Here is a 57671-nt window from a genome sequence, read left to right as displayed (position 1 = left end):
GTTACATTGGGGCATATCCAATATTTGTAGATGTAGACAAAGAAACGTTAGGTTTATCGCCAGAAAAATTAGAATATTTTTTAGTTAATAATACAGAAGTTATTAATGGCGAATGTATTAATAAATCAACAAAAAGAAAGATAAAAGCTGTTGTGCCAATGCATACGTTTGGTTTCTCTGCCAATATAGAGGAGCTTGTGTCTGTATGCAATAGATATAACATTAAAGTAGTAGAAGACGCAGCAGAATCTTTAGGGAGTTCTTACAAAGGTCAACATACAGGAACTTATGGTTTGGTTGGCGCTTTTAGTTTTAATGGAAATAAAACAATAACTACTGGTGGTGGTGGTATGCTAATTACTAATGATGATGCTATAGCGAAAAAAGCAAAACACATCACAACGACAGCAAAAATACCTCACCCTTGGGATTATGAGCACGATATGATCGGTTTTAATTATCGTTTACCAAATATTAATGCAGCTTTGGGTTGTGCTCAATTAGAAAAACTACCGTATATTTTAGAAAGGAAAAAAGTGTTATCAAATAAATATGATACCTTTTTTAAGGACAAATCAATAGAGTACTTAAGAGGCCCAAAAGATTCTAATTCTAATTATTGGTTAAACGCTGTAATGTTAGAAAATTTAGAGGCAAGGAATTACTTTCTTAAAGAAACTAATGAAGCTGGAGTAATGACTAGGCCTATTTGGAAATTAATGAACACGCTTACCATGTTTAAAAATGCACAAACTGGTAATCTAGATAATGCTGAATGGTTTGAAGATAGAATTGTTAATATTCCTAGCAGTGTAATAATATGAAACCTTTATATATAATAGGTGCTGGAGGGGGAGCAAAAGAAATTTTTTTATTAATAAAAGAAATTAATGAGGTAGTTCCTGTTTACGATTTTAAAGGGTTTGTAGATATTGCAATAAAAGATTTTTTACAAATAGGAGAGCATCGATATGATATTATCAATGAGTCTGAGTTTTTAAATAATAAGAGTCAAGAAGTCGCTATTGTTTTTGGTTTAGCAGATACGGAAAGGTTAAAAAAAATTGTAGAATTATATAAAGAAAATAAAAACTTTGAATTCCCTAATTTGGTACACCCTTTAGTTAAGCTTGATAATAGTGTGCTTATAGGGGAAGGTAATATTATTAGTATTGGTTGTGTTTTAACTGTAGATATAAAATTAGGATCTTTTAATTATATAAATAGAGGTGTACATATAGGTCACGATTGTGTGGTGGGCTCTTATAATGTAATTAATCCTTGTGCTGTGATTTCAGGTGGGGTTGTTATAGAGGATGAGAATTTAATAGGAACTCATGCTACAGTACTTCAGTATTTAAAAATAGGATCTATTAATAAAATTGGAGCTGGAGCTGTAATCACAAAAAATGTAGAAAATGATAGCTGCATGATAGGAATTCCTGCAAAAAATAATTTACTAAATAAATAATATGGTGAAAAGAGAGACCTTAATTATAGCAGAGGCTGGTGTAAACCATAATGGCGATATTAATTTAGCAAAAAAACTAATTGATGCAGCAGCGAATGCCGGTGTAGATTATGTAAAGTTTCAAACGTTTAATTCTAAAAAATTAGTAAGTAAAAATGCTCAAAAAGCAACTTACCAAAAAGAAAACACAGGAAATGCTGTAGAATCGCAACTCGCTATGCTTCAAAAATTAGAACTTAGCAAAGATGCGCATTATGACTTAATAGAGTACTGTAAATCGAAAAATATAAAGTTTTTATCTACAGGATTCGACTTAGATAGTATTCAGTTTTTAAACGATTTAAATATAGACTTATTTAAAGTTCCATCTGGAGAAATTACTAATTTACCCTATTTAAGAACTATAGGAGGGTTAAAAAAGCCAGTTATAATTTCTACAGGAATGGCAGACATGCAAGAAATTGAGGCTGCCCTGGAAGTTGTTTTAAAATCAGGAACTACCCTAGATAATATTACCATTTTACATTGTAATACCGAGTACCCAACTCCCATGCAGGATGTTAATTTAACTGCAATGTTAAACATTAAAGAGAAGTTTAATGTGGCAATTGGGTATTCCGACCATACTTTAGGAATAGAAATTCCAATAGCAGCAGTAGCCTTAGGGGCAAAAGTAATAGAAAAGCATTTTACATTAGATAATGCTATGGAAGGACCAGATCATAAAGCGTCCTTAAACCCTGCTGAGTTAAAAGCCATGGTAGATGCTATTAGAAACCTTGAAGTGGCCCTAGGAAATGGTATTAAAGTACCTAGCCAGAGCGAAATAAAGAACAAACCTATTGCTAGAAAAAGTTTAGTGGCCAATAAAAATATAAAAAAAGGAGATATTTTTACCGAAGACAATATAACCATAAAACGTCCTGGAACCGGTATTTCACCAATGCTTTGGGATGAATACATAGGGAAAATAGCAGCTAAAGATTACCAGGAAGACGATTTAATATGAGGAATATAAGTGTGATAACAGGGACAAGAGCCGAATATGGTTTGTTAAAGCCCTTAATTCAAGCTATTGCAAACGACGCTAGCTTTAATTTACAGTTAGTGGTTACTGGTATGCACTTATCTGAAGCTTTTGGATATACTTATAAACAAATAGAACAAGATGGTTTTACAGTAGATAAAAAAGTTGAAGATCGTTTATCAGGAGATTCAGCAGCGGCTATTACCAGAGCTATTGGAACAGCTATGATTGGTTTTGCTGATGCTTTTGAGGATTTAGAACCCCATCTTGTAGTCGTACTAGGCGATCGGTCCGAAATACTTGCAGCAACTACAGCTGCTATGATAAAAGGAATCCCTATTGCCCATTTACATGGAGGAGAAACCACGGAAGGGGCCTATGATGAAGGGATTAGACACGCTATTACAAAAATGAGCTACCTTCATTTTACATCGGCCGAAGTGTATAGAAAAAGAGTTATACAGCTTGGAGAAGCTCCTAATAGAGTTTTTAATGTTGGTGCTATTGGGGTAGATAGTATAAAGAATTTAAAACTACTCGATAAAGTAGCTTTTGAAGAATCGATTAACTTTAAGCTTAATAATACATCTGTTTTAATAACATTTCACCCTGTAACCCTGGAAGATGCTACAGCCAAAAAACAATTTAGTGCTCTTTTAGAAGCCTTGGATAGTATAGAAGATGCCTCTTTGATATTTACAAAACCAAATTCTGATAAAGACGGGCGTATAATTATTAAAATGATTGACGATTATGTGGCGCAAAACCCACATAAAGCTGTCGCGTTTATATCATTAGGACAATTACGATATTTATCAGCATTACAGTATATGGATGTTGTTGTTGGAAATTCGTCAAGTGGAATTTATGAAGTTCCTATCTTTAAAAAACCAACAATAAACATTGGAGACCGACAAAAAGGACGGTTAATGCCACAAAGTGTCATTAATTGTAAGCCTAGTAAAAAATCTATAGATGAGGCTTTAAGAAAAGCCTTAAGTTTAGAGTTTGTGGATAGTATAAAAAACCAAAAAAATATTTATGGTGATGGTACCGCAACTAAGCAAATTATGAAGGTTTTAAATACTATTAAAATAAAAGGTTTAAAAAAATCATTTTATGATTTATAGGCTGATACATTAAATAAAAAATTAATCAATAGAAGTTTTAATTTTATTAAATTCAATGAGAAATTATAAAGAACATTTATTAAGCAGTAATAAAACTATTAGAGAGTCACTAATAAGTTTAGATAAATTAGCTAGTGACGCGATATTATTTATCGTAAATGATGATAATGTACTCATTGGGTCTTTAACAGATGGAGATGTTAGAAGAGGGCTTATAAAAGGTATTACAATTGATAATGTAGTGTCAGATATTATTCAAGAAAATCCACGATTTATAAAAAAAGGAGAAGATAATATTAAAAAAATTATTGAATATAGAGAAGGTAATTTTAAAATACTTCCTGTTTTAGACAAGGATAATAAAGTTGTTAATGTTATTAATTTTAGATTATTAAGATCATACTTACCTATTGATGCCGTAATTATGGCAGGAGGAAAAGGAACAAGGTTAAGACCTTTAACCGAAAACACACCAAAGCCTTTATTAAAAGTTGGAGATAAGCCTATTATGGAACACAACTTGGATAGGTTAGCATTATATGGTATCGATGATTATTGGCTATCAGTGAAATATTTAGGAGAGCAAATTGAAAGCTATTTTGGTAATGGAAATTGTAAAAATATAAATATTGATTATGTTTGGGAAGATGAGCCTTTAGGTACAATAGGTGCTGTTTCTAAAATAACAAATTTTGGTCATGATTATGTTTTAATTACCAATTCAGACATACTAACAAATTTAGATTATGAAAGTTTCTTTTTAGACTTTATTGAGCAGGATGCGGATTTGGCGGTAGTAACAATTCCTTATGAAGTTAATATCCCTTATGCTGTTTTGGAAACGCATGAAGGTATGGTAAAAAGTTTTAAAGAGAAACCAACATATACGTATTATTCAAATGGAGGTATTTATTTAATTAAGCGTTCTGTGTTAAAATTATTGCCTCAAAACACTTTTTTTAATGCCACAGATTTAATGGAGAAACTTATCCAAAATAGCAATAAAGTGGTTTCATACCCATTAGCAGGATATTGGTTAGATGTTGGTAAACATGAGGATTTTGAAAAAGCGCAACGAGATATTCTTAAAATAAAGTTTTAAGGATGAAGCCATTAGTTGTTATTCCTGCAAGAGGAGGAAGTAAAGGTGTTCCTAGAAAAAATGTTAAACTACTTAAAGGCGTTCCGTTAATTAATTATACGCTAAAGGCTGCATTAAAAGTTTTTGCTAAAGAAGATATATGTGTTAGTACAGATGATGATGAAATAATTAAAGTTGTAAAACAGCAAGGGGTCGATACGCCTTTTAAGCGACCTAAAGTCTTATCCTCGGATACTGCTACAACACAAGATGTATTATTACATGCTATAGAGTTTTATAAAAAAGAGTACGATACTATTGTTTTGTTACAGCCTACTTCTCCGTTTCGCGATCATATTCATATTAAAGAGGCTTTAGATTTATATGCCAAATCGGGAGAAATAGATATGGTGGTTTCTGTTACTATTACAAATTCGAACCCCTATTATGTGCTTTTTGAAGAAAATAAGAATGGTTATCTTGAAAAATCTAAAAAAGGAAATTTTACTAGAAGGCAAGATGTTCCAAATGTATATGAATATAATGGAGCTATATATGTTATTAATATTCAGTCTTTATTAAAAAATAAAATGTCTGAATTTAATAAAGTAGTAAAATATTTAATGAATGATGAGTCTTCTCATGATATTGATACGCTATTAGATTGGAAAATAGCAGAACTATTAATGGATTTAAATTAATTTTCTTAAAATGATAGATTATACTTGGGTTGATCTTAAGTATTATATGTTAAAAAACACATTTTCAGGTGAATAAAAGTATTGAAAGTATCCTTACTAGATTAATATCTATTATAGCTAAGTTTTTATTGGTTACTTTCTTGGCTAAAAATTTATCGCTTTCGGAATATGGAATCTATCAGTTGGTGACGTATTTTGTAATGATATCGGTTTATATTTATGGTGCAGAGTACTATATGTATGGGAACAGAGAAGTAGCGAAGGGGGTTGCTAGTTTAGAAAAAATTAATACACACATTAATTTTTTTTTAACCCTATTGCCTTTTACTTTTTTAATTCAATTTGCGGCCTTATTTTTCTTAATACCAAACGCAATACTAACGCCTACATTAATAGCCTTTATTTTAGTTATTAATTTTTGCGATTATTTTAATCAAGAAATTTACCGGTATTTAATAATGGTGAACGAAATAACTAAGGCTAATATTTTATTGGTTGTTAAGTCTTTAGTTTTATTGCTGTTAGTTTTAGTCTATTTCTTTTTAGAGTCAGAAATAGCTATCGAGTCAACCTTATGGCTAATGTTTATTTCTTATCTCTTTTTGTTAGCCGTTTCCTTTATTTTCTTTCAAAAGTATATAGTTAAAGGAGAATCGATTTATATTAAGCTTTTGTCATTTTCTGAAGTAAAAAGGATATTTAGATTCTTACTTCCTTTTTTAGGGCTCATGGTGTTTACAAAAGGGTTGGAGTTTTTCGATAAGTTTGCTATAGAGCAATATTTAGGGGCAGATGAGTTAGGAATTTATGCGTTTCTTTTTTCAATAGCATCATTAATTAATGTGTTTATAGTGAGCGGGTTTTATCTTGTATATTTACCAAAAGCAATACAATTACATGAACGCAAAAGTATAGCGTTAAAAGCATGTATTACTAAATTTGCATTACTTACAGTTGTATTTTCTTTAATACTGGCCTGTGGAGAAATTGTTTTTATTGATGTTTTGTTGAAAATTATTGGAAAAGAAAACCTTAGTAGTAATGTTAGTCTTTTATATATTTTATTAGGCGCATTTTTCTTTTTAAATATGTCTTTAATCCCTAGATTAATATTGTATGTAGCAAATAAAGATAAAACCTTAATGAGTATCACTGGAATTCTATTTTTCTGTAATATATTTTTAAATTTGTTTTTTTTAAAGGAGTACGGAATTGAAGGTGCTGCGCTAATTTTATTAATCACCTATTTTATTGGGTTTTTAATTACTAGTTATAAAGGTAGTATAGAATGGAAAAAGATAACTCGAGGGTTTTTATAGTTTTAGAAGAGCATATGCAGGAGCGGTATGCCTACATTATTGATAAGTATAATTTTAAATCCTATAATCTAGTTGGTCTTCAACACCTTTTAGGAGGGGTGTCATTATCTAAAATAAAGCAAAGAATTTCTTCAAGAGGACTATTAGAAACACAATATAATAATCTTGTAACTTGGATAAATGCTCAAAAAGAAGACAAAATCACCGAAATATATTTATCAAATTCCGAAGGTTTTATAGCCTATAATATTATAACCAGATTAAAAAAAGACTTTCCAGAATTCAGGCTGGTAGCCTTGCAACATGGTATTTTTGATATTTCTCCACCACCAAAACAAGGACTTAGAAATATAGTAAATAAAACGTGCAAGTTATGTTATGGTTTTTATCCTATTGGCACAGGGTTTGGGACCAAAATAGTTGATAAATATATTGTGTATAATAAGCTATATAAAGATTTTCTTGTTAATGAGAATAATTGGAAAGAAGAGGAAGTGGATATTGATTTTAAATTTCTTAAAAGCCACTTATATGATAAACGTATCCCTAATATAAAAGAAGAAGGGACCGTTGTTTTTTTACTACAATGTCTATCTAAAGCTAAATTATGTACCGAAAAAGAAGAAATATATTTAATTAATGGTGTAACAGCTTATTTGTCCTCAAAATATAATAGAGTATTAATTAAAGAACACCCTATACATAAAGATGAGAAAAGAGTTACTTTACTCGAGAACTGTGAGTATGTAGATAATTTAATAGAGGCTTTTAATATTGCTACACATGCCTATAGTTTTACATCGACAGCTTTAATAGAAGCGGAAATTTTCGATATAAAAAGTTACTCAATCAATTCAAACCTTATTAATATAGATCAAGAAAAACATGATAAGATTTTTGAAAATATTATAAGTTTTGAAAAAGAAATAGAAAATAAATGAAGTTTTTAACAAAGAAATTAAATTTGAGAATAAGCGCGTTTAGTTTATTATATGCGCTGCTCTTTTTTAATATAGCCATTCCTAAAGGCGGATTTAAAATTGGAGATATTCCTATTACATGGGGGTATATTCTCTTGATTTTATTTACCCCCCTGTTTTTGGTTTTTTATTTAAAAGCTAAAAAGAAAAGTGTTAAAGCTATTGTTATTTATTTGGGAACTCTGTTTTTTGCTATTTACAGTCTTTTGTTTTTTAGTCTTGGAGAAGGGGCTCAATTGGGGAAGTTAATTTCTTTTTTAAGTAGTGTTATTGTGTTGCCTTTATTTTTCTTGGTATTCTGTTCTTCTACATTTCAAAACCTATACGATACTAAGTGGGATGAGTTTATAAGTTTTATCAATAAAATAATATTATTTATATCTATATATGGTATCGCATTGTTTTTATACCGCAATATTACTGGCGAGTGGTTTACTATTCCTGGAATTACGGTTAACCTCCAAGACCCTAATTTAGATTGGAAGTATAATAATAGAGGGGTGTTTAGAAAACTAATTTCAACCTATAATAATGGTAATATTTATGGGCTGTGTTTAGTTTTATTACTACCCTTTACAGAGTTTTTTGATAACAAAAAAATTAGATATGTTGCGATGTTTTCGTTATTATTAACTCTTTCTAGAACGGTTTGGATAGGAGCTATCCTGTACATGGTTTTGTTAATTAATAAAAAAACACTATTGAAAATAATAGGACTAATGCCTTTTTTAATTTTAGCCATTATATTTTTAGTTAATAATGTCTTAGGTTTTGATGTTTCTAGTTTTTTAATTAGTAAAAACTTAGGTGGTAGAATGGGGCTTATAACTTCGATTGATACGACCTTGTTTTATAATACAGAAGCTCCTTTTATTGGCATAGGCGAAATAGTGTATGCTTCTATAGTTAATTATTTTGGTCTATTTGGCTTGGTGTTATTTTTAGTGCATTTGTTTTCTCCAATTTTAGTGAATTATGGTAATAAAAATAGGGATTTTAAAATACTTAGAAAGTCGATTCTGCTGTATGGCATTTTGGCTGTAGCAGATGGTGCATTTAATTACATTCCTGTCATGTTTATTTTTTGGTTTATAGCAGGCTTAACCACTATTAATTTTAATAAGCAATTGGTTAAAGAATCGGTATAATTTTAAATTATAGGTATGTATTTTAATAAAGAAATAATTCGTACAGTTAAGCAGAAATACCTTTTATTCTTTCCATTTTTGTTTTTTTGTATTACTTCGCCTTGGCCTATTGTGTTTAGGTATGCTTTAATACTTTTTTTAATAGCAGCCCTATTTTTAATTCTAGTCGATCGAAAAACTATTTTTCAAGCAGTAAAACCTAAGATCTTTCTAATTAGTCTATATTTCTTAACGCTTTGCTTGTCTCTACTATGGACAGATAATATAAAAAGCGGTTTAAAGGTTATAGAAAGATCGTTATCCTTTATTGTCTTTCCAGTTCTATTTTTACCAATAATAGAAGAAGGCGATTTAAAAAAAGCGCTAAAGAAAATTCTTGTAGTATTTGCTTGTGGCGTGGTGTTTTCTATTCTTTACGGATACGTTTATGAATTTATCTATGAGCTGTATTTTCCAAAAAATAAATGGACAGAATACATAACAAAAAATAGTGTAAACTACTTTTTTCATAATGTTGTTCTAAAATTAGATTTTCATCACAGCTATTTGTCCTTGTATTGCTTAGTCGCTAGTATTATATTTTTGTTTTTAAAATATGAAAAGAATAAATGGATTTATATAGTTACAGGCTTTTTTTTGTTGCTTCAGCCCTTATTGTTTAGGTCAAGAATAGCAACAGTGTTAGCGTTATTAATTTTATTGATATGGTGTTTTAAAAAAGGAAAAAAGCTGGTTGTTGGAATAGCAATTTTATTACTTGTTGTAGCTACTTATTTTAATAACAAATTGTTTGATCGTTTCAGTAATGTTTTAGAATCATCATATAATTCCGAACGGAATATTATTTGGAAATCTTCTTTAGACTTAATAAAAAACAATTATATCTTAGGTATTGGAGCTGGGGATGTAGAAGATGACTTGGTAAAAAAATACAAGGAATACCATTTTGATAAAGGTGTTAAGATAAAATATAATACACATAATCAATATTTGCAAACGTATTTAATTTCAGGATTGTTTGGAATTATTGTTTTGCTGTACCTTTTGTTTTCGATCTTTATTCCTATTAAACAAAGGCGAGAGGAGTTAAATATTATTTTTAATAGTATATTTACCCTCATTATAATATCTTTTTTAACAGAGTCTATGTTACAACGAGAGAGAGGTGTTTTTATGTTTTGTATGATGTATACAATGGCGATGATTAATAGTTTGGAAAAAAGGAGACTTGATGAATAAAATAGCAATAATTTTTGGAGGCGCAGGATATATTGGAACTCATCTTTTAAAAAAATTACTAGAAGACAATATTTTCGACAAATATATAGTAGCAGATTTAAGAGAAATTAAAGGGTTTGAAGACTACCTTAACTCAAAGCAATTAGAATATCTAAAGCTAGATGTAAGGAGTGAAATTGATTTAAAAATCGGTGATATTGACCAAAATAATTCTTGGATCTTCAATTTTGCCGCTATACATCGAGAGCCGGGTCATGAGTATAAAGAATATTTTGATACTAATATTAGTGGTGCGGAAAACATAAATAAATTTGCTAGAGATACTAATATTAAAAACATATTTTTTACAAGTAGTATTGCGCCTTATGGAAGGTCTTTAGAACAAAGAACAGAGGCATCAACATTATATCCCGAAACCGCTTACGGCATATCGAAAGGGTTTGCTGAAAAAATCCATAAAGAATGGATGTCTGGAGATACAACAAGACGGTTGGTTATAGTAAGACCAAGTGTTATCTTTGGACCCAAAGACCCTGGTAATGTTTATAGAATGATTAAAGCCCTTAAAAAAGGAACATTTATACTTCCTAATGGGGGTAATGTAATTAAAGGTTACGGATACGTTTATGGTTTAGTAGAAAGTATGTTATTTACTATTAATAAATCGGATAGGTTTATAGTGTATAATTATGCGGAAAATCCAGTAGAACCCCTGAGTAAAATGGTGCTTATTGCTAAAGAATATTTGAATATTAAAAAACCAACGTTAAAATTACCGGTTTCCATATTAGCTGTAATTGCATTTTTTGTTCAAATTTTATTCAAATTAATAGGAAAAACCTCAGATATCCATCCTGTGAGGGTTAGAAAAGCTGGTTTTCCTACTAACATTAAACCACAATATTTAATTGATAATGGTTTTGATTTTAAGTATGATTTTAAAAGAGCTTTAGAACATTGGAATTCTATTTCACCAGACGATTTTAAATAATGAAGGTAGCTGTAATACATTATTGGTTTGTAACTAGAAGAGGTGGTGAAAAAGTAGTAGAGTCTATTTTGAGCCTATTTCCTGGTGCAGATGTTTACACTCTTTTTTATGATAAAGAAGGCTATGGAGATCATCTTAAAAACCATAAAGTATATACTTCTGTACTCGATAAACCATTTTTAAGGAAAAGGTATCAAAAAATATTTCCTTTATATCCAATAGGTATTAAGTCTTTAAAATTAAAAGATGATTATGATTTAATTATATCTTCGGAGTCAGGTCCTGCAAAAGGGATTTCGAATAAAAATAATATTCCTCACCTTTGTTATATTCATTCTCCAATGCGATATTGTTGGGGGTTCTCCGAAGAATATTTGCAATCCGTAAAACCGATGCTTAGGCCAGTTTTAGCATTTTTCTTTAACCGTTTGAAGCAATGGGATAAAACAACAATAAAAGGTGTTGATTTGTATGTTGCGAATTCTGAAAACGTAGCTAAACGCGTAATGCATTTTTATAATAGGGATGCTAAAATTGTATACCCTCCAATAGCTGATAACCTTTTTGAAAAACCATTAATGATTAATAAAGAAAGAGATGTTTATTTGAGTTTTGGAGCAATAACACCTTACAAAAAAATAGATTTACTCGTTGATGCTTTTAACTTAAATGGAAAGAAACTTATTGTTATAGGAAGGGGTTCTGAAATGGACAAGTATAAAAGTAAAGCAAAAAGTAATATAGAATTTATGGGGGAATTACCATGGGATGAGATTGAAGCTGTTTTTGCTAGGTCTAAGGCATTATTATTCCCAGGAGAAGAAGATTTTGGGATGATACCTTTAGAAGTCATGTCTTACGGTATTCCGGTGATTGCTTATAAAAAAGGAGGAGCATTAGAAACCGTTGTTGAAAATTTAGACAATATAGAAGAATCTTCAGGGATGTTTTTTGATCGTCAAGAAGTTAATTCATTACAAGAATCTATAAATTGTTTTGAGAAAGTTGAAAGTAATTTTGATCCAGTTTGGATAAGAAATCATGCTAAAAACTTTTCTGAAAATATTTTTTTAAAAAAAATAAGTTTAGAAATAGAGCTTTTCATGAAGCACAAAATTTAATTTTTTTTATGAATATTAAAAACATATGTTTCACAGGTACGGGGTACGTAGGAGGTCCTGATATGGCAGTTATTGCCAAGCAATGCCCAAATATAAAAGTAACTATTGTTGATATAAATGCAACTAGAATAGCCGCATGGAATTTTGATGATTTAGATGAACTACCCTTCTTTGAACCTGGTTTATCCGATATTGTTAAAGATACTAGGGATAAAAAGCTGTTTTTTTTTACCGATATAGAAAAAAACATTGATGAAGCGGAAATTAAACAATGAAAAAAATTTTAATAACAGGAGCAGCTGGGTTTTTAGGATCTCACCTCTGCGATCGATTTATAAAAGAAGGCTTCCATGTTATTGGAATGGACAACTATATTACTGGAGATCCTAAAAACCTTGTTCACTTAAAAGAAAATCCAAACTTTGATTTTATAGAGCACGATGTTACCGAGTTTATTAAAATTGAGGGAGGATTAGATTATATATTACATTTTGCCTCTCCAGCAAGTCCAATCGATTACTTAAAAATCCCGATTCAGACGTTAAAAGTAGGTTCTCTCGGAACTCATAATTTACTCGGGTTAGCAAAAGCTAAAAAAGCAAGAATATTAATAGCTTCAACATCCGAGGTTTATGGCGATCCATTAGTACATCCCCAAACAGAAGAATATTACGGTAACGTAAATACTATTGGTCCGAGAGGAGTGTACGACGAGGCCAAGCGTTTTCAAGAATCGATAACTATGGCTTACCATAGATTTCATGGACTCGAAACTAGAATTGTACGCATATTTAACACTTATGGACCACGAATGCGTTTAAACGATGGTAGAGTTATTCCTGCTTTTATGGGGCAAGCGTTGAGGGGAGAGGACCTTACTGTTTTTGGTGATGGCTCTCAAACTAGATCCTTTTGTTATGTAGACGATCAGGTAGAAGGTATTTATCGATTATTACTAAGTGATTATAGCGAACCCGTTAATATTGGAAACCCTCACGAAATTTCTATTAAAGATTTTGCTGAAGAAATAATAAAATTAACAGGAACCAATCAGAAGGTTATTTATAAAGAATTACCTGTTGATGATCCGTTACAAAGGCAGCCTGATATATCATTAGCAAAAAAATTACTAAATTGGTCTCCCAAAATCGATAGAGAAGAAGGGATGAAACTCACTTTTAATTATTTTAAAACTTTATCAGCCGAAGAGTTGTTAAAAAGCGAGCATAAAAATTTTGAAAACCATATAAGGAATTAGTTTAATTAAGCATGTTTAAACAAAGCAGATATTCGGGTTTTATAACGCCTATTTCCTACTTATTAGATTTAAGTATCATTATTGGTTGTGTGTTTTTATTTCCTATTAACATTACGCATACATACGGCTTCTTAAGCTATGTTGGTGTTTTTTGGATTATTATAGCATTTACAAGTCATTTTTATGAAGTACATAGACATACTAGAATAGTTCAAATAGTTGCTTTGCTTTTTAGGCAAATGTTATTTTTTGCTATAATTCTCTATGCTTTTATAGGGGTTTTTAAACAACCAAACATTAGTAGACTCGAATTAGGAAATTATCTAATATGTGTATTTCTACTAATTAGTTTTTTTAAGTTTCTTATTTTCTTTTTGTTGAATAAGTATAGGTCAACTTTAGGAGGGAATATTAGGAATGTTATAGTAATTGGAGATAATGAAAAAACACGACAGTTAATTAATATTTTCAACAAGAGACAAGATTTTGGATACAAATTCCAAAAACAATTTACAGTTAAGGATGACGATTTCTCACTTCAGAAGTGTTTTAATTATGTTATTGAAAATGATATCAACGAAATATATTCATCAGTAGCTGAATTATCTAATAAGCAGATAAACAGGTTAGTCGATTTTGCAGATAATAATTTACGAGAACTTAAGTTTATACCAGACAATAAAGATATTTACTCAAGAAAATTAAAGTATGAATATTACGATTATATTCCAATTTTATCATTCCGTAGTATTCCTATCCAAGAACCGGTCAGTAAATTTGTTAAACGCGTTTTTGATATATTATTTGCGTCTTGTATAATTGTATTTGTTCTATCTTGGTTAACTCCAATAATAGCTATTTTAATAAAACTAGAATCAAAAGGGCCTGTGTTCTTTAAGCAATCTAGAAATGGTTTTAATTATAAAGAATTCGATTGTTATAAATTTAGGTCTATGACGCCTAATGAAGATGCACATTTGCACCAAGCAACCAAAGGCGATATGCGTATAACAAAAATGGGTGCTTTTATTAGAAAAACGAGTATAGATGAGCTGCCTCAGTTTTTTAACGTGCTCTTTGGAGATATGTCTGTTGTTGGGCCAAGACCTCACATGGTAAGTCATACTAACTTGTATGCCCGTAAAGTTGATAAATTTATGGTGCGCCATTTTGTAAAGCCAGGGATTACAGGTTTAGCTCAGGTAAGTGGTATGCGTGGAGAAATAGAAGAAGATAAGGATATTATAAATCGTGTAAAATATGATATCTTTTATATTGAAAACTGGTCGTTACTACTCGATATTAAAATTGTGATACAAACCTTTGTAAATGCAATAAAAGGCGAAGAGAAGGCTTATTAACGCTAAAAATTTTGACAGCTTCAGTTACTATTATAACGCCCATGTTTAATTCTGAAGATTTTATTTCAGAAACTATAAACAGTGTTATAAGTCAAACCTATAAAAACTGGGAACTTATTTTAATAGATGATTGTTCTAGCGATAGTACTTTAAAAATAATTCAACCCTTTTTAGAAATACATACCAATATAAAACTTCTTAAAAATGAAGTGAATTCTGGTGCTGCTGTATCTCGGAATAAAGGGGGGCAACTTGCAAAGGGCGATTACATTGCGTTTTTAGATGCCGATGATTTATGGCACCCTAAAAAACTTGAAACTCAAATTGCTTTCATGCAAAAAGAAAACTGTCATGTTTCTTTTACTAGTTATCAATTAATTGATCAAGACGGAAAATTACTAAACACAGAAGTGAAAGCGCTAAAGAGTTTAAGTTATCCCAAACTTTTAAAAAGTAATTACGTTGGAAATTTAACAGGTATGTATAACGCTAAAGTTTTAGGTGAAATAACAGCTCCTAATCTAAGAAAACGTCAAGACTGGCTCTTATGGTTGGCTGCAATTAAAAAGTCCGGAAAAGACGCTAGAGGTGTTCAAGAGCCCTTAGCTTATTACCGTGTTCATCAAAATTCTATTTCTGCTAATAAATTGAGCTTAGTAAAACATAATTATTGGGTTTATAAAAAAGGGCTAGGCTTTTCTACTTTAAAATCAACTTGGTGTATGTTGGTATTTTTGAGAGAACATTTTTTTGTGAAATCGAAGCAAATAGTTAAGCTAAATAAGAGCTAAATTGCTTTAGTTTTCCGCTTTTAGAACGTGTTAGTTTTTCTTTTCTTTCAAAATTTACAACAAGGTTTGGTTCTAAATATTTCGAAATGGCCTTTTTGATTTCAGTAGTATGCTTTTCTGTTAAAGATGTTTTACTAACATAACTAATTTTAAAAGTATCTAATTTCAGTTGCTCAATAATAAACTCTTTTACGTTACCGGAGTTTTCCATAATGGTTTTTGTAACGTAGTAAAATGTAAGTCCCGCAGCTTTTTTTCCGCTAGGGAGTTTAACTAAATCGCTAGTTCGTCCTATTAATTTTTTAAGTATGGGTTTTTGCGGTGTACTTATATTAGATAGCATACCAATATCGCCTAAATCGTATCGAATAAAGGCATGTGCTTTATTGTAAAGCGACGTAATAACAACGCGTCCTTCTTCGCCGTAAGGTAGAGCATTGTTCTTGTCGTCTAGAATTTCAATAAATAAATCTTCGGTATTTACAATCCATTCGTCTTTTTGGTTTTGGAAAGCAATTAAACCAAGTTCTGCAGCACCATATTCGTTAATAACGGGAATGCCAAGTTGTTTTTCTAAAAGGGTTTTGTCTGTAGTAAAAAGCATTTCAGAAGTAACAATGCAAGCTTTTAATGATGGACAAATAGTTTTCAATACAATATGCTCTTGTTCTAAATATTTAGCAAATTGAACAATAGAACTTGTATAGCCATTAATATAATCGAAAGATGTGTTTCTGAATTTTTCTACATTCTTTGCTAGTTGCTCATCGCTTAAATCGAAAACCGAAAACCGAAATCGATTACTTAATTCGTCTTTAATACGCTCTTTGTAGTAGCCCTTTTTATCTAACGGAATACCATAAAACCTTGCCTGTTTAGAGCGGTTTAAATCTAAATTAAACCAACTATATCTATCCATAAAATTAGACCAAATTAAAGCATGGCAAAATTTATCTTTAGCAAAAACAAAGGGTGTGCCCGAGGAGCCTGAAGTTTTATTGATAAAAATGTTTTTAGTTGAAAAACAATTAGAAAGCCTTTGTTCTAAAGGTTGCTGTAAGTCATATTTGGTCATAACTGGTAATGTGTCCCAGTCATTCACATCTGCATGTTTTGCTAAGTCTCTATAAAACGGATTATGTTTTAAATGATGGTTAACAATAACTTGTTTTGATGTTTCAAGATATGCATCAAAATCTAATTCCTGCTTTTTTTTAATCGTTTTCAAAAAGGCTTGAGCTTCCTTTATCGGGAAGCCTTTTAATTTTAAAGACAAGTTGAATAATTTCAAAATAAAAGTAAGTAAAATAGTTTTTGTAAAGTAAATAAAAAATATTCGTGTTTTCGTGGCATTAGTTTTATTTTTGTCTTTCGAAAATTACGAAAAAACAATAATCAATAATTTGTTATTTCCGTGTAAACGGAAGTAGAAAAACATTAAAAATAATGAACATATTAATTCTTGGTTCAGGCGGAAGAGAACACACATTTACTTGGAAAATAGCTCAAAGTCCTTTATGTAATAAGCTTTTTGTAGCTCCTGGAAATTCAGGTACGGCAAATGTAGCAACTAATGTAAATATTGGTGTTACCGATTTTGATGCGATTAAAGAATTAGTGTTAGAGAAACAAATCGATATGGTTGTTGTTGGTCCTGAAGATCCTTTAGTACAAGGTGTTCACGATTTTTTCTTGAATGATGATGCTATAAAGCACGTGTCTGTAATTGGGCCGCAAAAAGTAGCAGCAGAATTAGAGGGAAGTAAAGAATTTGCAAAAGAATTTTTATACCGCCACAACATTCCAACGGCAGCTTACGAGAGTTTTACAAAAGAAACTGTTGAAAAAGGTTATGATTTTCTAGAAACGTTAAACGCGCCGTACGTATTAAAAGCAGACGGATTGGCTGCAGGAAAAGGTGTTGTTATTCTTAATGATTTAAATGAAGCTAAAGCCGAGCTAAAAAGTATGTTGGTTGATGCTAAATTTGGCCAAGCTAGTAATAAAGTGGTTATCGAAGAATTTTTAGACGGTATAGAATTAAGCTGTTTTGTGTTAACTGATGGTGAAAACTATAAAATTTTACCAACGGCTAAAGATTATAAACGTATTGGTGAAGGGGATACTGGTTTAAATACTGGTGGTATGGGAGCAGTGTCTCCGGTACCGTTTGCTACCGATGAGTTTTTAAGCAAAATAGAGGAACGTATTGTAAAACCAACAATTGATGGCTTTAAAAAAGATAACTTACCATATGTAGGTTTTGTATTTATCGGCTTAATAAAAGTTGGTGACGACCCAAAAGTTATTGAATATAACGTGCGTATGGGGGATCCGGAAACGGAAGTTGTTTTACCTAGATTAAAGAATGATTTTGTTGAAATTCTACAAGCTATGGCAAACGGTACTTTAGATACTATTAACATTGAAATAGACGAGCGTGCTGCAACAACTATTATGTTAGTATCTGGTGGGTATCCAGAAGCTTATGAGAAGGGTAAGGAAATTATTGGTGTTGATACTATTGAAGATTCTATCGCTTTTCATGCAGGGGCACAACTTCAAGATGGTAAAATTGTAACTTCTGGTGGACGTGTTATGGCTATTACATCGTATGGAGATACGTACCAAGAGGCCATAAAAAAATCTTACCAAAATATAGATAAACTACATTTTGATAAGATGAATTATCGTAAAGATATTGGATTCGATTTATAGGTAAGAATGAGCAGAGATACTTTTATCTTCCTCATTATTATCGCTAAAGCTTTTTAATTGTAACATCCAGTAAACCATAGCTGCAAAGCCAATGATTACAAAAATCCAAGAAATAGTACTTGCTGCGAACCAGTTTTCAAGTTCTAAAGCTTTTAAAGCATCCATAGGAGTTAAAAGAACATTAACAAATAAATCCTGTATTGCGTAAAAGAAATCTTTCATGTGTGGTATATTATTTTCTAACTTGGTTAGATTGTTAGTGTATTTACGTAGCAAAAATACAAAAAGAGTTAATGATTACAAGTATTTTTAGTAAATCTCAACCAATAAATTTCATTATCGTATTTTTCATTACGTTATTGGCATTTGTTGTGGGAAGATTAGGTTTGCCAACCGAACACTTCACAGCGCTTTTTATCTTAGAAGAACTGGGGCTGTTTTGTGTATGTTATGCTTCTATTTTACTTGTTAATTTTATAGTTAGTAAAAACAGTTTAAGCAGAAAAAGTAACTACGAAATCTTGTTATTTAGCTTGTTTTTATTCACATTAACACAAACTACAAGTAATATTAATATTCTGTTTTCTAACTTTTTTGTATTGTTGGGTTTGCGACGTGTAATAAGCTTACGCTCTCAAATTGAGGTGAATAAAAAATTATTTGATGCCTCATTTTGGTTTGCTATAGCTGCTTTATTTTACTTTTGGGCCATCTTGTTTTTTCTATTAATTTTAGTGTCTTTAGCGTTTTACAATGATATAAAAATAAACCATTGGGTAATTCCGTTTATTGGAGCAGCAACGGTTTTTATTATTACTTCGGGCATTTCTATTATGCTTTACGATAGTTTTTTCGATACGTTTAAGAGCTTGCCAGAAATAAGTTTAAACTTTAATAGTTATAATTCAGCTGCATATATTGTTGCTATAACCATTCTATTGTCTTTTGGTATTTGGTCGTCTCTGTATTACATAAACAGTATTAAAGAAAAGAAAAAAGCATTTAGAGTTTCCTTTAAATCTATTTTAGTTTCTGCAATAATAGCTGGTGTAATTGTAATATTGGCACCGGTAAAAGATGGTAGCGAATTCTTGTTTGTTTTTGCTCCGTTGACTATAATTATTACCAATTACATCGAGATTATAGAAGACAAATGGTTTAGGGAAATATTCCTTGCTGTTTTATTTATTTTACCTTTTGTACTGCTATTGCTGTAGTTTTTCTCCAAAAGCTAAATCGCCAGCATCACCAAGTCCAGGTATAATGTAGCCTTTATTATTCAGCTTTTCGTCAATTGCAGCAATCCATAAATGAGTGTTTTTGTCAAAATGGTTTTCAACAAAATCGACACCTTCTTGTGCGCCAATTATACAAGCTAAATGTACTTCTTTTGGTGTTCCAAATGGTTGTAAAGCCTCAAAAGTAGCAAGCATAGATTGCCCTGTTGCCAACATGGGATCTGCAAGAATTAGTGTTTTGTTTTCTAAGCTTGGGCACGCTAAATATTCTACTATAATTTCAAAACTTTCCGGCTCATGTTTATGGTGTCGGTAAGCTGAAATAAAGGCGTTTTCGGCAGTGTCAAAATAATTTAGCAAGCCGTTGTGTAAAGGTACGCCCGCTCTTAAAATAGAACAGAGCACAATGTTATTATCAATTTCATTAATAACACAATCTCCCAAAGGTGTTTGTATTGTAGCGACTTTAAAATTGAAAGATTTGCTCATTTCATAACCTAAAATTTCACCTATACGCTCAATATTTCTACGGAAACGCATACTGTCTTTTTGAATGTCAATGTTTCTCATTTCAGAAAGAAACGTGTTGAGTACGGAGTTTTGTTCAGATAAATGATGAATATGCATGATGTTGTTCGAGTTTCTAACAGTAAAGTTAAGTAAATATCAAGTATATTTGTACTTTAAAATTTATACAATATGTTTACAACTAAAGCTAATAAAATTTTTCAAGAGGTTATTGCAAAATACCACATTATTAATACAGTCGATCAGCCTTTTACTAACGCTTACGCGGAAAGTGATTTACTAGAGCATTTGCTATACAGAAAATGTTGGATTGATACAGTGCAATGGCATTATGAAGATATTATTCGTGACCCACAAATAGATCCTGTAGCAGCGTTAACTTTAAAGCGTAAAATTGATGCATCAAACCAAGATAGAACGGATATGGTAGAATATATCGACAGTTATTTTCTTGAGAAATACAAGGATGTTGAGGTTAAGGAAGGTGCAACTATCAATACAGAAAGTCCAGCTTGGGGTGTCGATCGTTTATCGATTTTGGCTTTAAAAGTATACCATATGAATGAGGAGGCAACACGTACAGATGCTACCGATAGTCATAGAGCTGCTTGCCAAACAAAACTAGATATTTTGTTAGAGCAACGTGTAGATTTGTCTACAGCAATTGATACGCTTTTAGCCGATATTGAAAAAGGTGATAAATACATGAAGGTGTACAAACAAATGAAAATGTACAACGACGATGAATTAAACCCTGTATTAAGAGGGCAAAAATAATTAGTGAAATTATAAAAACGGACGATGCTTTATTTTGGCTCAGTCCGTTTTTTTTAGTGCTTAAATTAAATGGTTAAACCAAAACAACACATATTAGTTATTCGCTTGTCTGCTATGGGAGACGTGGCGATGACGGTGCCTGTTTTACGTGCTTTAATTAAAAATTATCCAAACGTAAAAATTACGGTTTTAACACGAGAGTTTTTTGCGCCATTTTTTCGAGATTTATCTAATGTTACCGTTTTTCCGGCTGAAGTAAAAAAGAGGCATAAAGGTGTTTTGGGGCTTTGGAAACTTTCAAATGAATTAAAAGTTTTTAAAATTGATGCCATTGCCGATTTGCACAATGTTTTACGAAGTCAAATTCTAAAATTATTTTTCTTCGGAAAGCAGACTATACAGATTGATAAAGGCAGAGCCGAGAAGAAAGCTTTGGTTTCTGGTGAAAATTTTCAGCAACTAAAAACCACGCATCAACGTTACGCTGATGTTTTTAATAAACTAGGTTATAATTTAGATTTGTCTAATCCAACCTTTCCTGAACGCGCCGTTTTAAGCACAGAAATGCAAGTGTTTTTGGGACATAATTTTAAAAAAATAATAGGTATTGCTCCTTTTGCTGCTCATGCAGGTAAAATGTATCCTCTAAACTTAATGAAACAAGTTATTGAGGCTCTTTCTAAAGATTATCAAATTGTTTTATTTGGTGGAGGTAAGCAAGAAATTGAAGCGCTTACTGCTATTGAGAACAGCTTTGATAATGTTGTAAACGCTGCTGGAAAACTTAATTTAAATGAAGAATTAGACCTTATTTCTAATTTAGATGGTATGTTGGCCATGGATTCTGGAAACGCGCATATGGCAGCCATGATGGGCGTAAAAACAATAACTATTTGGGGTGTAACACATCCGTTTGCTGGTTTTGCACCATTTAATCAACCTAACGATTATGCTTTAGTCGCTAATAAAGATGAATTTCCCGAAATACCAACTTCTATTTTCGGTAATAAATATCCAGAAAACTACAAAGAAGCTGCGGGAAGTATTACTCCAGAAACAGTGGTAAGAAAAGTAACGGAGGTTTTTTAATTAAGCTTAGTTGTTAACTTTAAATAAATTGTGTGTATCATTATTGTTGGCAACTATAATAATCTTTTCATTTCCAGTTTTTACCACAATCATATCTCTAATATCTTTATCTACAAAAAAGCCTGTTTTAAGATGTGATATATAATTGAAACCACCTTTATTATTACCTTTTAAGAATGCTCCCGTTCCTGCATCGGCGCGTGTTGTTTCAACCTCAGACTGGTAATTATTTCCAGCAAGCAATAAATCTTTAGATCCATCTTTATCAAAATCTTCATATAAAATACTATTTATTGGGAATGTTTGTACCTGGTTTGAAAATGGCGAAAATGTAAAGTTATTATCTCCTTCATTAATAAAAATACCAGATTTAAATTCAGTTGCTTTATAGTGTAATGCCGATTTTATGCCAGGACCTAAAATACCTTCAAGGTCTCTATTTGCAAAATCTTGATAGCTTTTTATTTTAGATTTTAAATGTGGTACTTGTTGAGCTGTACACCCTTTTCCTCTAACAGGCACTTGTTTGTCTTTATAATATTTTGCTAAAAAGACGTCTTGCGATCCATTATAATCAAAATCTGAAGTGTAAATATGAAATGGTTTTTCTTTGGAAGCATGAAATTTGTAATTTAATCCCAAATTGCCAGCTACAATATCGTTATCTCCATCGTTATCAATATCAGTTATTAGAAGTTTATTCCACCATCCCTTTGTGTCGTTAAGTGATTTATAAGCCTCAGATTTTTCTAATTTTCCGGATGTATTCAGAAATATTTCAATACCCATCCATTCCCCAGTTACAATTAAATCTAAATCATCATCTTTATCAATATCAAACCAATTAGCATCGGTAACCATACCGATAACTTCTAATTCTGGAGCAAGAGTTTTTGTAGCGTTTGTAAACGTACCATTATCATTAATTAATAGATAACTTTCTGGAAAAAACGGATATTTCCCGGGTATAACACGGCCTCCGACAAAGAGATCTATATCACCATCATTGTCATAATCTGAAGGGGTTACTACAGAGCCCGCAGAGTAAATTTCTGGTAAATTAGTAGATTTGGTGAATTTGCCAGTGCCATTGTTAATATACAATCGGTCTTGCAGCATTTTTGGGTTTTTGTCAAATTCATAACTACCACTTACAACGTAAAGGTCTAAATCTCCATCATTATCAGTATCAAAAAACGTAGCGCTAGTATCTTCCTGGTGTTTGTCTTTTGTGAAAATGTGATTGTTCCCATTTTTAAAACTCCCGGAATTCTGGCCCATTAATATGTATCCTGCTTGGTTGTGGCCACCACCTATAAAAACATCTTCATTACCATCGCCGTTAATGTCTCCTTTTGCTAGTGCTGGTCCTGTTTGAGATAATTTATGAGGGAGAAGTACTTGTTTCTCATAATCATTAAAATAAGGGTCTTTATGGCCGTAATTTGATGCCATAGCTTTAAATAGTGTTTTTTGTGTTTCTAGCCCTGTTTCTAAGTTTAAGCTGGCATCCTTATAATTTATTTTTAAGGATTGGTTGGAAGCTACATTTTGCAATTCTTGTCTTCTACCATCTTGCCAAAGTATTTCAACTTTTTCAATAGTATTTAAATGCCCTAAGCCAAGGTGTAACTTATTAGAAACACTAGATAAAAAGCCTCGAGTATTTATAAGTTGTCTAACTATTTTTTTATCTTTTTCTGTGTGTATAATAGCTTTTACGCCTATGCCAAACTTGTTTTTTTCTGGACCAGAAAAAGTTATATTTAAGAAGTTTCCTTTGTTTAAATCGGTAGCATTGTTTTTTAAAATTGTTGCTTCGTCGTTAATATTATTTACAACAATATCTAAATCACCATCGTTATCTAAATCGGCATATACAGCTCCGTTGGAGAAAGTAGGGGTTTGATCTGCCCAAGTATTAGAGGTGTCTTCGAAAGTTAAATCGCCATTGTTTTTAAAAAAGTAGTTAACCAATTTTTGTTGAGGTAGCATTTTTGCATAATTAAGAAAATCTTCTTTAGTAGGCTTTCTTCCATTAGCCCTCAATTGTTCTAGTATTTTATTGTTAGAATCTCTATCTATAACATCTCTAAAAACACCGTTGGTAACATAAATATCATTTAATCCATCTAAATCAAAATCTGCCATTAATAATGCCCAACTCCAGTCGGTATCACCAACATCGGCCATTTTAGAAATTTCGCTAAAGGTGCCGTTACCATTATTAAGTTGCAGCATATTATGCATGTATTGGTAGTGATATCCACTATTAGTCATTTTTTCAAATTGACTAATAGATGTCATTCCCATAGTTGTTTTAGAGCGTATATAGTCTTTTGGATTCATGTCTAACGTCATCAAATCTAAATAGCCATCATTATTAATATCAGCAACATCTCCGCCCATACTATTAAAAGCCATGTGTTTTACAACATGTTCTCTGTTTTCTGTAAACGTGCCATTACCGTTATTTACATATACAAAGTCTGGCATATTGAAATCGTTATTTACATAGATATCAAGCCAACCATCATTATTTAAATCAAGTACTTGTGGATTAAGCCCAAAGGCTATTTCTGGTAGTATACCTGCTTTTTTTGTTACGTTTGTAAAATGGCCGGTACCATCGTTATTATAGAGCCTATCGCTACTTTTAAGTTGAATAGTTTTAGGGTCTTTTTGAATAGTTTTTAAATCTAAAACTTCAGTTTGGTTTCGGTTTACAACATCGGCTGCGTTAGAAACATAAGCATCTAAATCATTATCATTATCATAATCGAAGAAAATAGTATGAATGGTTCTATTGTTATCTGCTAAGCCAAGTTCTTCTGCTTTTTCGGTAAAAGTTAAATCGCCATTGTTAACGTAAAGTAAGTTGGCGAACTTGTTGTCTTCATCAATCCAACCTCCACGGGAAACGTATATATCTAAAAGGCCATCGCTATTAACATCTACAAAGGTAACGCCCGTATCAAAACCTTCTTTGTGTATAATTCCTGCTTGTTTTGAAATATCTTCAAATTGAAAATTGCCTTTGTTGAGGTATAATTTATTACCATTAGAATTTGAAGTGAAAAATAAATCGATTAAACCATCATTATTTATATCTCCACTTGCAACCCCACCTCCAATATACATGTAGTTATATTGAAAGTAATTGGCATCGATGGTCTCATTAAGTTCGTTAATAAAATTTATACCTGTATCTTTTGATAGAAGTTTAGTAAATAGTTGATTTTCAGTGTTTGTTTCTAATGAATCATCTGGTTCAACATTTTTACAATTAAAGAACGATAAATTAACAAAAAGAAATATTAATAAATATCTAATAATTTTGAGATTTATAGTATGTTTCATTTTTTGAGAAAATTTGTTAATAATTATAAAAACATAATTGGGTAAGTTAGAAAATAAAAAAGCGATAAGGAGTACTAATTTCTTACCGCTTTTTAAACTAAAATAAATAAATAAACTATTTTTTTAAATTAGGATTTAAATCAACCTCATTTTGCGGAATAGGAGCAAAATAATTGTCGGTACCTAAAGATCCTAAAATAGGATTTTGAACGTCTAAAAGGACTCCGCTAGAATTACGGGATACTTGTGGGTCTCTGTTAGACAGGGCTTGTTGAACGCGTTCCGTTCTAACCAAATCGTTCCATCTTATCCATTCACCTGCAAATTCCCATTTACGTTCCATGAATGCTAATTCTGCGATATCTCCACTAGTTAAATCTACCGAAGCATTTGCTGTGTTGTACGGTAATCCAGCAGCTCTTCTTCTAATTTTGTTAAGGGCTTCCCAAGATGCAGGAGTAACATTTCCAGAACGACCTGATGCTTCAGCATAAATTAATAATACTTCAGCATATCTCATATAAAAATCATTTCTATCCGTATTGAAATCAGATAGTGGGATATCACCTTCTGGACCTGCTATTTTTTTGAATACAGGTGTTGCTTGATCTGTAAAATTTTCCCAATTGCCCCATACGCCATCAGTTCTATATGTTGCTTCTTTACGTGGGCCTTCAGGGAAATCTTCAAAAAATCTAATTTCAGCAAAAGTTTCTTGCCAACCACCAACATCTGATGGGTTACCTAATTTACCATATTTACGGTTATGCAATTCGCTAGCTTTATTATAAGCTATAGTCCATATACTTTCGTTATTAAATCTATTTGAGAGCAACCATAAGTCTTCTAAATCATCAACTAAAGCAAAACCATGAGAAGATGCATTATTCATTACGGTTTGTGCACTTGTTGCTGCTTGTTCATATTTAGATGTGTCTTTCGCAGGAAACCCAGCCCAGTCAAGGTATAAACGTGCTAGTAAAGCTCTTGCAGATCCGGAATTTGGACGAGGAGCACCAGGCTGTACATTTGGATAAACAGCTGGTAATAGTGTTTCAGCTTGTAATAAATCTGCTTCTATTTGAGCATAAACTTCCTCTTGTGTAGATAGTCCAATTTCGAAATCGGGAATAGAAGTTAATGGTAAAGGAATAGCACCATGTATTCTAGTTAAGTGAAAAAACATAGTTCCTCTTAAAAAATAAATTTCTCCAAGTAATCTATTTTGGGCATCTTGATCGGTTAATTGTAAACCTTCAGAACTTTCAAGTACATTATTTGCGGCCCTAACCATAGCGTAGATATCTCTCCAATTTGAAGAAATTCTTCCATTAGTAGGAGCTATTGAGCGTTGATCGAACTCTCTAAAATCTTCTTTATTACTTACACGATGTGTAGTAATATCATCGCCGGACCAACCGTTAACAAAAAAGGTAGACCATTGTGATGCATTTCTTAAACGAGAATAAATACCGGTTACACCAAGTTCTAATTCTTCTTGAAGCGTGTATTGACCTGGAGCCAACCTCGAAAGGGTTGGGTCTTCATCTAAATCTGCGCAACTTTGTATTGATAATACTGACAATAGAATAAATGCAGATAGCATCTTTGCATTTGTCAGATTGAAAAATTTAATGTTTTTCATAATTTGTAATTTATATTTTTTTGATATTTATTTTTAAAATCCAATTTTCACACCAATAGAGAAGGTGCGTGGGTTTGGATACGCTCCAACATTAATACCTGCAGCAGTATCAACATTACCTCCTGCGTCTGCACTTGCTGGTTTAGATGTATGTTCAGGGTCATAACCCGAATAATCAGTAATTAATAATAAGTTTTGACCAGAAGCGTATAGTTTTAAATAATCAATAGAATCAACCACATTATCGAATGTGTAACCTAATGAAAGGTTGCTTAATCTAATGAAATCTCCTTTTTCAACATATCTAGTAGATCCAATTTCATTTAAACCTCCAGCAGGAATATCTGTTTCGTTTGTAGATGTCCATTGGTTAACTTGGTCAGCGGCTAAGAAACTTCTTTGGTTACCCGTATTACCAACAATAATACCTTGAACGGCGTTTAATACATCAAACCCGCTAACACCTTGAAAAAGTATGTTTAAATCCCAACTTTTGTAAGTAAGCGTATTATTAAATCCCCAAAAAGTGTCTGGTGTTCCATTACCTATATTGCCAAAAACTAAATTATTATCTTCATCTAATAAATATTTGGCATCACCTGGAACAGCAATTGGGTTGCCTGATGAGGCATCCACAGGGATGTTATCGGTAGATTTCCATGTGCCAAGAAAAGTAGTTCCCCAAAATTGTCCAATAGGTTCTCCAACCTGTATTCTGTTCCAGTAGCGTTGTTTTCCATCTACACTTTCAAAAGATCCTTGAATTTCATCAACACCACCTAAGTCTACTATTTTATTTTTAACGTGAGAGAATGTTAAGGTAGAATTCCAATTAAAATTATCATTGTTTATAATAGTGCTAGTAATAGAGATATCGAAACCTTTATTTTCAATTTCGCCAATATTTTGAGTAATGAAACCTCCTCCGTTGGTGTCTGGTACAGGGACATCTAATAGTAGGTCTTCTGTTGTTTTATTGTAGTAATCTAATGATATGTTTGCTCCACCATTAAATAAGCCAAGGTCTACACCTACGTTGGTTTGCGTTGTAGTTTCCCAGGTTAAATCTGGATTTCCATAACCATCAGGAGCAGATCCAGGAACAACATTGGCACCATCAAAAGCATATGTGCTATTTATTGTTATGGTTGGAAATGTGGTATAAGGTGCAACATTCTCGTTACCTACTTGTCCCCATCCAGCACGAAGACTCAACCCGGTTAGTACATTACCATCTTCTAATATATTGTTAAAACTATATTTAGCAGATAAAGAAGGGAAAATACCATTTCGTTTTCCTTCACGGAATTTAGAAGATGAATCGGAACGTACAGTACCTGTTAGGAAAAACTTTTGATCAAAATTATATTCTACTCTACCCATTAGAGATTCAATGGATGATTTAGTAAAATTATTATTGAAATTTCTTGCTGCGGCAAGTTCTCCCAAGTAGTATCCTAATGGTAATGATAAATCATTCCCGTTATAGGCATTCCATTTATCTTCAAAACCTGAAAATTCATAAACACCAGTTGCTTTCACATCGTGCTTATCAGCAAATACTTTGCTCCATGTAAACACATTACTTATTTGATGTATGGTTCTTTTAGTATTTCCAAAAGACACATCATTTAATGGATGATCTAATTTATAAGATTCAGTTCCAGAATTAATAGTAGTAGCACCTGCGAGTAAAGTATAGCTTAAATTATCAGTTATATCATATGTTAAGTTGAAATTGGCGTTAAGCCTATCATTTACATTTTGAATATCAGCAGTATTTATGTCCTCAACCGGATTTTGATTTAATGAGGCTAACGCATTTAGCGAGAACCTATTGTAATTACCGTTGGCATCAAATATTGGTGTTGTTGGATCCCAAGTAAGTGCTTTAACCACTAAGCTACCTTGAAATCTATTTAAGTCAACAATGTCATTTGTAGTTGTTGCTCTTGTAGTGAAAATGTTTAAACCAACTTTAAGTTTGTCTGATATGTTTGTGTTTATATTAGCACGTAAAGCATATCTTTCATAGCCTGTATTTTTTATAATACCATCTTGGTTAACATAATTTCCAGAAAGGAAGTAGTTCATATTTCCTTCAGAACCACTAGCAGAAAGTTGGATGTTGTTAGAAATCCCTGTTTGGAATATCTCTCTTTGGTAGTCTGTACCTCCCGTAGATTCTAGGTTGCTAATGTCTGCATCTGTAAAGATTCCAGAGCCACCAACACGTATTCTTCTACTGTTTTCAATTCTTGCGAAATCTGCAGCTCCAAGAACAGGTAGGTATTCAGGTACTTTTGAAATAGTTGTGAAATAATCCACATTTATTTTTGATTTTCCTTTACCCTTTTTTGTAGTGACCATAATAACACCATTGGCACCTCGAGAACCGTATATGGCCGTAGCAGAAGCATCTTTTAATACATCCATGGTAGCAATGTCATTCGGGTTAATTGTACTCAAATCACCTCCAATAATACCGTCAATAACAACCAAAGGGCTATTGTCTTGGTTTATGGAGTTAACACCACGAACTCTTACTTTAATGGCGGCTCCAGGAGCTCCTCCTTGTTTCGATACGGTTACCCCAGCAGCTCTACCAGACAGGGCGTCTTCTACTCTTGTTAGTGGTTGTTTTTCAAAAGATTTTGCAGATACTTGTGAAACGGCACCTGTTAGATCACTTTTTCTTGCAGTACCATAACCTATAACGACAACTTCATCTAGTTGTGATGAGTCTTCGGCCATAGTAACTTTAATAGACGTTTGGTTTCCTACAGTAACCATTTGCTTTATGTACCCAAGAAATGAAATCTCTAATACATCTGTAGTTTTTGCATTGATAGTGAAATTACCATCAAAATCGGTAACTGCTCCTTTTGAAGTTCCTTTTACTAGAACATTTGCTCCTGGAACACCTATGCCAGATTGATCTACAACAGTACCGGAAATGGTTTGTTGCGCTTTAGCTTCATGAAAGCCCATAAATAAGAGTAAAACCCCGAGTAAGAAGCTTCGTTTAAATAACTTGGTAATTTTGTTTTTCATAATTGTTTAGTTTAGTTATACTATTTTTGGTTCAGTGCATTTTGGTTTAAAAATGAGTGGTTATTTTTTTAATATCACTGATACTATAGTTATACTATGCAAGTACAGAATATCTGACTATTAGGAGTATAACATATGTTTTTTTTCTGGAAACAGATGTTTTTGTATGTATAACTGTTTTTAGGTTAAACTAGGTTGTTTACCGTTTTCTTGAAGAGGAAATGTTAAGCTTTTTTGTAGAACCTGAGTTTGGTATAATATTGTAGAAGAACTTAGAGCGTCTTAATGTTTAATGAGGTTTTTTAAGTTCCTGATTAAAATGAAAAGTGAAGTATGTAAGCATTTGTCTAGTTGAAATTTCCTTCAAAAATAATTTTAAATATCTGTTTATTAGCATATATGTATAAAACGAATATAGTTTTTGTAAGACAAGCGTTGATGTTAATTAAAAACAAAAACTATTAAGGAAGTAGAAGCTAGGATACTATAATCACAAAAATAAAGAACAGTATCTAACCCGTTTTTACCGTTAACCTTTTAATCCTTTACTTTTAAATGCATTTGTTAAGCTACCGTTTGTTGGGTAAGACCTATGTTTAGTCATGTTATTAAATATTAGTGCAACAACTAATAAGGTAAGTGAACCTGATAAAACAGGGGACAAAACATAAAAATATCCTAAGTTTTTTATGTTTTCAGTACCTATAATAGCAATAAGAGCAGTGGCTCCACCTGGAGGATGTAAGGTTTTTGTAAACTGCATGGCAATTATAGATGTTGCTACGGCTAGCGGTGCGGTAAGCCAAATAATATCAGGTATAAACTTAGCTATAGTAACACCAATCAATGCCGAAATTATTTGTCCGCCAATAACGTTTCGGGGTTGTGCTAACGGGCTTTGTATGGCTCCAAACACTAATACGCTCGATGCACCAAATGAGCCAATAAGAAACATGTTTTCAGTTTCTAATAAGTATTTCGATTGAATAAAGGCTATAAGTCCAATACCCGTAAAAGCACCAATAAACGACCAAAATTTCTCTCTGTAATCTACTAGGGTTTCTTTGTAGATTATATATTTCGAAATTCGAGCATTACGTTTAATTTTTTGACCAATGCGTTTTGTTTTACTCATAATGGTTTAAATACCAAAACAGGGGATTCTATTCGTGAATTATAATGCTGTCTTTCAGTTCGATAGTGGTTGGAGTTTCAAACCAAGTTTCCATAAAATCAAAATCAGTTTTGCTTACTTCAAATTCAAAAGTATTTCCTTTTTCGGTATTGCGTTTTAAAACGCGTTCGAGTCTTATGGCTTTGGGAATGTCTAGAAAATGAGTGGTTATTTGATAATTATGTTCAGTACAAAAAACTCTGAATTTTTCGCGGTGTTCAAATTTTGCAAGCCCTAGGTCTAAAATGGAGTCGATTCCTGCTTGTTCTAATTGATGTATTAAATCTAAAATCATAATTTCAGAACGCTCAATACGTTCCAAAAACCAATCTAATCCATCGGTTGCTTTTTTATCAGGAAGAAATAAGGTGTTGTTCCACTTATCAATAGAAAAAACAATAGCGTTTGTTTTTGCTTTTAAATTTTGTGCATAGGTTGTTTTCCCCGATCCTGTATTTCCAACAATTAGGTGAACCATTAATGTGTTCTGTTTTTAAACGTCATCAAAATCTACCGTAATAGAGTTTGTTGTAGGGTGGGCTTGGCACGTTAAAATTAAACCTTCGGCAACTTCACTTTCAGTTAAAATATTGTTTTGGCGCATAGTGGCTTCGCCTTCTGTAATACGTGCTAAGCAACTGCTGCAAATTCCGCCTTGGCAAGAGTAAGGCGCATCTAAATCTTCATCTAAAGCTGCTTCAAGAATGGTTTGTTTCTGCGACATTTCAAAAGTTGTACTTTCGTCGTCAACAGTAACGGTAATTTTTGTTTTTCCGTTAGAAACTGTAGCATCTAATTCAATTTCAGCAGGTTTCGAAGCTTTAAAAAGTTCGAAATGAATGCGGTTTTCATCAATATCATGTTCAGTTAAAACATCTTTCACCATGTGGATCATAGCTTCTGGTCCACAAAGGTAAAAAGCGTCAACTTCAACGTGTTTATGCTTGTTTTTAATAACGTAGTTTACAGTGCTTTTTTCTATTCTTCCAAAAATAGCATCCTCTTCATCTTGTTGGCTAAATACAAATTGAACTGAAAAACGATCTTTGTAAGCATGTTGAAGTTCTAATATTTCATCAAAAAACATTGTGTCTGCGGTAGTTTTATTACCGTAAACTAATATTACTTTGCTTAGTTTTTCTTCTTCTAAAGCACATTTTATAATACTTAAAATAGGGGTTATACCACTACCAGCAGCAAAAACGGCTATGTTTTTAGTTTTACTATCGTTAGGCGTAAAGGTAAAACGACCTTTTGGAGGTGCAACTTCTAGAGTGTCACCAACTTTTAAAGTGTTATTAGCATAAGCCGAAAAAGTACCATCTTTCACTTCTTTTACAGCAACTTTAAGTTCTCCGCTTTTAGGTGAAACACATAACGAATAATCGCGACGTATTTCATTACCGTTAATTTCGGTTTTTAAAGTAATGTACTGTCCTGCAGAAAACGAAAAAGTTTCTTTTAAATTTTCTGGTAAGTTGAAAGCAATGCTAATAGATTTTTCTGTTTCTCTATTTATGCTTTTAACTGAAAGTTTATGAAATGATGACATGGATATTAATTTTTAACAAAAATAGTGAAGCTTTAAGTTTTTGCCGAAAATTTTGGCACAAATTAACACCAAATTTTACATGCATAACTTATTTATGTATATTTGATGTAATCATGGGAAACGCAAAATTATATAAAGGCAGTCTTTCAACTATTATTTTAAAGCTTTTAAACGAGCATGAAAAAATGTATGGTTATGAAATTACTCAAAAGGTAAAAGAGATAACAAAAGGAGAACTTAAAATTACCGAAGGTGCTTTATACCCATCTTTACATAAGCTTGAAGCTGAAGGTTTACTAGAGGTTGAGGTTTTAAAAGTCGATAACAGACTCCGGAAATATTACAAATTAACCGAACAAGGTACTCAAGAAACAGTTAATAAACTTGAGGAACTAGAACGCTACATTAAAACCATGCGTGCATTGGTAAATCCTGAATTTAGATTTGATTAATAACAAAACCTTAGACGTCATGGAACTTAGCGAAAGGAATATAGAAAATTTGTATCAGTTTACAAGAGACCATTTTGTAGAATATTACGATTTGCAAACAGAACTTGTAGATCATTTAGCTAATGATATTGAGGCTATTTGGGAGCAGGAACCTAATCTGTCTTTTGTAAATGCTCGTGAAAAAGCCTTTAAGAAATTTGGTGTTTACGGGTTTAGTGATGTGGTTATCCATCGAGAACGTGCTATGACTAAACGCTATTTTAAATACTTATGGCGCGAGTTAAAAATATGGTTTTCATTGCCTAAGATAATTATAACATTGGCTTTAAGCATTTGCTTTTATACCTTACTTGTTTCTCAGTTTTCTGAATACTTCATCTATATTTTTTACGGAATTCTTGCAGTTTGGTGTACATATAAAAGTTTTATGTTGAATAGAAATTTTAAAAAGAAAAGTAAAGCCTCTAAGCAAAAATGGTTGCTAGAAGATTTAATTTTTAAACAGGCTGGAGGATTTGGAATGGTTTTAATTTATTACAATATTAATTTATTAAACAGTACAACACCATTACATCAAACAAAATATTTGGTTATTGTGATATCTGTATTATTGAGTGTTACCTGCTTATTGGCCTATATTAGTCTAGAATTAATTCCTAAAAAATCTGAAGAATTGCTTGAAGAAACTTATCCGGAATATCACTTACAAACAACTTAGAAGATTATTTTTCTGCATTCTTTGTAACAATTTCCCTAAATTTATTACTAACAATCATAATTCAATATATACAAACTATTAAACTTCAATTAAAATGAAAAAACTACTATGCATTGGCTTATTTATGCTAACACTTGCAATACAAGCTCAAGAACAAAGCGATTTTAAAAAAGAAACTATCGAGTTTATTAAAATTACAGGTGCAGGTTCTGCTTTCGAAACGGCCATTGCACAACTAGGTATGATGGTTCCAGATGAAAAAAAAGACGCTTACACTAAAGAAGCAAATGGCACTTTAGATGGTTTGTACGATAAAATGGCAGATTTGTACATGGGTGAATTTACACAACCAGAAATACAAGAATTAGTTAAATTTTATAATACAGATTTAGGAAAAAAACTAGCATCTAAGCAATTAAACCTAGCACAACGCGGTATGGCTATGGGGCAATCTTGGGGAATAGAAGTGCAAGGTATAGCGGCAAAATATAATTAATTGCTAGCATGATTAAACTATTTTTAAGTTTAGAATGGAAAGCATTTTTTAGATCTGCCGATTTTGGTAAAGGGCTTGCTTTAAAAGTTTTAATGGGCTTTTTTGCACTGTATTTGGTGGGTATGTTTTTGTTAATAGGCATTGCTGTTTACCCTTTTTTGAATGATAAATTTCCAGATCAGAATCCATTTTTAACCGTAAATAGTTTTTTGTTTTACTGGGTGTTGGGCGATTTGGTGTTTCGGTTTTTTATGCAGAAACTACCAGTAATGAGTGTTAAGCCATTACTTACCCTACCTGTTAAACGAAGTCAAATTGTAAATTATGTATTGCGAAAATCGGTGTTTTCATTTTTTAATGCATTGCCGCTTTTCGCAATTATTCCTTTCGGAATTACTTTAATATTCAACGACTATCCAACAACGTCTGTTTTGTTTTGGATGCTTGCATTGATTATTACAACCTTAATAATTAATTTTTTAAACTTCATTATTGAAAGCTTTTCTACACAATACGAGCTTTCGTTTTTACCAATAATAGCTTTGGTTGTCGCTTTATATGCCTTAGACTATTTTCAAATTATTTCTTTAAGCATTTTAGTTTCTAGTGGGTTTCAAGCTATTTATAACACGCCTTGTTTTATTGTAATACTCATTGCGGTTTTAGTTGGGCTTTATTTTTTCAATTTTAAATTACTGAAACAAAAACTGTTTTTGGATAGTGGTTTAAAAACTAAAATTAAGGAAGTACAAACCTCAAATTTAGACTGGACAAGAAACTTTGGAGATGTGGCGCCTTTTATGCAATTAGATTTAAAATTGTTATGGCGAAATAAACGTACCAGATCTTCATTATGGATGCTAGCCATGGGGTTATTATACGGTTTGATGTTTTATCCAGATCAGAAATATATGGAAATGCCTTGGATGTATGCCTTTGTTGGCATTTTTGTAACAGGTATCTTTTTAATTAATTTCGGACAATTTATTCCGGCCTGGGATAGTGGATATTACAAACTCTTAATGAGTCAAAATATTAAGTACGAAAATTATTTAAAGTCCAAATTTACCTTAATGACGTTAAGTGTTATTATCCTCTTCGTGCTAAGTATTCCGTATGTGTATTTTGGATGGAGAATTTTATTAGCACAATTTGTAGCGGCCATTTATAACATTGGTGTAAATACCCATGTAATTTTAATTGGAGGCTCGTACAATAGAAAAAAAATTAACCTCGATCAAAAAGCAGCTTTTAATTTCCAAGGAACTGGGGCTGTGCAATGGTTAATTGGTATACCGCTTATGTTTGTGCCTTTGGCCATATTCGGTATCACGTATGCTATTAGTAGTTTTGAAATAGCATGTTTGGTGTTGGGCTTATTAGGTGTGATTGGTATTTTGCTTCATCAAAAAATAATGACATTTATTACCAATAAATACGTAAACTCCAAGTATAAAATGATTGATGCTTTCGATCAGGATAATTAAAAATATATTATGATAACAACATCAAATTTATCGAAAACATACAACGGAAATCAGGTTTTAAACATTGAATCTCTAGATATCCCAAAAGGGCAGAGTTTTGGCTTGGTTGGTAATAATGGCGCTGGTAAAACCACGTATTTTAGCTTGCTTTTAGATTTAATTCAACCTACTACCGGTTTTATTAAAAGTAACGATGTGCAGGTAGATAAAAGTGAAGATTGGAAACCGTTTACATCAGCTTTTATAGACGAAACCTTTTTAATTGGGTATCTAACACCCGAAGAGTATTTCTATTTTATAGGAGAACTTCGGAATCAAAATAAGGCCGATGTGGATGCGTTGGTTGCACAATTTTCAGATTTTTTTCACGATGAAATTTTAGGGAAAAAGAAGTTTTTACGCGATTTAAGTAAAGGGAATCAAAAGAAAACCGGTATTGTAGCCGCATTAATTGGCAACCCTGAGGTTATTATTTTAGATGAACCTTTTGCAAACCTAGATCCAACTACACAAATTAGACTAAAAGGCATTATTAAAAACCTTGCGGAAAAACAGGGCGTTACCGTTTTAGTCTCTAGTCACGACTTATCGCACGTAACCGATGTTTGCGAGCGCATTGTTGTTTTAGAAAAAGGAACGATAGTAAAAGATTTACAAACCAGTGAAGCCACCTTAAAAGAGTTAGAACTACATTTTTCGGGTGGGGCAGAGGTGTAGTTTACATTTTATAAATCCAACTCGATGGATTTTGTGTGTCCGTATCTTTGGAAATTACAAAGCTCAAAATGGTTTCTCCTGTTGAAGGGTTGGTAAATACCTCGCCAATATCTTGTTTGGTTGTTACTTTATCTCCTGCTTTTACGTAAATTTTAGATAAGTTTTTATAGTACGTAATGTAATTTCCGTGCTGTATAATTACAAACGGATTTACATTTTTGTTGGCCACTACGCCAATAACTTCGCCATTAAAAACAGCTCTAGCTTTAGCGCCCTTTTCGGTTGCAATACGTACACCGTTACTGTTTATGGTTAACGATTTTATTACGGGGTGTGGTTGCTTACCGTAGCCCATTTGTACAACACCTTTGCTTACTGGCCAAACTAATTTACCACGGTTGGCTTCAAAGTTTTTGGCTAAGGCTAAGCCTTCTGGTGTTAATGCAAATGTTTTTGAACTCGAAGATTTTCCAGCCTTTTTATTAGATTTAGCAATAGCGGCTCTAATAATTTTATTTATTTCGGCGTCAATGCGTCGGGCTTCTTTTTCTTTATCTTTAATTTGATTGGCGTAGCGCGAAATATTACTCTGAATTTCTTTCATTAAAGCCTGTTGCTGTTTACGCTCGCTTTCTAAAGATTTTTGAGTAACCTTATTTTCAGCAATTAAATTATTTTTCTCCTCCTTTTGCTTTAATAAGTTGGTGTTTATGTCTTGTAGCTCCTTTGTTTTTGCCTTTATAGTCTCACCTTGTTTTTTTTGATGATCGGCATATTGCTGCATATACTGCACACGCTTGTAGGCTTGCTTAAAATTATTAGACGATAATAAAAACATAATCCTACTTTGCTGGTTTTTGCTTTTATACGACTTAACAATCATAGCAGCGTATTCTGCCTTCAATTGTTTGAGTTCGTCTCTTAAACTCGTTATTTTGTTCTGATTCGTGTTTATTTCACGTGTTAATAAGTTGGCTTGGCGGTTGGTTACTTTTATCAAATTATCCAACACATTTATTTTGTGATTAAAATCTTCAATTAAAGAAAGTTTCGATTTCGCTATCGTTTTATTTTCGGTACGTAATTCGTTTATTTTCTGAATTTCGCGACGCAGCTCTTGGCGACGCGTTTCTAGCTCTTTTTGTTTATTGTTTTGAGAAAAACTAAGAGAGCTACAAAGCAAAAAGCCTAGTAGAAAAATTATTTTATATGAAGATTTTCCTAAAATCATTCCAATTCAATTTTTTTGAAACCTGAAGGTATCTTAAACGGAAAACGTAAGTCTTCGTTTAATGTAACACTTTTAAATTCTAAATTTATAATGGTTTCTTCGTTGCCTTCTACAGCAATAACTTTTATGTTTTCTGGCAGTATTTGTTTCTCTACTTCCTGATGTGATAAATAATCAATTTGTAGATGTCTCAATTCTTTAGGCTGACTTATTTGTTGCGATTTCACTTTAAAAAGAGAAGGGTCTATTAAAAAGAAAATCTCAAACAAAAGCTGTTGTTTCTTAGGTTGCAGAATATAAGTATCATCGTTAACCGAAGCCGTATAACTTCCATTTTTTAAATCGAAAATAGCATCACCTAAAAGTAAGTTTTGCACCTTTTTAAAATCTAATTCCGTACCCAATAATTTACTTAAATATGAAAAATCGCCTTCAAAATAAGTGTTGTCTAGTTTATTATAAAATCCAACTTTTTCTGGAGTTATCATCGCTCTAATAACAGAAAACGGTGCGTTCATCCACAGTACTTCATCTTTTTTCGCTCTAAAGCTAACGCTGTTGGTTTGCGATTTTCCGTTTTTATTAAAGTTAATTCTAAGTTTAGCTTGTAATGTTTTAAAATCCGGACTCTGCTTGCTGTTTTCTTTTATAACCGCTTTGGTAGATAGGCTTAAATTATCAGCGCCACCAGTAACCGTTCGTGCAGATTTACAGCTAAAACTTAAAAGCAGAATAATGCCAAGAACGTAATATATAGGTTTGTTCATTAATTTTTTAATTTTTGTGCCTTATCACTAAACGTTTGTGCTTTGGCAGTATTGTTTAAAAGCGTGTAAGCTTTGCTTAATTGATTGTAAAAATCGGCCTCCATTCTAGCATCATCAATAATATAATCTAATCCAATTTCTAAAGCTTCAATAGCTTCTTTAGGTTGGTTGAGGTTATTTAAAGCCACACCATTTACTAGATATAATAAAGGCTGCGATGGATATTTTTCTAAAGCTACGCTGCTTTCTGCTTCCACGACTTTAAAGTCCTGCAAATCTATTTTAAGCAACAAAATATTTTTTAAAACGGCAAAATTATTACTGTCTTGCTCTAGTGCTTTTTCAAAATATTCTAAAGCTTTAGTTTTGTTATTTTTAGATAAATAATATTGCCCCATTTCTAACAGCGATTTCTCGTTGTCTTCTTCGGTGACCAAAGCTGTAGCTTCTAGTAAATCGGACTCATATTGTGGATTTTGCTTAACAAAATTAACAAAGTCAGATAATACTTTCACCTTAGCTTCGGGCTTTATTTGCGTGCTTTGCACAACAACCTTCATCGATTCTATAGCTTTATCCGCATTGTTTTCATCTAAATAGAATTTGTACAAAGCCAAATGTACAAGCTGCGAATTTGGGTTGTTTTCAAGAAGTTCCTTTGCGGTTTCAAAAGCTTTTTCTTTATTATTGTTTTCGCTGTAGCGGAAAATTAAAGCTAAATAGTTCGATTCTTTATCCGGATTGTTTTCAACCCGAGATTCTAAATTTTCTATTTGATCCTTTTTTCTACCCGTAGCTTCGTATGCTATATTTCGCATGCGATCTCTATCTATAGAAACACCAAACTCGGTATCCAACTCATCTAAAAGCAGCAGGGCTTCATCATAACGCTTTGTTTTTACGTAAAGTGATGCCAAATCCTCTTTATAATCTGGATGATAACTAACTAATTGTTTAACCGTTTTAATGGCATTATCCAAATCGTTTTGTCCAGCATAAAAGCCATAAAGCTCATCTAGAAACCATTCATTATCTGGTTCTAAATCGACTGCTTTTTTTAAAGACTCTTCGGCAGCATTATAATTTTTAAGTTTATAATAGCTTTTTCCTAATTCAAAATGTAAAACAGGAATAGATTGGTTTAATGCAATACATTTTTGAAAACTTTCTGCAGCACGATCGAAATTCTCAATACTTTTTTGCTTTAAAGCTTCGTAAAATAACTCCTGAAAAGCATCTTCATTATTTCCTAAATCGTCGTCGGGACGTTTATTTAAATCTACTTGTGCATAGTTTATCTGCGGAAGTAAAAACATTCCGAAGAGAAAAAATAATATGTAGATGTTTCTTTTCATTACTTTTAATTTGGGCGTTACCTAAAGGTCGGGCTTTACGTTACAAGTCCTCGCACCTCCTCACGTCGGGCTGTGGGCTTTTCTCTGCAATCCCTAACGCTAACTAGTCCGCGGTAATTACGCTTTGGTGGTCAGTCAAATAATATCTATGAACATTATTTGATAAGATTCCCCCCTTTCGAGGGAATTAAAATTTATTCTAATACTGAATAGTCACCAATACTAATGCTTGTAAAATCCCCATCGTATTTCACGTGATTTCCAATCATAGCATTATCCAAATTCGCATTTTTAATAGTCGAGTTTGTTTGAATTAAACTGTTTTTAATAGTCGAATTTTCTATAACCGTATTGTTTCCGATAGAAACAAAAGGGCCTACAGTCGCATCTTTTAGCACAACATTTTCACCAATAAAACAAGGTTCTATAATGTTAGAGTTTTCTAGTTTAGCCGATGTTGCAACTAATTGCTCTTCGCCATCAGCTTTTAAAAAGCCTAACATACGTTGGTTAGTTTCTATAGTAATGGCTTTGTTTCCACAATCCATCCATTCATCAACAGTTCCGGTTTTAAATACTTTACCGTCTGCCATCATGCGTTTTATACCATCGTTAATTTGGTATTCGCCACCATTCATAATATTTTCATCAAGAATTTCTTGAAGTTTTCCTTTTAAAACAGCAACATCTTTAAAGTAATAAATACCAATTACGGCCTGGTCGCTAACAAAAGATTCTGGTTTTTCAACAAGTTCAACAATCTCTTGGTTATCGTTTAATTTTACCACACCATAAGCCTCTGGGTTTTTTACTTGCTTGGTCCAAATAACACTATCGGCAGCCGGATCTAAATCGAATTCAGCACGAATTAAAGTATCGGCATAAGCAATAACTGCAGGGCCAGAAAGCGAAGGCTCTGCACACATAATAGCGTGGCCAGTACCTAGCGGTTTATCTTGACGGTAAATAGAAGCTTTTGCGCCTAAGTTTTCGGCAAGGGATTTTAAGCTTTCTACAACATCGTCTCCAAACCAAGCAGGATCGCCTAAAACAAAGGCAATTTCTTCTATGGGTTGTTTTAAAACTTTGGCGATATCTTTTACCAAACGGTGTACAATAGGTTGTCCGGCAACTGGAATTAATGGTTTTGGTACTGTTAAACTATGTGGGCGTAAACGCGATCCGCGTCCTGCCATTGGTACTATTATTTTCATATTAAGTAATTTTTTCATTTCCGCGAAGGCGGAAATCTATTTTTTGTTCTTTTTATTTCACACCCGTACTTCCAAACCCACCTTCGCCTCTTGAGGTTTCAGATAATTCTTCAACAGATATCCACTCCGCACGTTCGTGTTTTGCAATAACGAGTTGTGCAATGCGTTCACCGCTTTCGATAACGAAATCTTCATTAGAAATATTAACTAAAATAACTCCAATTTCTCCACGGTAATCTGCATCAATAGTACCTGGAGCGTTTAAAACGGTTACACCTTTTTTTGCGGCCAACCCACTACGTGGACGAACTTGAGCTTCAAAACCTATTGGTAATTCAATAAATAAACCTGTTTTAACAATGGTTCTTGCTAATGGTTTTAAGGTAATAGCTTCTGTTATATTTGCGCGTAAATCCATACCGGCCGATGCTATGGTTTCATAGTGCGGTAACTCGTGGTTAGATTTATTTATTATTTTTATCTGCATCTGTTTTACTTACGTTTTACTTCGTTCTTAAGATTTTTTTGATGTCATCTTTCTCTGAAAAATAAACGATTCCCAAAAATACAATTAACATTGATATGCCTACAACATAATTACCTCTAAATTGATAAAAGGATAATATGGATAGACCAATGGAGAGTATTAGGTACATCAGTATTTTTTTTAGGTTGTAGGGTATAGGGTAATATTTTCTTCCGTAGTAATAAGATAAAATCATCATAACAGCATAGGCAGATAGCGTTGCCACTGCTGACGCCTTGTAACTGAATTCTTTGATGAATATAATATTTATTACTAATGTTATTATGGCACCAACAATAGAAATGTATGCTCCAAATTTTGTTTTATCGGTGACTTTATACCAAACAGATAGGTTATGATAGATACCTAAGAAGAAGTTGGCCATTAAAATTATTGGTACTACCCACATAGCCTCCCAATAATCTTCACTTCTAACAATTATAGGTTTCAATATATCAGCAAAAACCACAACGCCTAATAAAATTATAGATCCTAGCGCAATATAGAATTCTAATATTCTGGCGTAATTTTTTTGCGGATTTAGGCTTTTAGCATGGCTAAAAAAATAAGGCTCGATACCCAATCGGTAAGCTGTAGCAAAAAGTGTCATAAACAAGGCGAGTTTGTAACATGCCGAATACATACCGATATCTACATCGGCAATATGTTTAGGAAGAAGTTCTTTTAGAAGAATTCTATCAAATGTTTCGTTAATCGAAAATGCTATTCCGGCAATTAAAACTGGATAGGCGTAACGCATCATACGTTTCCAAAGTTCTATGTTGAACACGTATTTAATTTTCGTGTAAAACGGAAGCATTAAAAGAAGTGTTATACCACTTGATATAAGATTTGCTATGAAAATATAACTGATTTCAAAATTTTCTGTATAGATGCTATTGAAAAAAGAAAAGTTATGTGATAAATCTTTCAAAGCTAAAAGAAAGAAGAGGTTTAAACCTAAGTTTATGGCGACATTTAATATTTTGATAATTGCGTAACGCATGGGTTGTTGTGTGGCACGTAACCAAGCGAAGGGTATAATAACAAGAGCGTCACAAAGTAAAATCCAAATAACGATGTTAATATACTTAACGTCTATATCTATAAATGAAGCGATTTGATTTTGAAAAATAAGCGCAATGATAAAAAAGCTAATAGATGATATAACCAAAGATATGGTAGAGGTGCCTGTAACGCTATTTTTATCATCGTCCTTGTTGAAAAACCTAAAAAAGGCGGTTTCCATACCATAAGCTAAAATAACGTTAAATAGAACAAAGTATGAGAAAATCACCGATACTTCTCCATATTCACTTACGGATGAAAGTACACCATCGCTTGTGTAAAGTGGTACAAGCATAAAACTCATCATTCTTGGTAAAACCGTGGCTAAGCCATAAATGAATGTTTGCTTGAAAAGTGATTTTAGTGCGCTCAATACTAGTTGTTTTATGGTGTTAAAAGTACGTTTTTAGTGAATGCCATGCAAAGATAAGTTATGGCATGTTTGATAATTGGAATAGCTTTTTACTACGTGATGTTGATTAGTTCTAAACGTAGAGGGTGGCTTTAGGCCTCTTAAGTTGCAGAATAAAAAAATCCCCTTTAAGTTTATAACTTGAAGGGGATTTTAATTTTATTAAAATATCTTGTTTAATTGTTCAATACTGTTGCTATTGAGATTTAACTTCGCTAAAGCTTCAGTCTAATTGTTTAATGCTTCTGCACCACCAACAATTTCTAAGATTTCGTTTGTAATAGCTGCTTGACGTGCTTTATTGTACGTTAATTTTAGCTGATCTCTTAATTCGGTTGCGTTATCTGTTGCTTTGTGCATGGCTGTCATACGAGCGCCGTGTTCACTTGCAAAAGAATCGCGAATACCTTTGTATAATTGTGTTTTTAAAGACTTAGGAATTAACTGTTCTACGATTTCTAATTTCGATGGTTCGAAAACATAATCAGAAGTGTTAGCTGCTTCGCCTTCTACAGGTACAATTGGTAAAAATTGCTCAGTAGTTACAATTTGAGTTGCGGCATTTTTAAATTTATTATAAATGATATCGATTTTATCGAACTCACCAGCAATAAACTTATCCATTAGCATTTCAGCAATTTCAGAAACGTTATCAAACGTTAAATCATCGTAAATAGCACTTTTGTTATCTATAACATTATTGGTTTTCTTAAAGGCATCATTTCCTTTTTTACCTATAGCAAGATAAGATACTTCTTGGTTTGCATAAGTTTCAGAAGTCATTCTAGTAACTTCTTTAATAATGTTAGAGTTAAAAGCACCTGCTAAACCTCTATTAGAAGTTATAGTTACAATTAATACTTTTTTCACCTCACGTTGCGTGGCATATGCGCTTCCAGAATCAGCATCTAAAGTGGCACTCAAACTTTGTAAAAGTTCGGTTAACTTATCTGAATAAGGACGCATAGCGGTAATAGCATCTTGCGCCTTTTTTAACTTTGCAGCCGATACCATTTTCATGGCACTGGTAATTTGCATCGTTGAAGATACTGATGATATTCTGTTACGTATTTCTTTAAGATTAGCCATTCTTTATTTTATAAAGACTCTGCGATTGCCCTCAGAGTGACATTAATTTTATAATTTAAATTTGAAGTTATGAGCTTGTTATAAACTCATAACTTCAAACTGTTTTATGCTTTGTATTTAGCTGAAAGTTCTTTACAAACAGAAATTAATGTGTCTGTAACAGCATCAGTTAATTTACCTGCTTTTAAAGTTGCTAATACATCACTATGTTTAGCGTTTAAGAATTCAATGAAATCTCTTTCAAATTCTTTTACTTTTTCAACAGGAACGTCTTTTAATAAGTTTTTAGAACCAGCGTAGATAATTGCTACTTGATCTTCTACTTTAAAAGGATCATTTTGACCTTGCTTTAGGATCTCTACGTTACGTTTACCTTTGTTAATTACGTTTAAAGTTACAGCATCTAAATCTGAACCAAACTTAGCGAAAGCTTCTAACTCACGGAATTGTGCTTGATCTAATTTTAAAGTACCAGATACTTTTTTCATAGATTTAATCTGTGCATTACCACCAACACGAGATACAGAAATACCTACATTAATTGCTGGACGAACACCAGAGTTAAATAAATCTCCATCTAAGAAAATTTGCCCATCAGTAATAGAAATTACGTTTGTTGGGATATAAGCAGAAACATCACCTGCTTGAGTTTCAATAATTGGCAATGCTGTTAAAGATCCACCACCTTTTACGATTGGTTTTAATGACTCTGGCAAGTCATTCATTTCTCTAGCAATTGCATCGTTATTAATAACTTTTGCAGAACGCTCTAATAAACGAGAGTGTAAGTAAAATACATCTCCAGGATATGCCTCACGTCCCGGTGGACGTCTTAATAATAAAGATACCTCACGGTAAGCAACGGCTTGTTTTGATAAATCATCAAAAACAATTAAAGCTGGTCTACCAGTATCTCTAAAGTACTCTCCAATAGATGCTCCTGTAAATGGTGCATATACTTGCATTGCAGCAGGATCTGATGCATTTGCAGCTACTATTGTTGTGTATGCTAAAGCGCCTTTTTCTTCTAAAGTTTTAGCAATAAGTGCTACTGTTGAAGCCTTTTGACCTACAGCAACATATATACAATATACAGGCTCACCTGCATCGTAAAATTCTTTTTGATTTAAGATAGCATCGATACAAACTGCAGTTTTACCTGTTTGTCTGTCACCAATTACCAATTCACGTTGACCTCTACCAACTGGAATCATAGCATCAATTGCTTTAATACCTGTTTGTAATGGTTCTGTTACTGGCTCTCTATAGATAACACCAGGAGCTTTACGCTCTAAAGGCATCTCATAAGTTGTTCCAGCAATAGGTCCTTTACCATCAATTGGGTTACCTAAAGTATCTACAACACGACCAACAATACCTTCTCCTACTTTCACAGAAGCAATACGGTTAGTACGTTTTACTGTAGAACCTTCTCTAACTCCTACTGAAGTTCCTAAAAGTACAATACCTACATTATCCTCTTCAAGGTTAAGTACGATACCTTCTAATCCGCCTTCGAATTCTACTAATTCACCATATTGTGCATTAGCTAATCCGTAAGCACGAACAATACCGTCACCTACTGTTAATACAGTTCCTACTTCGTCTAATGAAGCGCTTGCCTCAAAACCCGAAAGTTGTTGTTTTAAGATTGCTGATATTTCAGCTGGTTTTACTTCTGCCATCTTATTGTTTATTTAGATCTAAAGACCTTAGTTTAATGTAAATTCTCTTTTTAATTTGTTAAGCTGATTGGCAACACTTGCGTTGTATTGCAAATCTCCAATACGTAAAATGAAACCACCTAAAATGTCTTCATCTATAATGTTTTCTACTTCAACATCTTTTCCTGTAAGGGTTTTAGCTTTTTCTAAAACACGCTTCTTTAAATCGTCTGTTAACGCTACTGCTGTAGTAACGGTAGCAACTTCAACACCTTTAGATTCGTCTAATAACTGACCATATTTTACTGCGATATCGCCTAAAATATTAATTCGGTTATTAGTCACTAAAGTATCAATTAAGTTATTTGTTGATTTATCAGCGTTTTTAAAAACTTCTAATAAAGTCGATTTTTTAATTGAAGAAGGAATTACAGGGCTTTGAAGTGCTTCGCTTAAATCTTTACTTGTTGCCAAAGTATTAGCGATTAGCTTCATATCATTACCAACAACTTCTGTTGTGTTTTGATCTGATGCTAAACTTAATAATGCTTTAGCGTAACGTATTGCTGCTCTTGCTCCCGCCATTATAATTTAGTTTAATGATTTTTCAGCTAACATAGTTTCAACCAATTGTAATTGCTTGTCTTTGTTAGATAATTCAGTACGCATTACTTTTTCGGCAATTTCTAAAGAAATACCAGCAACGTGATTTTTAAGTTCGGCTAAAGCGGCTTTCTTTTCACCTTCGATAGCAGCTTGTGCTTGAGCTATCATTTTGTTAGCTTGACCTTCTGCTTCAGATTTAGCGTCCTCAATCATTTTGTTTTTCATTTCGCGTGCTTCTTTAAGCATCTCTTCGCGTTCTGCTCTAGCTTCTTGCAATAATTTTTGGTTATCGGCTTGAAGGTTTTGCATTTCTAATTTTGCTTTTTCGGCAGAATCTAATGCGTTTTGGATACCATCTTCTCTAGACTGTAAAGAGTCTAAAATTGGTTTCCAAGCAAATTTTCTCATTAATACTATTAATATTAATAAGATAATGGCTTGCATAAAAAATAAGCCTGGCGAAAAATCATGTAATAACTGATCCATGTAAAACTATAAATTAGTTGTTATTTGTTTTTGTTTAATTTTAAAAAACAGGTCCTGTAACCAACCGTTACAGGAATCTGTTCTTTTTTGTTTTTTAGGAAATTCTTATTTCCCTAAGATTAATGCACCGAATGCTAAACCTTCTAATAAGGCTCCAATGATGATCATTGCAGTTTGGATTTTTCCAGCTGCTTCAGGTTGACGAGCAATACCTTCCATTGCTTTTCCACCAATTTGACCTAATCCGATACCACCACCGATAACGATTAATCCTGCTCCAATTAAATTGTACATACTAATTTGATTTTTATAAATATTAATTAAACAAATTCTGTTTTGGATTTCAACTTTCATTGAAATCATTTCATTTTAGTTATTAGTGATGATCGTCGTGTTCTTCGACAGCCATACCAATAAATAACGATGATAACATCGTGAAAATAAACGCTTGTAAAAACGCTACTAATATCTCAATTACCATTATAAATAATGATAATGCTAACGACATTCCTGTAGAAACCACAGGTCCGAAAGATGCTTTTAATGTAATTGTTAATGCAATTAAGCTCATTACAACAAAGTGACCCGCAGTAATGTTTGCGAATAAACGTATTAATAATGAAAATGGCTTAATAATTACAAAACCAACTAGCTCAATAACTGCTAATATAGGGCGTAATATATAAGGAACTCCTGGCATCCATAATGTGTGTGCCCAAAAATCTTTAGTACCACTAAACATATAGATAACAACTGTAAATAATGCTAAACAAGCTGTTACAGCTATTTGCCCTGTTACGTTAAAACCAAGTGGCGTTAAACCTAATAAATTTAATATCCAGATAAAGAAGAATACGGTTAGCAAGAAGCCCATAAATTTACGGTACTTTTTTTCTCCAATATTTGGTTTTGCTATTTCGTCACGAACGTAAATTACTAATGGTTCTAATACTCTAGAAAATCCTTTTGGAATCGTTTTCCCTTTTTTATAACCTCTAGCTAATGCGCCAAAACCTAATAACATAAGGATACCTGTTAATAACATTCCGAAAACAGATTTTGTTATCGAGAAATCTAAAACCTTGTGTGCGTTAGTCGCGTGGTGATCTTCATCAAAATTAATTGAAGAAGCTCCGCTTTCTAATTCGTATATTTTACTGTGTAGTTTTACAAGTTTAGTGTCGTCTTTGTTAACGATTACTTTCCCAGCATCATCATGATGAAATTCAGACGACATAAATGTTTTTAAACCATTGCTGGTCCAAACAATTACTGGTAAAGGAAAACTGTAATGTGTTCCAGATTCGTTGTGCGTGTAGAAATGAAAATCGTGCGAATCCTTTAAGTGATGTGCAATATATTCATTAATTTCTTCTGCTGTATCTACTTTGTTTCCAGGTTTATGCTGTGCATCATCTCCATAAGAAGATATAGAAAACAACGCTAAAACTAAAACTGCTATAAAATTGATAGATTTTTTTGCCACCACCATACTTTTTCTAACTAATAAATTTATGCTCTGTAAATTTTGTGCAAATGTAAGTAATAATTTAAAAAAGTAAAGCCTTTTTTTTATTAGATTTTCTAAGAATAGAAAATTCTTAAAGAATTCTTAAAAAGTTAGTAATTACTTACTGTTTAAGAGCTTTGAAACAGCTATGGCTTCGGTAATTAAAAACAGAAATAATGGAATGACTAATCCAATACGTTCCATTTGCGTCAAATTATCGTTCACAAAAACCGATGATTGAAAAATTAATACAAAAGCCCCAATTTTGAAAAACATTAAAGTTAAGTAGGCGTAACCTGCCTGGTTCGGTAATTTTTCTGCAACAAATTCTACAGTAGCGTAAACTATAATGGCTGCTATTAAATGAAAGAGATATACAGAAAGCAACGAGAACGAAAGTGTTTCGGTGGTTAAGTAATTTTGAATATTGAAGGCTATTAGGAATAAAACTAAAAGAATAGCGGCTACAATTAAAATACGCTTAATCATTAAGGTTTGTTTTTGGTTTGATCGCTGTTTGTTAAATTAAGTACTTGCTTTATAACCGTATACATGGCAATAAAAACAGCAATTAAGGTCACTATTTTGTAATAGAGTTGGTTGGTGTTATTGAATTTTACATCTAGCCATTCGCCTAATTTGCTACCTAAATAAATGGTTAAACCCATTTGGAGCGCAATAGATGAAAACTTGATAAACGGATTAAGTCGTTTATCCGATGGCTTTTTGTTGTCCGGCATCTTTCAATTGTTTTTTATGCCCTTGCATAGCACATGATACATTAAAGCTTGCACCAGGTTCTACAGCTAATTTTCCAACAACAACATCACCTTCAATATTTGCAGTAGATTTTAATGTTAGTGTACCTGATAAAGTGAGTTTGCCTAAAAAAGCACCTTCAAAATGAGCATCTGTGCCTTCTAAAGATCCTTTTATAGATCCCGATTTTCCAACAACTACTTTACCTGGAGTTTTAATGTTACCTTCTACGGTACCATCGATTCTAAAATCGCCTTCGCTTTTTAAATCGCCAACTATAGTGGTTCCTTTAGCTATTATATTTTGGTTGGATGTTGCTTCTGCCATGGTTTTATTTTTTTTATTATCTGAAAACATAGTGGTATGGGTTATTGGTTATTTGGGTTTAAGTAGGCCTCTAAATTTTTATGAATTTGAATGGTTTGATAATTTGCCGATGAAATTACGAAGAATGGTTTAATAATCTTCTTTTTATTTTTATCGGTTAATAATTGTTTAAATGTTTTGGCAACGGCTTCGTTTTTTATGCCATGCACTAAAACAAAGGTTGTTTGTGGATTATACAAATCTACGGACGACGATAATCGGTAATATTTAACCTCTTTTAAAACACTGTCTAGCTCTTTTTTGAAGGTAGGAATATTGTTTCGTTCCGTATCTTTAAACTGAAAAACCACTTTATAGTGTGTAGTGACACTATCTATGGCTTCAACAAAATCGGTATTTGCAATTTTTGGAAGCACTTCGTTAATTATCTTTTGGGCTTGTTTACCTTCATTGGTATTGGCATAGGTAACCGATAAGTGGTTAACGCCAGTTTTGAAGGCTTCAAAACCATTTAAACGACCGTTTGCAGTAGCTTTTAAAAGTTCTAACTTCGGGATAATAGGTTCGCCATCAAAACGTTTAATATAATCTTCACTTTTAGAAATAACCTCGGCATATTTTTGTTGTTCATGTAAGTTGTATAGCGCTTCGTATAAACTTTCTGGGCTATTTTCGTCTTTGTCTGAAACCAATTCTGGGTGTTCCAAAATATTAGCATAACGCGATTCTGGATAGTTTTTAATAATTTCAGCTTTTGCAATTGAAGCTTCGTCATTTTCTTCTAAAAGCTCATATATTTTATATAAATTATATTTAGAAGGAAGAATTAATCGTTCTTCAGGGTTACTTTCTAGTAAATTTTGAAACTTACTTTTTGATAATTGATATTCCTTAAATTTCTCTTTGTAGATTAATCCGAGTTGATAGTAAGCGTAGTTTCTTTCTTTTGAAATACTGTCAATTTCTTTTTCTTCCGAAGGAATTTTAGAAATATAAAATTGTGGATCAAATCGTTCTTCATCTGATGCTAAAGCAGACAGGTCGTTAGTAGATCCAGTAGCATTTGTACTAGTTGCTACATTGCCTTTGCTAGACCATCTCCAATTATCTTCTAAAGCACGGTTGCCCCAAACTTTTACAAATTCATTTTTACCATAAGCTACGGTAGTTGGGTTGTAAAAATAGAATAAAGCGGCTTGCCCAGGTAAACCGCCTCTAGCGCCAACAGCATTGGTTGCGCTGGGTATGTTGTTAGCGGTAACTAAACCCGTGTTTGCATTACGTTCGGCAGCTTCGGCTTGTTCTTTTTCTTCTTCGGCTTGTTCTTTTAAATTGCTTACATAGCTTTCAAACAGGGATAATCTTTCAGCTTCTGGTAAGTGTACTAAATGTAAAATACTATCGTTTGTTTTCGCGATAGCTTCATAATAAATAACATCTTCTAGGTTGTCGCGCTTACGTTTTATAACTCTAAATGGTTTAGAATTTAGCTTTAAGTTACTCATGGTGCTATCGAAATAAGCACCGGCTGTAGCGTATTCCGAGTTATCGAAAAACATATCGCCAATGGTTTCGTAGTTTTTTGCCTTTAATAATCTGTCTGGTGAATTGGTACGTAACGACTTATTGTAATAAGCCATTGCTGAAGAATCGGAACCATTATTTAAATGAAATTCGCCAATTTGATGATAGATTTTATCTAAAAACGGACGATTCTCACGATTTTCTTCGAGTTTAGTAAGCAATTCTTGAGCTTCTAATTTGTTACCATTTTCAAAATCGAAATTTTTAAATTTTTCGAGATAAGCGGTAATCATGTAGATTCTTGGCGTTCTGCGATTCAGGTCAATCACCTTATCGAAGGCTAAGTTTGCACTATCTTTTTTACCTAATTTATTATAGAGTTGCCCTTGAATAAAGCGGTAACGGCCACGCTCGTCATTATTTTTTGTTGATGTCGATGCAATTTGTAATTGTGTAATAGCACTGTCTACAGATTTTGTGTTTAAATAAGCCTGCGCTAGCATAGATGTAGCATCGGCTAAATCTTGACCTTCAAGTTGCTCTTGTTTTAAAAGGCGTTTTAGGTTTTTTATAGCCAACTCATTATTGTCTAAACGCATGTTGGTTTTCTCGCGCCATACTTTGGCTTGGTTTATTTTATCGCTGGCTGGGTATTTGTAAAGTATGTAGTTAAAAGCTTCTATGGCTGGTACAAAACGTTGATCGAAATAACGCGCTTTACCAAGTAGCAAATAAGCTTCGTCCATTTGTGGGTTAATTTCTTTCCCCTTAATATTCATGCTATGCTTTTGTATGGCTTTAACAGCTTTTTCTTCGGCACGCGAAAAATTTTCGTTTTTAGATTGCCCAGGTAGCATCACTTCTTCCGAAATTTGCATGCGCTCTATGGGTAAAACATCCCAGTAATTATCAAAATAAGCATCGTTTAAACTTATTCGTCCTTCTTCTAAAGCATTATAACCATTGTAAAGCGAGTTGAATTCTGCGGTAACTGCGTGAAAATTTCGATTAATAAATTTGTCTTTTTTTCGCGAGCAGCTTACTACGAGAATAGTTGCTATTAATAGTGATAATATAGTTTTAAAAGATGTTTTCAATGCTGGTGTTTTTAGTCTAAAATAATAACAAGAAACTCAGGCTATTATTATATAGCGAGGTAAAAATAAGCATCTTTTTGGATTTAAACCTTTTATCTATTAAAATGAATTTGGTTTTATAAAAAAAAATGAGTTTAAATTAAATTTCTAAAAACACCCGATTAACTTGAGTTGCATGTACAGCAAATACTCGCGTTAGGGATTGAACGGCGTGTTTGAGCTCCCGACCTTAGGAGGAGCGAGTAGTGAAAGCCCGACCCTTTTGGGTAACGCCCTAAATATTATCGGAAGCAAACCATTGCGCAAAAGAGCTATCGGTTTCTTGTAATTTTAATGAATGTAAACTGATATGTTTTGGTAAACGGTTCTTGATTTTTTTTGCAAAATCCATAACCATCATTTCACTTGTTGGTTGGTAATCTACCAATAAAACGTTGTGATCGCGAGCTTCAAGTTCTTTTGCTAGCTCTACGTGTGGTGTGTTTTTATTAAAAACGGTAGCATGATCAAAAACATCTACAATTTCTTCTTTTACAATTTTTTTAAGATCGCCAAAATCGATAACCATACCGTATTTTACGTTGGTGCTATCTGAAATAGGTTGGCCAATTACGGTTACAGATAGTTTGTAACTATGGCCGTGTACGTTTTTGCATTTTCCGTCGTAACCATATAAAGCATGACCAGTTTCGAAAGCGAATTTTTTTGTAATACGAATGTTATTGCCCATTATCTTCTTTTTCTACGGTTTACTACGTAAACAACGATTAATACTATGGCTAATAGCAGAAATAATCCGTTTCCGCTTATAAATGAGAGAATATCCATGGTGTTTGCTTCGTTTTAAATTTTGACCAAAGTTAAGATTTTTGTGACAGCGGAATAAATATTTTCCGAAATTTTATAATTAAAGGAATCCCTCGAGCTATAATCCAAAAGGTTAACGCAATAAAAATAGCATGAAGTTTATAGCCTAGCGCATCTAACCAAAATAAAACGGGAAGAAAAACAAGTGATGTGGCGCATAAAAGTACGTTTCTTAAAAATTTCATTTTACCTAAACCTTTAAACATACCATCAAAAATGAAAGCTAAAGCACAAAAGGGTTGCATAATTAATACAAGCCAAAAGCTATTGTAAAATAAAGATAAAACCTCAGGGTCTTTAGAAAATAGACGACCTAACGGATAATAAAAAAGAGCTCCAAATACAGCTAGCATAATACCTACAATTATACCGTAACGAATAAGTTTGTTACTTAGTTTTAATAGCGTTGCATAAGCCGTTTCTCCATATAATTTACCCGATAGTATATTGCCTGCACTGGCATAACCATCGACAAAAAAGGCGGCAAAAAACCATAAATTGATACAAATAGTATAAGCTGCTATGTGCGCTGGTCCGTAACCTGTGGCAAAACGTGTTGCAAAATACAAGGTAACATTTAACGCCAAGGTGCGGACAAATAGGTTAAGAATCATGATAACCAATTTATCGATTTCTTTATTTAAAGGGAAAGTGGGTATTAACGGAATATTGGTTTTTTTTACGAGGTAAATAGTTGCTAACACGGCCATGGTAATTTGAGCAACTAAACTACCGTAAGCCGCGCCTTTAATATCCATGGCTGGTATGTAATTGTCTATACCAAACACAAAAGCATAATCTAAAGCAATATTTAGAAACGCGCCAATAGTGGCAATAATCATGGGGTAAAATGTGTTTTGTAAACCTCGGAAAACACCAAAAACGGCCATTGTAAATAGTGTAAAAGGAAAGCCAAAAACACGAATTCTGTAATACTCTACGCTATAATCTAAAATAATGTTTGTGGCATTATATAGCTTAAAAATAGATCTGGCAAAAGGGTAGGTGCCAAATATAATAAGCACACTTAGTAAGGTGATTATAAAAATGGCTTGGGCTGGTAAATTTTTAATTTTATCTAATTTGTTAGCGCCTAAATGTTGCGATACTATGGAGGAAATAGCACTTCTAGTTTGTCCTAAAACCCAAATAAGCATTGAAATAAATGTGCCAACAATACCAACGGCAGCCAAAGACTCTGTGGCGTTACCATCGATGTTACCAATAATAGCCGTATCGGTAATTGATAAAATAGGTTCGGCTATACCTGCAATTAATGCTGGTACGGCTAACTTGTTGATGTGCTTAAAACTAATGTTTGTATTCACAGAGGTATCTTGGTTTTCGTATATTTACCATGCAATTTTGTTTTTGCACTTACACGAATCATTTTTAATGTTTACTTTTGTTTCTTTAAAGCAGCAAATTTAATATATAATATCAGTTTATTATGAAGAATATTTTAGTTCCTGTTGGATCGTCTAAAAATGCACAAAGCCATTTACAGTACGCTGTAGATTTTGCTGAAGCCGTAGGCGCCAAACTTTTTGTAGTACAAGTTTATAATGTGTATACCAAAGCCGGAACTATGATTAGGGTAGACGATGTTATACAACGTGAAAGTAAAGCGTTTTTAGATAACTTGGTATCGCAAATTGATACTAAAAATGTTGAAGTTATTGTAAAGGTTTTAAAAGGAAAATTAATTAATACTTTAGAGTTAGCTTGTAAAACGGCCGAGGTAGATTTAATTTTAGTTGAACCTAGAACTAACTCTATTAAAGATGAAGTTTATTTAGGAAAAACATCGGGTAAAATTATAAAACAAACCAATATACCGGCACTTATTGTTCCGGAAGGTTATGTGTTTAAACCTGTTACCAATGTTTTATTAGCTATGAAATCGGCTATTATTAAAAAGAAAAGGGCTTTAAATCCATTAAAATCTATAAAAGACACGTTTAATGCAGATGTACATTTGCTATTAGTAAAAACGCCACATTATAACGATGGTGATTTTGATGTTAACGAAGTTCTAGAAGATTTATCTAGTAGTGTTACTAAAAGTGGAAATGCTACAACGTTTCAAGGGGTGTTAGAACATTACCGTTCACACAACCCAGATATGCTTTGTGTTGTGCGCCGTAAGCGTGGTTTCTTTGCTAAAAAATGGGAGAAAAATACCATTCTTAAAAAAGATTTCCATAGTAACTTACCTGTTTTAGTATTACGCGGATTAAAATAATATTTCGGGGATGTAGCTCAGTTGGCTAGAGTGCTTGACTGGCAGTCAAGAGGTCGTGGGTTCGAATCCCATCTTCTCCACAGTTTTAACAAGGGTTTCAAGAGATTGAAGCCTTTTTTGTTTTTATACTTGCCCACAATTTGCCTACTTTTAAAGAATTAGCAATATAATAGTTAGTCTTAAAAAAAATAAAATGTTTTTAAAAAGGTGCATATTTTACATTTTTTGCACAACCTTAATAATATTTAGTAACCTAATTATTTAATATTATCATTTGCCGCTAAAAGTTTTTTGAATACTTATCTAGTAAATAGCCAGTTTTAAAACTGTTTATTTCTGTGATCTTGTTTAGACTAGAATTATAAACCACCTCAACAAAAAATAAATCAATTGCGTAAAGATTGCATTTTTCTGTATCTGAAATGAGATTATTTAAAAATACACCGTTTTGGTTTACGGCTTCCATACGATCGTTTAAATCAAGTATATTAAATTCGTATAAGGTCATTTTAAAAGCATCTTTATTAACTCATAAGCGCCAACACAAAACCCAACTATAAGCATAATTATTAAACCGGTTACCAAGCGTTCTTTTACCCACCAGTTAGGGTCGTATTGCTTGTACTCCTTTTTTTTCTTACCAAACATATACTAAATATAGGAATATTTTTTTTATTTAGTTTCTAACTCTTTTAAGCGTGCTATATAACTAAGTGATAAACTATATAAGTATTATGTATTAAGTGTATATAAAAGGCTGTAAGTACTTTGTATATTGGTGGCTGTGGTGTTGGTGCTTTGCTTGTGGTTATGGTTAATACTTTTTAGTAGATTGATTTAAGCTTAACTACTTGGTAATGTGATATTTAAAAAGGTACTGCGAAAAAACATCAGAATTAAAGGCAGTGTGTTCTGCCCTGCGTTTTAAATTCACTATGGGCATATTTCAACCTTGTTATATTTGATGTTATTTGTAATGATTATAAATAAGACTTATTATTTAGAATGATTATCAATAGCTAGGATTTACAAGGCTTTAACGCTGGCTTTAGTATAAATATAACAACTTTGAATTTGTTACAAAAATAAAAAAGACTTGCTATAAATACATAAAGCAAGCCTTTAACGACAAACAGAAAATACTAACTACCTTTTATACATTAACACTAACAAACCAGCATCATAAACAACCGGACTACTGTAAATTTTAAAACCATCGGCGGCCATTTTGTTTATTTTATTCTCTAAATCTTCGGGCTCATAAGCTTTAATTACTTTGTATTGGATCATGCTTTTATCATTTTAATTTGATACATACCATCTTTATCCGTTGTTACATCTTTAGTAGGTTTAAAGCCGAAAGAATGATGTTTAACTATTTCGTTTTCTAAAGCGGCTTTTGTTGCCGCTGTCAATGTTATTTCTTGCTTTGATTCCATAATTAAACGATCGTTAAAATTTCATTATAGTTTAGCTCATAGCTTTTTAAATCTTGATCCATGCTATTTACAAATTCCTTAACTGGTGCCATTGCTGTTTTATAATCTAAATTTAGGTTTCTGCAAGCCGTTATATAATTATCTATATTTTTAATCGTTTCTAGCTGGTTTTTATTAGTAGCATATAAAATATATAATTCTTTTGGTACGTCAATAGTATAATCATTGCCTCTAATCTTTAGAAAGTCATCAATAGAATAAACTTTCTTTGATGGTGCTTTTATTAATGCTTTTTCCATTTTTGAATTTCTAGCGTAAAGCGCATCACAAGTAAGATAAAAGTCATTATTAATAGGATAGAATTTATGTGTTTTATTAACCAAATTAGTATAAAGCTCTTCTAACTCCTTTAATTTTTTATCATTAACATTAAAATTAGATAGATAACTATCATAGTCGAAGTCTTTATCTGCTTTATTTCTTTTGGCTGTATAAAAGGCCTTAAAAATCTCACTGGGTTTATTTTGGGCTAGGTATTCTAAAGTAAATTTTGAAGTATCTACTTTTTGATTTTCTAATTCTTTTTTAATATCGTGTAGTATATCTACGATATAACGAACTGTATTAATTTTAAAATTCTCGTGCGCTTGTTGATTGTAATATAATAATTGCTTTGTCATCTTGTTATTGTTGTTTTGCCGCTCTTAATTTATAGGGCTGTTATATTTTAATATGTTATTCTTATTGCGGGTAATGTGGCAAATGTTAAGGCGGGCGTGTATAGTGCATTTTATTTATTGAAATTTGTAAATAGTTAGGAGTTTGTTAATTATTCAGACTAAAGGTGTAGCGTGATACACTT

Annotated in this window: 57 protein-coding genes and 1 tRNA gene (1 of these 58 running past the window's edge); 27 read left to right on the top strand and 31 right to left on the bottom strand. The window is 32.5% G+C overall.

The genetic code is table 11. From position 1 onward, the window contains the following. From BM246_RS06070 to BM246_RS05995, 16 genes are all read left to right on the top strand, one after another. Window positions 1–824: the 3' portion of a LegC family aminotransferase gene (locus BM246_RS06070; protein ID WP_074936525.1), read on the top strand. Its footprint begins 316 nt before the window's first position; the window shows 824 of its 1140 coding nt (coding positions 317–1140); the start codon falls outside the window, past its left edge; its stop codon occupies window positions 822–824. Further along, window positions 821–1471: an acetyltransferase gene (locus BM246_RS06065; RefSeq protein WP_074936523.1), complete on the top strand. Its 651-nt coding sequence runs from the start codon at window positions 821–823 to the stop codon at window positions 1469–1471. Before BM246_RS06070 ends, BM246_RS06065 begins: the two co-directional genes overlap by 4 nt. A gap of 1 nt (window position 1472) precedes the next feature. After that, window positions 1473–2480, top strand: coding sequence for an N-acetylneuraminate synthase (gene neuB, locus BM246_RS06060; protein ID WP_074936521.1), 1008 nt, complete (start codon window positions 1473–1475; stop codon window positions 2478–2480). Then, complete coding sequence (gene neuC / locus BM246_RS06055) at window positions 2477–3628, top strand: UDP-N-acetylglucosamine 2-epimerase (protein ID WP_074936519.1); 1152 nt, start codon at window positions 2477–2479, stop codon at window positions 3626–3628. The genes neuB and neuC overlap by 4 nt, the downstream gene beginning before the upstream one ends. A 55-nt stretch (window positions 3629–3683) precedes the next feature. Further along, window positions 3684–4730 (top strand): nucleotidyltransferase family protein, encoded by a 1047-nt coding sequence (locus BM246_RS06050; protein ID WP_074936517.1) that lies wholly within the window; start codon window positions 3684–3686, stop codon window positions 4728–4730. 2 nt (window positions 4731–4732) lie between these two features. Further along, window positions 4733–5410, top strand: a complete 678-nt coding sequence (locus BM246_RS06045; protein ID WP_074936515.1) for an acylneuraminate cytidylyltransferase family protein — start codon at window positions 4733–4735, stop codon at window positions 5408–5410. A 68-nt stretch (window positions 5411–5478) separates the two neighbouring features. Then, on the top strand, window positions 5479–6729 hold the full coding sequence (locus tag BM246_RS06040; protein WP_139221858.1) for an MATE family efflux transporter: 1251 nt from the start codon (window positions 5479–5481) through the stop codon (window positions 6727–6729). Beyond that, window positions 6699–7670, top strand: coding sequence for a polysialyltransferase family glycosyltransferase (locus BM246_RS06035; RefSeq protein WP_074936511.1), 972 nt, complete (start codon window positions 6699–6701; stop codon window positions 7668–7670). Before BM246_RS06040 ends, BM246_RS06035 begins: the two co-directional genes overlap by 31 nt. After that, window positions 7667–8857 (top strand): hypothetical protein, encoded by a 1191-nt coding sequence (locus BM246_RS06030; RefSeq protein WP_074936509.1) that lies wholly within the window; start codon window positions 7667–7669, stop codon window positions 8855–8857. Before BM246_RS06035 ends, BM246_RS06030 begins: the two co-directional genes overlap by 4 nt. A 15-nt stretch (window positions 8858–8872) precedes the next feature. Further along, the gene (locus BM246_RS06025) at window positions 8873–10096 is read left to right on the top strand and encodes an O-antigen ligase family protein (protein WP_074936507.1); all 1224 of its coding nucleotides are present in this window, start codon (window positions 8873–8875) and stop codon (window positions 10094–10096) included. Then, on the top strand, window positions 10089–11087 hold the full coding sequence (locus BM246_RS06020) for an NAD-dependent epimerase/dehydratase family protein (RefSeq protein ID WP_074936505.1): 999 nt from the start codon (window positions 10089–10091) through the stop codon (window positions 11085–11087). The genes BM246_RS06025 and BM246_RS06020 overlap by 8 nt, the downstream gene beginning before the upstream one ends. Then, window positions 11087–12208: a glycosyltransferase gene (locus BM246_RS06015; RefSeq protein WP_074936503.1), complete on the top strand. Its 1122-nt coding sequence runs from the start codon at window positions 11087–11089 to the stop codon at window positions 12206–12208. Before BM246_RS06020 ends, BM246_RS06015 begins: the two co-directional genes overlap by 1 nt. Before the next feature lie 8 nt (window positions 12209–12216). Continuing rightward, on the top strand, window positions 12217–12483 hold the full coding sequence (locus BM246_RS06010) for a hypothetical protein (RefSeq protein WP_074936501.1): 267 nt from the start codon (window positions 12217–12219) through the stop codon (window positions 12481–12483). Next, entirely contained in the window at window positions 12480–13466 is a 987-nt protein-coding gene (locus BM246_RS06005; protein WP_074936499.1) for a UDP-glucuronic acid decarboxylase family protein, read from the top strand. Before BM246_RS06010 ends, BM246_RS06005 begins: the two co-directional genes overlap by 4 nt. 11 nt (window positions 13467–13477) lie before the next feature. Continuing rightward, window positions 13478–14827 (top strand): undecaprenyl-phosphate glucose phosphotransferase, encoded by a 1350-nt coding sequence (locus tag BM246_RS06000; RefSeq protein ID WP_074936497.1) that lies wholly within the window; start codon window positions 13478–13480, stop codon window positions 14825–14827. A gap of 11 nt (window positions 14828–14838) precedes the next feature. Continuing rightward, window positions 14839–15618, top strand: coding sequence for a glycosyltransferase family 2 protein (locus BM246_RS05995; protein ID WP_139221857.1), 780 nt, complete (start codon window positions 14839–14841; stop codon window positions 15616–15618). Here the strand turns inward: BM246_RS05995 and BM246_RS05990 are convergent. After that, window positions 15599–16912, bottom strand: coding sequence for a phenylacetate--CoA ligase family protein (locus BM246_RS05990; RefSeq protein WP_394363847.1), 1314 nt, complete (start codon window positions 16910–16912; stop codon window positions 15599–15601). The two genes, BM246_RS05995 and BM246_RS05990, sit on opposite strands and share 20 nt — an antisense overlap. Window positions 16913–17064: 152 nt before the next feature. Here BM246_RS05990 and purD point away from each other — a divergent pair, with 152 nt between their 5' ends. Then, window positions 17065–18336, top strand: a complete 1272-nt coding sequence (gene purD / locus BM246_RS05985) for a phosphoribosylamine--glycine ligase (protein WP_074936491.1) — start codon at window positions 17065–17067, stop codon at window positions 18334–18336. On the opposite strand, the gene BM246_RS05980 is transcribed toward purD, so the two are convergent. Then, entirely contained in the window at window positions 18331–18558 is a 228-nt protein-coding gene (locus BM246_RS05980) for a DUF6341 family protein (protein ID WP_042500807.1), read from the bottom strand. The genes purD and BM246_RS05980 overlap by 6 nt on opposite strands. Before the next feature lie 71 nt (window positions 18559–18629). On the opposite strand from BM246_RS05980, the gene BM246_RS05975 reads away from it, so the two are divergent. Continuing rightward, a complete protein-coding gene (locus BM246_RS05975; protein ID WP_042500689.1) occupies window positions 18630–19553 on the top strand; it encodes a DUF6427 family protein in 924 nt (307 codons plus the stop codon). On the opposite strand, the gene upp is transcribed toward BM246_RS05975, so the two are convergent. Then, window positions 19542–20201, bottom strand: coding sequence for a uracil phosphoribosyltransferase (upp, locus tag BM246_RS05970; protein WP_042500692.1), 660 nt, complete (start codon window positions 20199–20201; stop codon window positions 19542–19544). The genes BM246_RS05975 and upp overlap by 12 nt on opposite strands. A gap of 72 nt (window positions 20202–20273) precedes the next feature. Here upp and BM246_RS05965 point away from each other — a divergent pair, with 72 nt between their 5' ends. Next, the gene (locus BM246_RS05965; protein WP_074936489.1) at window positions 20274–20879 is read left to right on the top strand and encodes a DUF4254 domain-containing protein; all 606 of its coding nucleotides are present in this window, start codon (window positions 20274–20276) and stop codon (window positions 20877–20879) included. A 69-nt stretch (window positions 20880–20948) separates the two neighbouring features. Then, the gene (locus tag BM246_RS05960) at window positions 20949–21968 is read left to right on the top strand and encodes a glycosyltransferase family 9 protein (RefSeq protein ID WP_231961827.1); all 1020 of its coding nucleotides are present in this window, start codon (window positions 20949–20951) and stop codon (window positions 21966–21968) included. Window positions 21969–21974: 6 nt separating this feature from the next. Here BM246_RS05960 and BM246_RS05955 read toward each other — a convergent pair whose 3' ends face one another. The 6 genes from BM246_RS05955 to BM246_RS05930 all read right to left on the bottom strand — a co-directional run bounded on the left by BM246_RS05955 (window position 21975) and on the right by BM246_RS05930 (window position 32753). Further along, window positions 21975–25328 (bottom strand): VCBS repeat-containing protein, encoded by a 3354-nt coding sequence (locus BM246_RS05955; RefSeq protein ID WP_074936487.1) that lies wholly within the window; start codon window positions 25326–25328, stop codon window positions 21975–21977. 115 nt (window positions 25329–25443) lie between these two features. Continuing rightward, window positions 25444–26973, bottom strand: a complete 1530-nt coding sequence (locus BM246_RS05950; RefSeq protein ID WP_083415723.1) for a RagB/SusD family nutrient uptake outer membrane protein — start codon at window positions 26971–26973, stop codon at window positions 25444–25446. Between the two features lie 33 nt (window positions 26974–27006). Continuing rightward, complete coding sequence (locus BM246_RS05945) at window positions 27007–30027, bottom strand: SusC/RagA family TonB-linked outer membrane protein (RefSeq protein WP_081959129.1); 3021 nt, start codon at window positions 30025–30027, stop codon at window positions 27007–27009. A 529-nt stretch (window positions 30028–30556) separates the two neighbouring features. Next, window positions 30557–31162, bottom strand: a complete 606-nt coding sequence (locus BM246_RS05940; RefSeq protein WP_042504095.1) for an HPP family protein — start codon at window positions 31160–31162, stop codon at window positions 30557–30559. 28 nt (window positions 31163–31190) lie between these two features. Next, window positions 31191–31679, bottom strand: coding sequence for a P-loop nucleotide/nucleoside kinase family protein (locus tag BM246_RS05935; RefSeq protein ID WP_042500705.1), 489 nt, complete (start codon window positions 31677–31679; stop codon window positions 31191–31193). 15 nt (window positions 31680–31694) lie between these two features. Then, on the bottom strand, window positions 31695–32753 hold the full coding sequence (locus BM246_RS05930; protein ID WP_074936483.1) for a ferredoxin--NADP reductase: 1059 nt from the start codon (window positions 32751–32753) through the stop codon (window positions 31695–31697). A gap of 113 nt (window positions 32754–32866) precedes the next feature. Between BM246_RS05930 and BM246_RS05925 the strand changes: the two genes are divergently transcribed. The 5 genes from BM246_RS05925 (at window position 32867) to BM246_RS05905 (ending at window position 36623) form a co-directional block, all read left to right on the top strand. Next, on the top strand, window positions 32867–33205 hold the full coding sequence (locus BM246_RS05925) for a PadR family transcriptional regulator (RefSeq protein WP_074936480.1): 339 nt from the start codon (window positions 32867–32869) through the stop codon (window positions 33203–33205). Window positions 33206–33224: 19 nt separating this feature from the next. Further along, on the top strand, window positions 33225–33923 hold the full coding sequence (locus BM246_RS05920; protein WP_074936478.1) for a hypothetical protein: 699 nt from the start codon (window positions 33225–33227) through the stop codon (window positions 33921–33923). A 94-nt stretch (window positions 33924–34017) separates the two neighbouring features. After that, window positions 34018–34419, top strand: a complete 402-nt coding sequence (locus BM246_RS05915) for a DUF2059 domain-containing protein (protein ID WP_074936476.1) — start codon at window positions 34018–34020, stop codon at window positions 34417–34419. Between the two features lie 8 nt (window positions 34420–34427). Next, window positions 34428–35906: a DUF5687 family protein gene (locus BM246_RS05910; RefSeq protein ID WP_042504090.1), complete on the top strand. Its 1479-nt coding sequence runs from the start codon at window positions 34428–34430 to the stop codon at window positions 35904–35906. 9 nt (window positions 35907–35915) lie between these two features. After that, complete coding sequence (locus tag BM246_RS05905) at window positions 35916–36623, top strand: ABC transporter ATP-binding protein (RefSeq protein WP_074936474.1); 708 nt, start codon at window positions 35916–35918, stop codon at window positions 36621–36623. Window position 36624: 1 nt separating this feature from the next. Here BM246_RS05905 and BM246_RS05900 read toward each other — a convergent pair whose 3' ends face one another. The 18 genes from BM246_RS05900 to BM246_RS05815 form a co-directional block, all read right to left on the bottom strand. Next, complete coding sequence (locus tag BM246_RS05900) at window positions 36625–37854, bottom strand: murein hydrolase activator EnvC family protein (protein WP_042504087.1); 1230 nt, start codon at window positions 37852–37854, stop codon at window positions 36625–36627. Next, the gene (locus tag BM246_RS05895) at window positions 37851–38621 is read right to left on the bottom strand and encodes a lipoprotein insertase outer membrane protein LolB1 (RefSeq protein ID WP_074936472.1); all 771 of its coding nucleotides are present in this window, start codon (window positions 38619–38621) and stop codon (window positions 37851–37853) included. The genes BM246_RS05900 and BM246_RS05895 overlap by 4 nt, the downstream gene beginning before the upstream one ends. After that, window positions 38621–39976 carry a tetratricopeptide repeat protein gene (locus BM246_RS05890; protein ID WP_042504084.1) on the bottom strand — a complete coding sequence of 452 codons (1356 nt, stop codon included), beginning with the start codon at window positions 39974–39976 and terminating at the stop codon, window positions 38621–38623. The genes BM246_RS05895 and BM246_RS05890 overlap by 1 nt, the downstream gene beginning before the upstream one ends. A 194-nt stretch (window positions 39977–40170) precedes the next feature. Then, window positions 40171–41190 carry a sugar phosphate nucleotidyltransferase gene (locus BM246_RS05885; RefSeq protein WP_042504082.1) on the bottom strand — a complete coding sequence of 340 codons (1020 nt, stop codon included), beginning with the start codon at window positions 41188–41190 and terminating at the stop codon, window positions 40171–40173. 52 nt (window positions 41191–41242) lie between these two features. Then, window positions 41243–41677, bottom strand: coding sequence for a dUTP diphosphatase (gene dut / locus BM246_RS05880; protein ID WP_042504080.1), 435 nt, complete (start codon window positions 41675–41677; stop codon window positions 41243–41245). A 16-nt stretch (window positions 41678–41693) separates the two neighbouring features. Then, window positions 41694–43157, bottom strand: a complete 1464-nt coding sequence (locus tag BM246_RS05875) for an oligosaccharide flippase family protein (protein ID WP_042504079.1) — start codon at window positions 43155–43157, stop codon at window positions 41694–41696. 267 nt (window positions 43158–43424) lie between these two features. Then, window positions 43425–44285 carry an ATP synthase F1 subunit gamma gene (atpG, locus tag BM246_RS05870; RefSeq protein ID WP_042504078.1) on the bottom strand — a complete coding sequence of 287 codons (861 nt, stop codon included), beginning with the start codon at window positions 44283–44285 and terminating at the stop codon, window positions 43425–43427. Window positions 44286–44389: 104 nt separating this feature from the next. Continuing rightward, window positions 44390–45970 carry a F0F1 ATP synthase subunit alpha gene (gene atpA / locus BM246_RS05865; RefSeq protein ID WP_074936470.1) on the bottom strand — a complete coding sequence of 527 codons (1581 nt, stop codon included), beginning with the start codon at window positions 45968–45970 and terminating at the stop codon, window positions 44390–44392. 27 nt (window positions 45971–45997) lie between these two features. Then, a complete protein-coding gene (atpH, locus tag BM246_RS05860; protein ID WP_074936468.1) occupies window positions 45998–46534 on the bottom strand; it encodes an ATP synthase F1 subunit delta in 537 nt (178 codons plus the stop codon). Window positions 46535–46540: 6 nt separating this feature from the next. Next, window positions 46541–47041 (bottom strand): F0F1 ATP synthase subunit B, encoded by a 501-nt coding sequence (locus BM246_RS05855; RefSeq protein WP_042500727.1) that lies wholly within the window; start codon window positions 47039–47041, stop codon window positions 46541–46543. Between the two features lie 105 nt (window positions 47042–47146). Beyond that, window positions 47147–47335, bottom strand: coding sequence for an ATP synthase F0 subunit C (gene atpE, locus BM246_RS05850; RefSeq protein WP_004569351.1), 189 nt, complete (start codon window positions 47333–47335; stop codon window positions 47147–47149). An 82-nt stretch (window positions 47336–47417) separates the two neighbouring features. Further along, window positions 47418–48533, bottom strand: a complete 1116-nt coding sequence (gene atpB, locus BM246_RS05845; protein WP_074936466.1) for a F0F1 ATP synthase subunit A — start codon at window positions 48531–48533, stop codon at window positions 47418–47420. Between the two features lie 135 nt (window positions 48534–48668). Beyond that, entirely contained in the window at window positions 48669–49040 is a 372-nt protein-coding gene (locus BM246_RS05840) for a DUF6168 family protein (protein ID WP_042500732.1), read from the bottom strand. After that, on the bottom strand, window positions 49040–49291 hold the full coding sequence (locus BM246_RS05835) for an AtpZ/AtpI family protein (RefSeq protein ID WP_074936464.1): 252 nt from the start codon (window positions 49289–49291) through the stop codon (window positions 49040–49042). The genes BM246_RS05840 and BM246_RS05835 overlap by 1 nt, the downstream gene beginning before the upstream one ends. Beyond that, a complete protein-coding gene (locus tag BM246_RS05830; protein ID WP_074936463.1) occupies window positions 49263–49667 on the bottom strand; it encodes a bactofilin family protein in 405 nt (134 codons plus the stop codon). The genes BM246_RS05835 and BM246_RS05830 overlap by 29 nt, the downstream gene beginning before the upstream one ends. Before the next feature lie 11 nt (window positions 49668–49678). Further along, window positions 49679–52258: a type IX secretion system periplasmic lipoprotein PorW/SprE gene (porW, locus tag BM246_RS05825; protein WP_074936461.1), complete on the bottom strand. Its 2580-nt coding sequence runs from the start codon at window positions 52256–52258 to the stop codon at window positions 49679–49681. A gap of 274 nt (window positions 52259–52532) precedes the next feature. Beyond that, window positions 52533–52988 carry a 6-pyruvoyl trahydropterin synthase family protein gene (locus tag BM246_RS05820; protein WP_042500739.1) on the bottom strand — a complete coding sequence of 152 codons (456 nt, stop codon included), beginning with the start codon at window positions 52986–52988 and terminating at the stop codon, window positions 52533–52535. Between the two features lie 130 nt (window positions 52989–53118). Next, a complete protein-coding gene (locus BM246_RS05815) occupies window positions 53119–54453 on the bottom strand; it encodes an MATE family efflux transporter (RefSeq protein WP_074936459.1) in 1335 nt (444 codons plus the stop codon). Window positions 54454–54575: 122 nt separating this feature from the next. Between BM246_RS05815 and BM246_RS05810 the strand changes: the two genes are divergently transcribed. Together BM246_RS05810 and BM246_RS05805 are read left to right on the top strand one after the other, a co-directional pair. Further along, complete coding sequence (locus BM246_RS05810; RefSeq protein ID WP_042500742.1) at window positions 54576–55370, top strand: universal stress protein; 795 nt, start codon at window positions 54576–54578, stop codon at window positions 55368–55370. A gap of 6 nt (window positions 55371–55376) precedes the next feature. Further along, window positions 55377–55450 (top strand) — tRNA-Ala (locus BM246_RS05805). A gap of 200 nt (window positions 55451–55650) precedes the next feature. On the opposite strand, the gene BM246_RS05800 is transcribed toward BM246_RS05805, so the two are convergent. From BM246_RS05800 to BM246_RS05795, 4 genes are all read right to left on the bottom strand, one after another. Beyond that, complete coding sequence (locus BM246_RS05800; RefSeq protein WP_074936457.1) at window positions 55651–55878, bottom strand: hypothetical protein; 228 nt, start codon at window positions 55876–55878, stop codon at window positions 55651–55653. A 638-nt stretch (window positions 55879–56516) separates the two neighbouring features. Continuing rightward, the gene (locus tag BM246_RS19940; protein WP_175489784.1) at window positions 56517–56660 is read right to left on the bottom strand and encodes a hypothetical protein; all 144 of its coding nucleotides are present in this window, start codon (window positions 56658–56660) and stop codon (window positions 56517–56519) included. Then, window positions 56657–56809 carry a hypothetical protein gene (locus BM246_RS19935; protein ID WP_175489783.1) on the bottom strand — a complete coding sequence of 51 codons (153 nt, stop codon included), beginning with the start codon at window positions 56807–56809 and terminating at the stop codon, window positions 56657–56659. Before BM246_RS19935 ends, BM246_RS19940 begins: the two co-directional genes overlap by 4 nt. A gap of 2 nt (window positions 56810–56811) precedes the next feature. After that, on the bottom strand, window positions 56812–57489 hold the full coding sequence (locus tag BM246_RS05795) for a hypothetical protein (protein ID WP_074936455.1): 678 nt from the start codon (window positions 57487–57489) through the stop codon (window positions 56812–56814). Window positions 57490–57671 lie beyond the last annotated feature (182 nt).

It is taken from the genome of Algibacter lectus, assembly GCF_900112395.1.
In the GTDB taxonomy this organism is placed as follows: domain Bacteria; phylum Bacteroidota; class Bacteroidia; order Flavobacteriales; family Flavobacteriaceae; genus Algibacter; species Algibacter lectus.
This window is presented reverse-complemented; position numbering and strand designations above follow the sequence as displayed.

Bases quoted from the DNA above. Each gene is read 5' to 3' on its own strand.
- atpH (WP_074936468.1), bottom strand. From the start codon at position 46,534: ATGGCGGGAGCAAGAGCAGCAATACGTTACGCTAAAGCATTATTAAGT.
- atpA (WP_074936470.1), bottom strand. From the start codon at position 45,970: ATGGCAGAAGTAAAACCAGCTGAAATATCAGCAATCTTAAAACAACAA.
- BM246_RS06015 (WP_074936503.1), top strand. From the start codon at position 11,087: ATGAAGGTAGCTGTAATACATTATTGGTTTGTAACTAGAAGAGGTGGT.
- BM246_RS05840 (WP_042500732.1), bottom strand. From the start codon at position 49,040: ATGATTAAGCGTATTTTAATTGTAGCCGCTATTCTTTTAGTTTTATTC.
- atpE (WP_004569351.1), bottom strand. From the start codon at position 47,335: ATGTACAATTTAATTGGAGCAGGATTAATCGTTATCGGTGGTGGTATC.
- BM246_RS05920 (WP_074936478.1), top strand. From the start codon at position 33,225: ATGGAACTTAGCGAAAGGAATATAGAAAATTTGTATCAGTTTACAAGA.
- neuC (WP_074936519.1), top strand. From the start codon at position 2,477: ATGAGGAATATAAGTGTGATAACAGGGACAAGAGCCGAATATGGTTTG.
- atpG (WP_042504078.1), bottom strand. From the start codon at position 44,285: ATGGCTAATCTTAAAGAAATACGTAACAGAATATCATCAGTATCTTCA.
- atpB (WP_074936466.1), bottom strand. From the start codon at position 48,533: ATGGTGGTGGCAAAAAAATCTATCAATTTTATAGCAGTTTTAGTTTTA.
- BM246_RS05935 (WP_042500705.1), bottom strand. From the start codon at position 31,679: ATGGTTCACCTAATTGTTGGAAATACAGGATCGGGGAAAACAACCTAT.
- BM246_RS05915 (WP_074936476.1), top strand. From the start codon at position 34,018: ATGAAAAAACTACTATGCATTGGCTTATTTATGCTAACACTTGCAATA.
- BM246_RS05945 (WP_081959129.1), bottom strand. From the start codon at position 30,027: ATGAAAAACAAAATTACCAAGTTATTTAAACGAAGCTTCTTACTCGGG.
- BM246_RS05980 (WP_042500807.1), bottom strand. From the start codon at position 18,558: ATGAAAGATTTCTTTTACGCAATACAGGATTTATTTGTTAATGTTCTT.
- BM246_RS05885 (WP_042504082.1), bottom strand. From the start codon at position 41,190: ATGAAAATAATAGTACCAATGGCAGGACGCGGATCGCGTTTACGCCCA.
- BM246_RS06035 (WP_074936511.1), top strand. From the start codon at position 6,699: ATGGAAAAAGATAACTCGAGGGTTTTTATAGTTTTAGAAGAGCATATG.
- BM246_RS19935 (WP_175489783.1), bottom strand. From the start codon at position 56,809: ATGGAATCAAAGCAAGAAATAACATTGACAGCGGCAACAAAAGCCGCT.
- BM246_RS05955 (WP_074936487.1), bottom strand. From the start codon at position 25,328: ATGAAACATACTATAAATCTCAAAATTATTAGATATTTATTAATATTT.
- BM246_RS05910 (WP_042504090.1), top strand. From the start codon at position 34,428: ATGATTAAACTATTTTTAAGTTTAGAATGGAAAGCATTTTTTAGATCT.
- BM246_RS05795 (WP_074936455.1), bottom strand. From the start codon at position 57,489: ATGACAAAGCAATTATTATATTACAATCAACAAGCGCACGAGAATTTT.
- purD (WP_074936491.1), top strand. From the start codon at position 17,065: ATGAACATATTAATTCTTGGTTCAGGCGGAAGAGAACACACATTTACT.
- BM246_RS05830 (WP_074936463.1), bottom strand. From the start codon at position 49,667: ATGTTTTCAGATAATAAAAAAAATAAAACCATGGCAGAAGCAACATCC.
- BM246_RS06005 (WP_074936499.1), top strand. From the start codon at position 12,480: ATGAAAAAAATTTTAATAACAGGAGCAGCTGGGTTTTTAGGATCTCAC.
- BM246_RS05925 (WP_074936480.1), top strand. From the start codon at position 32,867: ATGGGAAACGCAAAATTATATAAAGGCAGTCTTTCAACTATTATTTTA.
- BM246_RS05940 (WP_042504095.1), bottom strand. From the start codon at position 31,162: ATGAGTAAAACAAAACGCATTGGTCAAAAAATTAAACGTAATGCTCGA.
- neuB (WP_074936521.1), top strand. From the start codon at position 1,473: ATGGTGAAAAGAGAGACCTTAATTATAGCAGAGGCTGGTGTAAACCAT.
- BM246_RS05905 (WP_074936474.1), top strand. From the start codon at position 35,916: ATGATAACAACATCAAATTTATCGAAAACATACAACGGAAATCAGGTT.
- BM246_RS05975 (WP_042500689.1), top strand. From the start codon at position 18,630: ATGATTACAAGTATTTTTAGTAAATCTCAACCAATAAATTTCATTATC.
- BM246_RS05835 (WP_074936464.1), bottom strand. From the start codon at position 49,291: ATGCCGGACAACAAAAAGCCATCGGATAAACGACTTAATCCGTTTATC.
- BM246_RS05890 (WP_042504084.1), bottom strand. From the start codon at position 39,976: ATGAAAAGAAACATCTACATATTATTTTTTCTCTTCGGAATGTTTTTA.
- BM246_RS05895 (WP_074936472.1), bottom strand. From the start codon at position 38,621: ATGAACAAACCTATATATTACGTTCTTGGCATTATTCTGCTTTTAAGT.
- BM246_RS05900 (WP_042504087.1), bottom strand. From the start codon at position 37,854: ATGATTTTAGGAAAATCTTCATATAAAATAATTTTTCTACTAGGCTTT.
- BM246_RS06025 (WP_074936507.1), top strand. From the start codon at position 8,873: ATGTATTTTAATAAAGAAATAATTCGTACAGTTAAGCAGAAATACCTT.
- BM246_RS05800 (WP_074936457.1), bottom strand. From the start codon at position 55,878: ATGACCTTATACGAATTTAATATACTTGATTTAAACGATCGTATGGAA.
- BM246_RS06030 (WP_074936509.1), top strand. From the start codon at position 7,667: ATGAAGTTTTTAACAAAGAAATTAAATTTGAGAATAAGCGCGTTTAGT.
- BM246_RS05960 (WP_231961827.1), top strand. From the start codon at position 20,949: ATGGTTAAACCAAAACAACACATATTAGTTATTCGCTTGTCTGCTATG.
- BM246_RS05930 (WP_074936483.1), bottom strand. From the start codon at position 32,753: ATGTCATCATTTCATAAACTTTCAGTTAAAAGCATAAATAGAGAAACA.
- BM246_RS05820 (WP_042500739.1), bottom strand. From the start codon at position 52,988: ATGGGCAATAACATTCGTATTACAAAAAAATTCGCTTTCGAAACTGGT.
- BM246_RS06000 (WP_074936497.1), top strand. From the start codon at position 13,478: ATGTTTAAACAAAGCAGATATTCGGGTTTTATAACGCCTATTTCCTAC.
- BM246_RS19940 (WP_175489784.1), bottom strand. From the start codon at position 56,660: ATGATCCAATACAAAGTAATTAAAGCTTATGAGCCCGAAGATTTAGAG.
- BM246_RS06050 (WP_074936517.1), top strand. From the start codon at position 3,684: ATGAGAAATTATAAAGAACATTTATTAAGCAGTAATAAAACTATTAGA.
- BM246_RS05855 (WP_042500727.1), bottom strand. From the start codon at position 47,041: ATGGATCAGTTATTACATGATTTTTCGCCAGGCTTATTTTTTATGCAA.
- BM246_RS06045 (WP_074936515.1), top strand. From the start codon at position 4,733: ATGAAGCCATTAGTTGTTATTCCTGCAAGAGGAGGAAGTAAAGGTGTT.
- BM246_RS06020 (WP_074936505.1), top strand. From the start codon at position 10,089: ATGAATAAAATAGCAATAATTTTTGGAGGCGCAGGATATATTGGAACT.
- BM246_RS06065 (WP_074936523.1), top strand. From the start codon at position 821: ATGAAACCTTTATATATAATAGGTGCTGGAGGGGGAGCAAAAGAAATT.
- BM246_RS05950 (WP_083415723.1), bottom strand. From the start codon at position 26,973: ATGAAAAACATTAAATTTTTCAATCTGACAAATGCAAAGATGCTATCT.
- dut (WP_042504080.1), bottom strand. From the start codon at position 41,677: ATGCAGATAAAAATAATAAATAAATCTAACCACGAGTTACCGCACTAT.
- upp (WP_042500692.1), bottom strand. From the start codon at position 20,201: ATGCATATTCATCATTTATCTGAACAAAACTCCGTACTCAACACGTTT.
- BM246_RS05965 (WP_074936489.1), top strand. From the start codon at position 20,274: ATGTTTACAACTAAAGCTAATAAAATTTTTCAAGAGGTTATTGCAAAA.
- BM246_RS06010 (WP_074936501.1), top strand. From the start codon at position 12,217: ATGAATATTAAAAACATATGTTTCACAGGTACGGGGTACGTAGGAGGT.
- BM246_RS05810 (WP_042500742.1), top strand. From the start codon at position 54,576: ATGAAGAATATTTTAGTTCCTGTTGGATCGTCTAAAAATGCACAAAGC.